Raw genomic sequence first — 41,608 nt, forward strand, 5'->3', positions numbered from 1 at the left:
AATTCTCCAGTTTCTATGGGCAAACCTTGCCTTTATTGAAAAGAGGAATTCCGGTGGAACTGGTACACATGGAGAATACTCCGTTTAAAGATACTTTCAACGGACTTCAGGTACTTGTAATGTCCTACTCGAACATGAAACCGATGAAATCGGAATACCATAACTATCTGGCAGACTGGGTTAAAAAAGGAGGTACGTTGGTGTATTGTGGAGAAGATGTCGATCCTTATCAAACAGTTTTAGAATGGTGGAATACGGAAGGAAACGCATACAAAGCTCCTTCGGAACATCTGTTTGAGGCGATGGGGTTGTCCCGTAATCCCGGTGACGGAACCTATCGGTTTGGGAAAGGCACCGTGATTGTCATGCGCGAAGATCCGAAACATTTTGTATTAAAAGGCGGAAACGACCGGAAATACTTTGAAACGATTGCATCCGCTTATGAGAGCAAAACAGGTAAGAAGATAGAAATCAAAAACAATTTTATGGTGGAACGTGGTCCTTATACGATTGCGGCAGTAATGGATGAGAGTTCTTCTAAAGAGCCTTTGAAACTGTCGGGATTGTATATCGATTTGTTCGACAAAGACTTGCCGGTATTGACAGTCAAGCAGATTAATCCCGGTGAACAGGGGTATTTGTACGACTTGAATAAAGTATCGGGTAAAGTGAAAGCAAAGGTACTTTGTGGAGCCTCCCGCATTTATGATGAAAAAGTAGGGAAGCAAAGCTACTCGTTTGTAGCTAAAAGCCCGTTACATACGACGAATGTATCAAGAGTCCTTTTGCCGCGTAAACCTGGAAAGGTCTTGGTAAACGGAAAGGCGGAACAGCCGGAGTGGGATGAATCTTCCAAAACTCTTTTATTGAGTTTCGAGAATGATCCCGCCGGAGTGAATGTATCGATAGAATGGTAAAATAGATTAAATAAACAGGTGAATTAAATTATGAAACAACAACTGATGATGCTGTTGCTGGGAACAGCTTCTGTACTTTGTAGCTGTGAGACCCAGATAGAACAGCACGAGAAGAATGAATTACGTGCTCCGGCATACCCGCTGGTGACGATCGATCCTTATACCAGTGCATGGTCCACTACGGACAATCTGTATGACAGTCCTGTGAAACATTGGACAGGCAAGGATTTTTCTTTACTTGGCGTTGCGAAAGTAGACGGACAAACCTACCGTTTCATGGGAACGGAAGAACTGGAACTACGTCCTTTGGTAAAGACATCCGAACAAGGTAGCTGGACAGGAAAGTATACCACTCAACAGCCTGCTGACGGATGGCAGAATGCCGGATTCAATGATAAAGCATGGAAAGAAGGCGAAGCTGCCTTCGGAACGATGGAAAATGAACATACAGCCAAAACCCAATGGGGAGAAGAATTTATCTGGGTACGCCGGGTAGCTGATATTCAGGAAGACTTGACAGGAAAAAATGTATATCTTGAATTCTCTCACGACGATGATGCTATTATTTATATCAACGGCATCAAGGTAGTGGATACAGGCAATGCTTGTAAAAAGAACGAGCGGGTGAAACTGTCGGAAGAAGTAGTAGCTTCTTTGAAACCGGGTGAAAATCTGATTGCAGGTTATTGTCATAACCGGGTAGGAAACGGACTGTTGGATTTCGGATTGCTGGTAGAACTGGACGGTTACCGTTCTTTCCATCAAACAGCGCAACAAACTTCTGCAGATGTACAACCCATGCAGACTTATTATACATTTACTTGTGGTCCGGTAGATTTGAAACTGACATTTACCGCTCCTATGTTCATGGATAATCTGGACTTGTTGTCACGTCCTGTCAACTATATTTCTTATGAAGTAGCCTCCAATGACGGAAAGAAACATCAGGTTGAGCTGTATTTCGAAGCATCTCCGCAATGGGCAATCGACCAACCTCATCAGGAATCTGTTGCCGACAGCTTTACTGACGGCGATTTGTTATTCCTTCGTACCGGAAGCCGCAATCAGGAGATTCTGAAGAAAAAGGGTGATGATGTTCGTATCGACTGGGGACATTTCTATCTGGCTGCTGAAAAAGAAAACAGCACATCTGCAATCGGTGACGGCAGAGAACTGCGTAAGAGCTTTGTTGCTAATAAGTTGGAAGCTCCTACCACAAACGGTTATGATAAACTGGCTTTGGTACGTTCATTGGGCGAAACACAAAAAGCTGATGGCCACCTGTTGATCGGATATGATGATATTTATTCTATCCAATACTTTGGTGATAACCTGCGTCCTTACTGGAATCGTGAGGGTAATGAAACGATTGTTTCCCAATTCCAGAAAGCGGAGAAAGAATACAAGACACAAATGAAGAACAGCGCTGCTTTCGACAAGAAACTGATGGAAGAAGCTACTGCTGCCGGTGGACGTAAATATGCCGAACTTTGTGCATTGGCTTATCGTCAGGCCTTGGCTGCACATAAACTGGTACAGGCTCCGAACGGTGACTTGGTATTCCTTTCTAAGGAGAACTTCAGTAATGGTTCCATCGGAACAGTCGACCTGACTTATCCGGGAGCTCCGTTGCTTTTATACTACAATCCGGAATTGGTGAAAGCTACCATGAACCATATCTTCTATTATAGTGAAAGCGGAAAATGGACGAAACCATTTGCTGCACATGATGTCGGTACTTATCCATTGGCTAACGGCCAGACTTATGGCGGTGATATGCCGGTAGAAGAATCGGGTAATATGGTAGTGTTGGCTGCTGCCATTGCCAAGGTAGAAGGTAATGCAGATTACGCACAGAAACATTGGGAAACCCTGACTACGTGGACAGACTATCTGGTAGAGAACGGACTTGATCCGGCCAACCAACTTTGTACCGATGACTTTGCAGGTCACTTTGCACACAATGCCAACCTTTCTATCAAAGCAATCATGGGTGTTGCTTCATACGGTTATCTGGCAGATATGCTGGGCAAAAAAGATGTGGCTGAAAAGTACACACAGAAAGCGAAAGAAATGGCTGCCGAATGGGTGAAAATGGCTGATGATGGTGACCACTATCGTCTTACATTTGACAAACCGGGAACATGGAGCCAGAAGTATAACCTGGTGTGGGATAAACTGTTGAATCTGCAAATCTTCCCTAAAAATGTTGCAGAAACGGAAATAGCTTACTATCTTTCGAAGCAAAATAAATATGGTCTTCCGTTGGATAACCGTGAAACATACACAAAGACCGACTGGATCATGTGGACAGCTACATTGGCAAATGACAAAGCTACCTTTGAGAAATTTATCGAACCCGTATATCTGTTTATGAACGTTACACCTAACCGTGTTCCGATGTCCGACTGGGTATTTACAGACGAACCGAATCAAAGAGGCTTCCAGGCACGTTCCGTTGTAGGTGGATATTATATCAAAATGCTTGAAGGAAAACTGATTAAATAAAACAAAAATACCATGAAGAAACTAGCTCTATTCGCTTTTACGTTACTTAGTGCATGGGCTATGACTGCAAAAACAATTACCGGACCGGTGGACTACGTTAGTCCGCTGGTTGGTACGCAGTCAAAGCACGCATTATCTACCGGAAATACTTACCCTGCCATTGCGCTGCCCTGGGGAATGAACTTTTGGGTTCCGCAGACTGGTAAAATGGGCGATGGATGGGCGTATACGTATGACGCTGACAAGATCAGAGGATTCAAACAAACCCATCAGCCAAGTCCCTGGATCAATGATTACGGTCAATTTGCCATCATGCCGGTAACCGGTAAGGCAGTATTTAATCAGGATGAGCGTGCCAGTTGGTTCTCTCATAAAGCTGAAACGGCTACTCCTTATTATTATAAAGTATATCTTGCCGATCATGATGTAGTGACCGAAATTGCTCCGACAGAGAGAGCAGCTGCTTTCCGTTTCACTTTCCCCGAAAACGACCACTCTTATGTAGTGGTAGACGCCTTTGATAAAGGTTCGTTTGTGAAAGTAATCCCTTCGGAGAACAAGATTATCGGTTATACCACTAAAAACAGCGGTGGTGTTCCTGCCAACTTTAAAAACTACTTTGTACTAGTATTCGACAAACCGTTTACTTATACGGCTGCCGTAGCCAGTGGTGTGATTGACACCAACAAACTGGAAGCGACAGACAATCATGCCGGTGCACTGATCGGTTTCAAAACCCGCAAGGGCGAACAGGTAAATGTGCGTGTGGCTTCCTCTTTTATCAGCCCTGAACAGGCGGAACTGAACCTGAAAGAGCTGGGTACGGACAACATTGAACAGATTGCAGCGAAAGGCCGCAAGATATGGAACGATGTTTTAGGACGTATTGAAGTGAAAGACGATGATATCGATCATTTGCGTACCTTCTACTCTTGTCTGTATCGTTCAGTATTATTTCCCAGAAGTTTCTACGAGATAGATGCTAAAGGAGACGTGATGCACTACAGCCCTTATAATGGTGAAGTACTTCCGGGATATATGTTTACCGATACCGGTTTCTGGGATACGTTCCGTTGTCTTTTCCCATTCCTTAACCTGATGTATCCATCCATGAATACAAAGATGCAGGAAGGATTGGTGAACACTTATAAAGAAAGCGGATTCCTGCCGGAATGGGCAAGTCCGGGACACAGAGGTTGCATGGTTGGAAACAACTCCGCTTCTGTCGTTGCCGATGCTTACCTGAAAGGATTGAAAGGATACGATATCGAGACATTGTGGGAAGCCGTGAAACATGGAGCGAATGCAGTGCATCCGAATGTTCGTTCTACCGGACGATTAGGACATGAGTATTACAATAAATTGGGATATGTACCTTATAATGTAGGTATTAACGAGAATGCAGCCCGTACACTGGAATATGCATACGATGACTGGTGTATCTATCAATTGGGTAAAGCCTTGAAGAAACCGAAAAAAGAGATTGAAATCTTTGCAAAGCGTGCAATGAATTATAAGAATCTCTATGACCCTAAACATAAGTTGATGCGTGGCAAGAATGAAGACGGCACGTTCCAGTCTCCGTTCAATCCGTTGAAGTGGGGGGATGCCTTTACGGAAGGTAATAGTTGGCATTATACCTGGTCGGTATTCCATGATCCTCAAGGTCTGATTGACCTGATGGGAGGTAAAGACGGATTCAACCAGATGATGGATTCTGTATTTATCCTGCCTCCGATTTTTGATGAAAGTTATTATAGAGCCGTTATTCATGAAATCCGTGAAATGCAGATTATGAACATGGGCAACTATGCACATGGTAACCAACCGATTCAGCACATGCTTTATATGTACAACTATTCCGGCCAACCCTGGAAAGCGCAACATTGGATTCGTGAAGTGATGGACAAACTTTATACTCCTGCTCCCGACGGTTATTGCGGTGATGAGGACAACGGTCAGACTTCTGCCTGGTATGTATTCTCGGCAATGGGATTCTATCCGGTATGTCCGGGTACGGATGAATATGTTTTGGGTACTCCTTACTTCAAGGAGATGAAGCTGCATCTGGAAAACGGAAAGACGGTGACTATCTCCGCTCCGAATAACGGAGACGACAAGCGTTACATTTCATCAATGACATTGAACGGTAAAGAATATACCAAAAACTATCTGACCCATCAGGACCTGTTGAATGGCGCTAGCATTTCTTACAAAATGGACGCGAAACCCAATCAGCAACGTGGTACCAAAGAGTCCGATTTCCCTTATTCTTTCTCTAACGAATTTAAAAAGAAGAAGTAATCATGAAGAAACAGATCAAATATATCAGTGCAGGTATGCTGGCAGGTATGCTTCTCTGTGGCGGGCAGTTACAAGCCTCCAACCGTATGACAGAAATGCATGTATGTCTGGCGGATGCTATTCAGAAAGATAACCGCCCGGAAATATCCAATCGTTTGTTCCGTTCCAATGCGGTAGAGAAGGAGATTCTCCGTGTACAGAAACTTTTGAAGAATGCGAAGTTGGCATGGATGTTTACCAACTGTTTCCCGAATACACTGGATACAACCGTACATTTCCGTAAAGGAAGCGATGGCAAACCGGATACGTTCGTATATACGGGTGATATTCATGCTATGTGGCTACGCGACTCCGGTGCACAGGTATGGCCTTATGTGCAATTAGCTAATGCGGACCCTGAACTGAAAGAAATGCTGGCAGGTGTTATTCTCCGCCAGTTCAAATGTATCAATATCGATCCGTACGCGAATGCTTTTAATGACGGCGCTATTCCTGACGGTCATTGGATGAGTGACCTTACAGACATGAAACCGGAGTTGCACGAACGTAAATGGGAAATAGACTCCTTGTGTTATCCGTTGCGTTTGGCTTATCATTACTGGAAGACTACCGGAGATGCGAGCATATTCAACGAAGAATGGATTCAGGCAATCACTAATGTACTGAAAACATTCAAAGAGCAACAACGTAAAGACGGAGTAGGTCCTTATAAATTTCAACGTAAGACGGAACGTGCACTGGATACTGTGAGCAATGACGGTCTGGGAGCACCGGTGAAACCAGTCGGTTTGATTGTTTCCAGTTTCCGTCCTTCGGACGATGCTACTACGCTTCAGTTCCTGATACCTTCCAATTTCTTCGCTGTATCTTCGTTGCGCAAGGCTGCCGAGATTCTGGAGACGGTAAATAAGAAGACAGCTTTGTCTAAAGAATGTAAGGACTTGGCGCAGGAGGTGGAAACAGCTTTAAAGAAATATGCGGTGTATAACCATCCTAAATATGGTAAAATCTATGCATTCGAGGTAGATGGTTTTGGAAATCATCATCTGATGGATGATGCCAATGTGCCGAGTTTGCTTGCGATGCCTTATTTGGGTGATGTGAATGTAAACGATCCGATTTATCAGAATACCCGCCGTTTTGTGTGGAGTGAGGACAATCCTTATTTCTTTAAAGGCAAGGCAGGCGAAGGAATCGGCGGACCGCATATCGGTTACGATATGGTATGGCCGATGAGTATTATGATGAAAGCCTTCACAAGTCAGAATGATGCCGAAATCAAGACTTGCATTAAGATGTTGATGGACACGGATGCTGACACCGGCTTTATGCACGAATCTTTCCATAAGGATAATCCGAAGAAATTTACCCGCGCATGGTTTGCCTGGCAGAATACTCTTTTCGGTGAGTTGATTTTGAAGTTGGTTAATGAAGGAAAGGTAGATTTATTGAATAGTATACAGTAATATGCTGACATAGTAATTTGAACGCGGATAACGCGGGTGATGCGGCTCTTTTTCTGATGCAAAATTAGAAAAAACGCGTTATCCGCGTCGTCTGCATCTAAATATGAATAGCTGAAAACTAATATTTAAAAAACAATTGTATCATGAAAAAGTTATGTGTATGGGCAGTTGCCGCCCTTTTAATGGCAGCTTGTACTCCGAAAGCTGAAAAGGCTACAGATTCCGGTTTATTGCAGAGTAAATTCCAGACAGAAGTAGATGGAAAGAAGACTGATTTGTTCACTCTGCGTAACAAGAACAACATGGAAGTTTGTATCACGAACTTCGGTGGACGTATTGTTTCAGTGATGGTTCCCGACAAAGACGGACAGATGCGTGATGTTGTTCTCGGTTTCGATTCTATTCAGGACTATATCAGCAAGCCTTCGGATTTCGGTGCGACTATCGGACGTTATGCCAATCGTATCAATCAGGGACAGTTTACCTTGGATGGTGTAGAATATCAGCTTCCCCGCAATAACTACGGTCATTGTTTGCACGGCGGACCGCAAGGATTCCAATACCGGGTGTTTGATGCAGAATTGTTGAATCCGCAGGAATTGCAGTTGACTTACCGTGCAGAAGACGGTGAAGAAGGTTTTCCGGGAAACATCACTTGTAAAGTATTGATGAAACTGACGGACGATAATGCTATCGATATTCAATACGAAGCGGAAACGGACAAACCGACGATTGTAAATATGACCAACCACTCTTATTTTAATCTTGAAGGTGATGCCGGCAACAACTCTGGTCATTTGTTGATGGTGGATGCGGACTATTATACTCCGGTGGACAGTACTTTCATGACGACTGGCGAGATTGTTCCGGTAGAAGGAACTCCGATGGATTTCCGCACCCTGACTCCGGTAGGCGAACGTATCAACGACTATGATTTCGTACAGCTGAAAAACGGCAATGGCTACGATCACAACTGGGTATTGAACACGAAAGGCGACGTAACCCGTAAATGCGCTTCTTTGAAATCACCGAAGACTGGTATCGTACTCGACGTTTATACTAATGAACCGGGTATTCAGGTATATGCAGGTAATTTCCTCGATGGTTCGCTGACAGGAAAGAAAGGCATTACTTACAACCAACGTGCTTCCGTATGTCTCGAAACACAGAAATATCCGGATACTCCGAACAAACCGGAATGGCCGTCGGCTGTACTTCGCCCGGGCGAAAAGTATACAAGCCAATGTATCTTCAAATTCTCTGTAGACAAATAATGGATTTATGAATCAGCTCCCTGCTCTCGGTTGCCAATTATTTATTTCGGAATATATTCATAGGCAGCTATTTGTGAGGCTTTATTACGGCCTTCCGTCTCTTATTGGGACTGTTCTCTACAATATATTTCTATGGTTTACGGGAGTAGGGGGATTGATAAGTCTGTTATCGGGCAGCTCTTTTTCAAAAGATGGAAATGGAAATCAATAATTTATGAGATACTGGAAAACATATTATATCATCTGTCTTATATTTATGCTTACTCCGCTTACATTATGCGGACAGGTAGATGCAGAACGGTTACAGGAGCTGGACAAGCTAATGTTTAATGGGAGATATTTTGAATCAAAAGAGCTGTATAAGAATCTGTCTGATACGACAACTATCCCTTCTGATTTAGATTTGTTCTATAAATTTAGGATGGCACAGTTTTTGAACAAGACGGATAGTGCTGTTTACTATTTGGAGAAGTATATACCTTATTATTATGAGGATTGTGGAAATCAAGTGTTAATTCTTTATTCTATGTTGTTTGATGCATACATTGAACTTGGGTATAAAGATAAGGCACTATGTACTTATCAACAAATGAAACAGCTTTGGGATGAAAGTCTTTCAAATATAAATGGTAAAGCGTATGAGGGGTGGCAAACTGATATTAAAAATTTTTTATCCTATGCTGAAAGTGCCGTGAATTCGCCTCCTATAACAATGAAACGGAGCAATACATCTTCTTTTGTGGATATAAAAGGACATGACAAACCTGTTTTTCAAGCAAAGTATAATGGGATATCACAGACTACTATCTTTGATACAGGGATGCAACCTTACTGTTTTTTGAGTAAAAAGTTAGCCGAGGGGATGGGGATTCGATATGACAGCATTGAAAGGAATAAAGTAGTGGTGAATGAGACTTTGGTTTGTGTCCGAAGTATTATCGATTCTATTGAAGTCGGAAATATCACCTTTTATAATATTCCTACCCTTATCTATAAGGAATCTGAAAGTATTCCGTATGTATCCAGTTCATTAAGGAAGAAGAGGCGGATGAAGAAGGCTTTAGATTCGGTGCGTACATGGGTGGCGGAGCGTGTATGTCTTGGGCTACCGATCATGAAGTTGATAGGGAAAATACAGACTGATTATGATCATAATAGAATGTGTTTCCCTGTTTCAGATGTCACTCTTTCCAAGGAAGCAAATATTTATGCATACGAAAAAGGGCTTTATATGCGTATAAAACTTAATGACATTGATTTTACGGCTAATCTGGATACTGGATCTGGTGAATATATTGAAGTTGATTCTGCATTTTATGAAAAACATCAGAAAGAGATGCCAATTGGTTTTGTAATGAAAAAGAATAGGTTTGGAGTAGCTATGGTACATCAGGCGCGGATGTCCTCATATAAATCATTAAAAAATCCTGTAATTATATTTGATAACAAATTAATGCAGCCTCCGACTATAGATGATGAGGTAAGGGTATATTCTGTTAAATCTATAGCACCACTCTTTGATGGATTTGTAGGATATCGTTTTTATCGAAGCATAGGAAAGAAAGTGCTGCTGGACCTTGATAATATGCGTCTTGAAGCAGTGCAATGAGAGTTGGGTGTTTTTATGTATAAGTTGATGCCAAATAAAGCTCACTGGATAATGAGATAGCCTATAAAAGAAAGAAAATGTAAATCAATAGTAGTATGAGATATCGTAGGTCATATTATATCATCTGTCTTATTTTTATGCTTACTCCACTTACATTACATGGACAGGTCGCTGTTGAACGATTACAAGAGTTGGACAAGCTAATGTATAATGGAAGATATTTTGAATCAAAGGAATTGTACGAGAATCTATCAGAGACAACGACAGTCCCTCCTGATTTAGAGTTATACTATAAATTTCGAATGGCGCAATTTTTAAACAAGACAGACAGTGTCGCTTACTATTTAGAGCAGTTTATACCTCACCATTATGCAACTTTTGGGGAGAAAACACTTGTTTTTTATTCTAATTTGTTTGATGCGTACATAGAACTAGGGGATACGGATAAGGCATTGGATACTTATCTGCAGATGAAACGAATTTGGAATGAAAGTCTTACAAAGACAAATATAGGCGGAAAAGAATATGAGGAATGGCGAACTGCTACAGAGAATTTCTTATCCTATGCTGAAAATGCAGTGAATCTGCCTCCTATAAAAATGAAACGGAACGAAACGTCTTCTTTTGTTGATATAGAAGAAGGTGATAAGTCTGTTTTCCAGGCAAAATATAATGGAATATCACAGAACACTATCTTTGATACAGGGGTGGGCCCCTACTGTATCCTAAGTAGAAAGTTGGCGGATGGGATGGGCTTTAGATATGACAGCATTGACGAGAATAAAGTAACGATCAATGAGAACTTGATTTCTGTCCGGAGTATCATTGATTCTATTGAAGTTGGAAATATAACTTTTTACAATATTCCAGCCTTCATTTACTCGGACACCGCGAGTGTTCCATTTGTATCCGGTTTATCAATTAAGAGAAGAAAGAAGAGGAAGAAGGCTCATACTGTTGTAGATTCGGTGCGTACATTGTTTACGGATTGTGTGTTTCTTGGACTGCCGGTAATGAAATTGATAGGGAAGATACAGACTGATTACGAACATAACAGAATGTGTTTCCCCGTCTCTGTGCCCAATGCTCACCTTTCTAAAGCCCCCAATGTTTATGCATACAAATACGATTTGTATATGCGTATAAAACTTAATGGAACTGATTTTACGGCTCATCTGGATACGGGTTCTGATGAATATATTACAGTAGATTCTGCATTTTACGAGAAACATCAGAAAGAACTGCTGATTGGTTCTACCAGTAAAAAGAATACATTCGGGGTAGCTATGCTGCATCAGGCACGGGCGATCACATATAAAACGTTAAAAGATCCTGCAATAATATTTGATGATAAATTAATGCAGCCTCCTGGTCCGGAAGCTGTAAAAACATATCCTCTTGGCCAAATAGTTCCCGGTATATTCTTTGATGGAGTTATAGGCAATGGCTTTTATCGGAGAATAGGAAAGAAAGTGCTGCTGGACCTTGACAATATGCGTCTTGAAGCAGTGCAATGAGAGTTGAAATAATCTAAATGAGAATAGAATAGACGAAATGAAGAAAAATAAAACGAAAGGACTTTTTGCATCGATAGTGCTTGGAGTGGCGGTTACAGCTTGTGCGTCTGCTTCTTCTAGTGGTACGGTGACGGTAGTGGACCGACCGGACATACAGTCCGTCAATACCAATTATATCGGGTATCGCGCTCCGCTTCGACCGTTGAATTTTATAAAGTTGCCGGTAGGTAGTATTCAGCCCGAAGGATGGGTGAAGAAGTATCTGGAGTTGCAACGTGACGGTCTGACCGGACATTTGGGAGAAATCAGCGCTTGGCTGGAAAAGGATAATAATGCCTGGTTGACAACCGGTGGCGATCACGGCTGGGAGGAAGTCCCTTACTGGCTCAAAGGGTACGGTAATTTGGCATACATCCTGAATGACCCGAAGATGATTGAAGAAACCCAATATTGGATTGAAGGTGTATTTGCCAGTCGTCAGCCGGATGGCTATTTCGGTCCGGTCAATGAACGTAACGGCAAACGCGAACTGTGGGCACAGATGATTATGCTCTGGTGTCTGCAATCTTATTATGAGTATTCTCAAGATCAGCGTGTCATTGACCTGATGACGAATTACTTCAAGTGGCAGATGACTGTTCCCGATGACCAACTTCTGGAAGATTATTGGGAGAAAAGCCGTGGCGGTGATAACATCATCAGTATCTACTGGCTTTACAACCATACAGGGGATGCTTTCCTGCTCGAATTAGCCGAGAAGATTCACCGTAACACAGCCGACTGGACGAAATCCACCTCCTTACCTAACTGGCACAATGTAAATATCGCCCAATGTTTCCGTGAACCTGCCACTTATTATATGCAGACCGGAGATTCAGCGATGCTGAAAGCCTCTTATAATGTCCATCATCTGATTCGGCGTACTTTTGGACAGGTTCCCGGAGGTATGTTCGGTGCGGACGAAAATGCTCGTCTGGGATATATCGATCCCCGACAGGGAGTGGAAACCTGCGGTTTGGTAGAACAAATGGCTTCTGATGAAATCATGCTTTGCATGACAGGAGATCCCATGTGGGCTGAACACTGTGAAGAAGTAGCGTTCAACTCTTATCCGGCTGCCGTGATGCCGGATTTTAAAGCATTGCGTTATATCACTTGTCCGAACCATGCTGTCAGTGATTCGAAGAATCATCATCCGGGCATTGACAATCGTGGCCCGTTCCTTTCGATGAATCCTTTCAGCAGTCGTTGCTGCCAACACAACCATGCACAGGGCTGGCCTTACTTCACCGAACATCTGGTACTGGCAACTCCCGACAACGGAGTGGCAACAGCTATTTATGCAGCTTGCAAAGCTATAGTGAAAGTGGGTGACGGTAAGGAAATCACTCTTCACGAAGAGACAAATTATCCTTTTGAAGAAGGCATTGCCTTCACTGTTTCTACCGATGAAAAGGTCGCTTTTCCATTTTATCTTCGTATTCCTTCATGGACTCAAAAGGCGGAAGTTCGGGTGAATGGCAAGAAGGTAAGTGCAGCTCCTGTAGCGGGAAAATATCTTTGCATCAATCGCGAGTGGGCGAATGGTGATCGTGTGGAATTGACTCTTCCGATGTCTTTGTCTATGCGTACCTGGCAGGTTAATAAAAACAGCGTAAGCGTAGATTACGGACCTTTGACTTTGTCTCTCAAGATTGTAGAGAAATATGTAGAGAAAGACAGTCGCGAGACTGCTATCGGTGATTCAAAATGGCAGAAAGGTGCTGATCCCCAGAAATGGCCTACTACTGAAATCTATCCGGATAGCCCCTGGAATTATTCGTTGGTATTGGATAAGAAAGAACCTTTGAAAAATTTCAAGGTAATCCGTAAATCCTGGCCGGCTGACAACTATCCTTTCACAGTAGCCAGTGTACCTTTAGAAGTAAAAGCTATCGGTCGTCCGGTTCCTGAATGGAAGATAGACGAAACAGGACTGTGTGGCGTATTGCCGGAAGAAGATGCGGTGAAAGGTGATAAAGAAGAAATAACATTGATCCCTATGGGTGCGGCACGGTTGAGAATCTCTGCGTTCCCGAACACAAAAGAATAAATTAATAACTAGAAAACTTAGAATAAATGAAACGTATTGTTTTTTTAGATTACATCCGTGTGTTTGCATGCTTTCTCGTCATCCTTGTTCATGCCAGTGAGAATTTCTATGGTGCTCCCGGATCTACTGATATGGCAGGTCCGCAGTCTTTTCTAGCGAATGAAGCAGACCGGCTATGGGTATCAGTATACGATGGCTTTTCACGTATGGCAGTACCCCTGTTCATGATAGTCTCTGCCTTCCTGCTTGCACCGATGAAGGAAGAGCAGTCTATGTGGCAATTCTATCGCCAGCGCTGTCTTCGCATCCTTCCACCGTTTTTCATATTCATGATACTGTACAGCACTCTACCTATGCTGTGGGGACAGATAGATGGAGAAACATCTATGAAGGACTTGTCGCGGATATTCCTGAATTTCCCGACGCTAGCCGGACACTTGTGGTTTATGTATCCTCTGATAAGCCTTTATTTGTTTATCCCAATTATATCCCCATGGTTGAGAAAAGCCACGGCTAAAGAAGAGCGTTTCTTTATAGGGCTGTTCGTGTTGTCAACCTGTATGCCTTATCTCAATCGTTGGTGCGGTGAAGTGTGGGGACAATGTTTCTGGAATGAATACCACATGTTGTGGTACTTCTCCGGTTATCTGGGCTATCTTGTTCTGGCGCATTACATTCGTGTACACCTTACCTGGAACCGTTCCAAGCGTTTCATTATAGGAACCATTTTAATGGTGATCGGTGCTGTATGGACTATTTATTCATTCTATGTGCAGGCTATACCCGGCGAACTCCATTCCACACCTGTAATAGAAATAGGATGGGCTTTCTGTACGATTAACTGTGTGCTTCTCACAACGGGTACATTCCTTATGTTTACATGTATCAAACGTCCGCAAGCTCCCAAGTTGGTGACAGAAACATCGAAACTTAGCTATGGTATGTATCTTATGCACATATTCTGGCTCGGACTGTGGGTGACTGTGTTCAAAGATACATTGGCGCTTCCCACTGTTGCCGCTATACCATGTATCGCAGTGGTTACGTTTATCTGTTGTTTTGTAACAACTAAGATCATTTCGTTTATACCGGGCAGTAAATGGATAGTAGGATAAATATCCGGAAACAAAGTAGCATATACTACTGACTTCAGGCAGATGATCCTAGGCTATAAACAGTAAAATGTTGAATAGATAATCAAGTTTTTCCTGATTTTCTATTCAACATCTTACTGTTTATAGCTTATTTTCCTCTTAATGTCCTCTTTTTCTTTTTACTTCTTTTACTTCTTTCACCTCTTTCACTCCTATTATAAACCATTACTCCCCAGATTCTTACGGGTGAACCCTTCCTCTATTTGAAGCTTTATGCCGCTTTCATCGGTTTCACCAGATACACATTCCCATATTTGGTATGTTTGCGGGTGACACCTGCCGCAAGCAAAACTTGCGCGAACGTAGCCGGATTACTTCCTCGCATGGCAGCGGGGTTATACATCTTCAGTCTCCTGAATATGTCCGAAGCCGAGAGCCGTTCGCTTCCCTCTTCATCATCTTTAGCTATCCGGAAGCAGGCATGAAAGACTTCCTCTGCCGGACACGGATGATAAAAAGCAGCATTGTGGCGTTGCAGTTCCCGTTCCTCTTCTTTGGTGAACCAATAGCGGATGCCGGAGAGCAGTTCAGCTTTCAGTTGGGCATAGATCTGATCGTGCATGATCCCTTCGCAATCGATCAGATGTTCTGCTTCAATGCAGATGAATCGCCGGCTACCGGTGGGATCGGTGAGCAAGTCAAAACGGTTGCTTGTACCGATGAAAGAAGCGATGCGCGGCAAGTTGCGGAAATTCTTTTGATAAGCTTTGCAGATATTCAGGTTTGCCATTTGCATCAGATTTTTCAATAATGGCATTTGCTGCGTTCCGTACTTGTCAAATTCATCCATGTTCAGAAGTCCCATTTCGGCAAGTAATCTTTCCGGTTTTCCTTGTGCAGACAGTTTCAGGTTGTCCATGTAATAACGTGACAGTGCCGGCGGCATCAGTGCCTTGCAAAATGTGGATTTTTGTCGTCCCTGCTCGCTGCTGACAAGTATGGGGGCTACGCTGTTGGCATGTATTCCCGTCATGCCTAACCATTGGGCGGTGAGTCCCAGCATCCAGGTATGGAAGCTTTTTATCCAGAGCTGATTGTCAGAGACACGCTGCGCCAAAGCCTCCAGTCTGTCTGTCCCATCCCAGCCGGGCAGTTCTTCCATGTAAAGCCGGAAAGGATGGTATTCAGGAATACAAGTGGAATAGATGTAACGGCTCAAGTCTTTATCCCAGCAGGATATGCCCTGGTCGTGTGCTTCCATGCAGAAAGTGTTCAGTTCCCGCTTACTTACAGGTTCGAAAGGAACGGCACGCTTGTTGGCAGGACGATATTCCGTTTCTTCCGTCAATAGGTTGTAACGAAAATCATACTGTTTTTGCAGGAATGTACGTACCTCTTGGGTTAATCGGACCGGTTGTTTTCGTTCTGTCTCTTTCTCCCTTTCAGTAGGCGGTGCAGCGTCCGGCAGGGGAACGGTATATTTAGCTTCATGACATTTTAGCGTTTTCTGTGGCTCTTTTTCTGTTTTCTCAACTGCATCTTCTTTGTTCTCCTTCATTTGAAACAATTTTAGTTCCTTCAATACCTGTCTCCATATCAATGTTATTGCATTCATTATTTTTTCTATTTTTAAGTGATTAAAATCGGTTTATTGTTCAGCGCTGATACTGCGAATGTACTATCGGATGATACCGGTTTGCAAGTATTTCTCCGGAAAAAATATAAATTTCTACGTACCTGAAGAAGTCGGCTTCTTATCGTCCTTTTCTCTATTATTTATCGTATCTTTGACGAAGAGTTATTGTTGATTCACTTTTGTGGTTCAATCAAATGACAAGAGTGATTTACTTGGATAACAACTGTGATTTAAATGAACCACAGTAGTGGTTTGATAATAAACTTAAAGTTTTTACATGAAATATATTCACTATCAAAACGTTAACGACTAATGGCTATACTTTACGATTGGTATGAGAATCCCGGTGAGTCCGATGATTCGGAAGAGAAAGGTTTGCATCCCCGCATTTTTTTGAATGGTAAGGTGGGAACGGATAAACTGTGCCGGATGATTCACGGACGCAGTTCGCTTTCCGTAGGTGATGTAAAAAATGCGTTCGAGATGCTTGCCCAAATTTGTGGTGAAGAACTGCGCGAGGGGCGTGAGGTGCATATTGAGGGACTTGGCTATTTTGCTCCAATCTTGCGGAGCACACAAAAAGTGACTCGCAGCACTAAGAACAAATGGTCGAAGATGGAACTGAAAACAATCGGTTTCCGTCCGGATGCTCGCCTGCGGGGTGAATTGGTAGGTGTCAAAGCCAGCCGGAGTAAGTATGCGCGCCATTCGGAGTCTTTGTCGGAGGTGGGGATAGATATGCGGCTGAAGGAATATTTCGCCGATCATGACGTAATGCTTCGTTATGATTTTCAGGAAGTATGCTGCATGACACGGACTACGGCGAATCGTCATCTCCGGCGATTGCTGGAAGAAGGTAAATTGCGAAATATCGGCAAACGTATGCAGCCGATTTATGTGGCTGCAGCGGGTTATTACGGGGTGTCTCGTGATGTGCTCCGGCGGTAAGCGGAACTTTTGAAGTGTGTAGGTGAAACCTTTGAAAGTAGGATGGAAGGTTTTTTCATGGTCGCTTTCACCCGCTTTCCTGCTTTGGGTGGAGGTTTCAGGAAGAAGGTGAAAGCGGTGAAGGATGTAGTCTTATAAATGGTTTACTTTCATTGTTTGATTGAATAGTAAGGCTTTTTTAGTTATCTGTTAAATTGATAATATATCTGCTTAGAGGGGATTATTTAATAGCATCGAACTTCAGTGTCCCGTTTACGTCGATAATTTTCAAAGTACGGTTACCCTTTATTCCCATATCAATGAAATTGACCTTGTATAAACCATTTCCCAATGCAGTTACTGATGTTACTTTAGATATGTCGCTTGGTCCGTCTTGCATACCTGTTCGGAAGTTCCATATCGCATATCCTTCACCGTCATACTCGTAGTTATCTTTCAGCTGCTTTTGCAATTTGGCTGTACAATGCTTTTTTACTGCCGGAACATAATTCTTTGCTCCAAAAACGTAGTTTGCGTAGAAATCTTTGATGAACTGAATGGTTTTGGTATTGTCCACTTTAGGTGATTGTAGAATAATGGCAGTCCCATTGGCGAGAACAGCCTCATTGTCGAGACAGCAAGCTTGAATTTGTATGGGTTGTAGGGCAAATCCTAGATGAATGATATATAAAAATAAAATCTTTTTCATATTCGTATATTATGTATTTTGAAAATCTTATTTAGATTTAGCGACCTATTGCAAAGATAGCGTTAATTACGAAAAATGAACGAAGTATGTGAGAAAAAGATAATAATATCATATCAAAAGATGAAATGAATTGTTCAAAGCCATTTTGATAAGAGAGGGGAATGAATGTTATAATTAGGGATGAATAGGGGATATTTCGTTTATCTATACATTGCAGGGCAGCCGGATAGTAGCCTCATTGATTGTACTATTCTATTAAATGATATAGATTTAATGTGTATCTTTGTAGGAAATGCAAAATAAAAAATGGAATCAAAATAAATAAAATTAGATAATTATGAAAAACATTTTCCTTCCTAAAGTAACGATGTGTATAATTGCACTGTTTACTTTAATTTTACCAGCTTCTGCACAAAATACAAATGCGACAGATGAGTACAAAGAAACGTTGAAGAAGATTATGGACTTTTCTGGTACTTCGACTACTACAGATGACTTTTTCCAGAAATTATCTTCTATAATGAAATTAAATGCGCCGAAAGAAAATGAGGTTTATTGGAATGAGTTTGCTAAAAAATGGAAACAGAAGATGGAAAATAAGATATTTGAAATGTATATGCCTATTTATGAGAAGCATTTAACATTGGAAGAATTGAAGGTTGTTGCTGCATTTTATGAATCTCCTGTAGGTGAAAAATATAAAGAGGCTTCGTTGATTGTTATGCGTGAGGCAATGCCGTTGTTAGTGCAGCAACTCCAGACAGAGATGTTCAAAGAGATAATGCCGGAGAAAAGTGAACGAGTAAAAAGAGGTGAACAGCGGTTGAAAGAATATGAGCAAAAGCAGAAGCGTGATAAAGAATTATATGCACAAGCCTATATGCTTCCAAGCGATAGTATAGTTATAGTTCCTGAAGAAGTGTATGAGAAAGCGTATGAGAATGGGAGGTCTACAACTCCTTCTTTGTATTCGATTGAAAGGAGAAAGAATGATACTAAAGTGACATTCATACAACCTATTTATTGGAATTGGCAATGGTTGTATTATAGTCCGGGGTTTAAGATTGTTGATAAGAAAAGTGGCGATGAATATAATGTGAGAGGATATGATGGTGGAGCTCCGATGGGTAGGCTGTTGGCTGTCAAAGGATTTAATCATAAATATATTTATATCAGTCTTTTATTCCCGAAACTGAAGAAAAGTGTGAAAGAAATAGATATTCTTGAGTTGCCACACAAAAAAGATAAAGAACAGTTGCCTTCTAATGATGATGGAAAGTCTAAATCATATTTTAGTATAAAGGTGAAGGATTATCAGGTCGTTTCCGATAAGAAAAATAAGAAGATCTATTATTAGTTCAAATGATTATTAGAATTTGAAATGATAATAGCAGGTATTGAACATGAGTGTGAACTGTTTTTTTGATATAAACTTATTCCGTATGAGAAAACGAATAATGATTCTATGCACTTTTTGTGCTATTGCTATATTTGCTTCTGCACAAGGAAAGTTTTCGATTAAAGGCAATGCTGGTGAGAAATGGAATAATCAGTTGTTGTATTTGTGTCTGATGGATGATGGAGAGAAAGCCAAAGAAGTCGTTCTCGACAGTGCAAAAGTGAAAAAGGGAAAGTTCTCTTTTTCTGGTGTACGTCAGACACCGAATATTGCACTTATTAAGGATAGGGATGGAGAAACCTATCCGTTGATTCTCGAAAAAGGAAAGATTGTGATCAATCTTACCACGAGGACCGTAGGAGGTACGCCGCTGAATGATACTTTGGATGTGGCTTGGAAAGGAATGCAGTCGGTGATAAATAATAACAAACAAATAGTGAAAAGTAATATTTCACTTGTTATGAGCCAGAAATCCGGAGAGAGTTTTAGAGAAGCACTGAAACGGGATACTGCATTTGCTGCAATATGGCGGAAAAATGTGGAGATAGATTTGGCACAGAGGGATTCGATTCGCGCTTTTGTAGAAGAACACCAAAACAGTTTGGTGGGAGTATTTCTGTTATCTTTAGAAGAAGTGTCTATGTATTACAGTCTATTAGAAGATATGATGAGCGAGGCTTCTCCTGTGTTTTCGCAGCATGTATTGGTGAAAGATAAATTAGAAAAAATGAGGCAAATGGCCCGGCGTTTTGAGGCCGAGCGTGAAAAGAAAATGACTCCGGAGGAGCGTGAAGAACAAAAGAAACGGCAGGCAATGGACGCTAAGATAAAGATTGGCGAACGTTTTCCGAACGCTAAGGTGAAAGACAATGCTGGAGAGATAAAACAGTTGTCCGACTATGTAGGTAAGGGGAAGTATGTGTTAATAGACTTTTGGGCTTCATGGTGCGGTCCGTGCCGGAATGAAATGCCCAATGTGAAAGCTGCTTATGAGAAATATGCTTCTAAGGGACTTGAGGTGATTAGCATCTCTATAGATAAGAAACAGAAACCTTGGAGGACTGCTATTGAAGAACTCGGAATGAACTGGACACAAGTATTGAATGTGGATGCTGCTGATGTATATGGTATTTATGCAATACCCAAAACTTTTCTTGTAGATCCGGAGGGCATTGTTGTTGCAAAAGATTTAAGAAGTAAGAAGTTGGAGAAGGCATTGTTTAATCTGTTGGAATGATTGTTGTATTATAGTATCGTGATTTGCTAATCTGGATGAATTTGTTCGTATTGGTGGACAATTCATACTTGCTGTGACAGTTAAGTTATATCGGATTTCTTACAGCAAGTATGAATAGCTATGGCTTAAATCAGAAGCCCGTCCAATAGCTCTAAATAAAGTCCGATAGCTTCTTCTATCTCTTTCAGCATAATATATTCCTCTGCCGTGTGTGAACGTGACGAGCGTCCCGGACCAATTTTTACCGATGGGAAGGACATTAAGGCCTGGTCGGACAATGTTGGAGAACCAAAAGGAACGCGTCCTAACTTCATTGCTTTCTGTACAAATGGGTGTTTCTCGTCAATCCGTGAAGAATTGAGACGGAATGAACGAGCTTGGGCTTCACAGGAAATATGCTTTTTGATTTCAGCAAACAGTTCTTCATTTGAGTAAAGCTCGTTGCTCCGGACATCGACGATGAAAGTACATTTATCGGGAATCACATTGTGTTGTGTACCGGCATTGATAACAGTGACACTCATCTTCACGGGACCCAACAAGGGCGATTCTTTCTCAAAACGATAATCACGGAACCAGGCAATATCATCCAATACTTTGTAAATTGCATTGTCTCCTTCATTACGCGCTGCGTGTCCTGCTTTACCTGTTGCGGTAACATCTAGTACCATTAATCCCTTCTCGGCAATGGCGGGTTGCATCTCTGTAGGTTCACCTACTATGGCGAACGAAACAGGAGGGAGCCCCTGTAATACACTCTCAATGCCATCCTTGCCTGAAACTTCTTCTTCACAAGAGGCCAGATAAATCAGATTATACTTCTGCGAAGTACGACATAGTTGCAGGAACACCTGTAATAACGAAACAACGCTGGCACCGGCATCGTTACTTCCTAATCCATAGATCTTACCGTTTTCTTCACGTGGAGTGAACGGATCTTTCCGCCAACCGTTAACCGGTTTCACTGTGTCTATGTGGGAGTTAAGTAAAATAGTCGGCTTCTTCAGATCAAACATCGGACTAAAGCACCACACATTATTTCCTTTACGTCCCGTCTGCATACCTGCCATTTCAATATAGTTTTGCAGGAAATCCGCAGCCTGGGTTTCTTCCCGGCTGATTGAAGGAATACTAATCAGTGATTTAAGCAGGCTTACAGCCTCTGTTGTCATATACGGAATATCATATTTCATAGTGCAAATCTTTTATCTATACCTTAATATTTGCACAAAGATAGTCGTTTTGAGCAATAGTTTCAAATAAAACTAATACCTTTGTACCATATTTACTAATACAAAGAGTATGACTTATCATCATTTATCTGTCCTGGTCCATCGTCAGGCCGAAAAATATGGCGACAAGGTAGCCTTAAAATACCGTGACTATGAGACAGCTCAATGGATTCCTATTTCATGGAAGCAGTTCTCCGGATCAGTACGGCAAGCAGCTAATGCTTTCGTGGCATTGGGAGTAGAAGAACAAGAGAATATCGGTATATTTTCACAAAATAAACCCGAATGGTTCTATGTCGACTTTGGCGCGTTTGCCAATCGGGCTGTTACTATTCCGTTTTATGCAACGAGTTCACCTGCGCAGGCGCAATATATCATTAATGATGCGCAGATTCGTTTCCTTTTTGTAGGCGAGCAATACCAGTATGATGCTGCTTTCAGCATCTTTGGTTTCTGTACCTCTCTGCAACAACTGATTATTTTTGACCGCTCGGTAGTGAAAGATCCCCGCGACGTATCGTCTATCTATTTTGATGAGTTTATGGCGATGGGAGAGGGATTACCTCACAATGATACGGTAGAAGAGCGTACCGAACGGGCTTCATACGATGACTTGGCAAACATTCTCTATACATCCGGCACAACGGGTGAACCGAAGGGCGTCATGCTTCATCATTCCTGTTATCTGGAACAGTTTCATACACATGATGACCGTTTGACGACCATGTCGGATAAGGATGTATCTATGAACTTCCTCCCCTTGACACACGTGTTTGAGAAAGCATGGTGTTATCTCTGTATTCATAAAGGAGTGCAGATTTGTATCAATCTCCGTCCGGCGGATATTCAGACAACGATTAAGGAAATTCGTCCGACACTGATGTGTAGTGTTCCCCGTTTCTGGGAGAAAGTATATGCAGGTGTACAGGAGAAAATTAACGAAACAACAGGGTTGAAGAAAGCACTGATGTTGGATGCTATCCGGGTAGGTAGAATCCATAATTTGGATTATCTGCGTTTGGGTAAGACTCCTCCGCTGATGAATCAACTGAAATATAAATTCTACGAAAAGACAATCTACTCTCTACTGAAAAAAACAATAGGTATTGAGAACGGTAACTTTTTCCCGACTGCCGGTGCTGCCGTCCCCGATGAAATCAATGAATTTGTCCATTCGGTAGGAATCAATATGGTGGTAGGATATGGTTTGACGGAATCGACGGCCACTGTATCTTGTACATTGCCGATTGGCTATGATATCGGTTCAGTAGGTGTTGTACTTCCGGGAATTGAAGTGAAAATCGGTGAAGACAATGAAATTCTTCTTCGGGGCAAGACGATTACCAAAGGTTATTATAAGAAAGCAGAAGCTACGGCTGCTGCCATTGAACCGGATGGCTGGTTTCATACAGGTGATGCCGGTTACTTTAAAAATGGCCAGCTTTTCCTGACGGAACGCATTAAAGACCTGTTCAAAACATCGAACGGTAAATATGTTGCTCCGCAAGCTTTGGAAACGAAATTGGTTATTGACCGTTATATTGACCAGATTGCCATTATTGCCGATCAGCGTAAGTTTGTTTCCGCTCTGATTGTTCCTGTATATGGGTTTGTGAAAGAGTATGCGGAAGAAAAAGGCATTAAATACAAAGATATGGAGGAACTGTTGAAACATCCGAAGATTGTAGGATTGTTCCGTGCACGGATTGATACACTCCAACAGCAGTTTGCACACTATGAGCAAATCAAACGTTTCACTCTGCTTCCCGAACCGTTCAGTATGGAACGTGGAGAACTGACTAATACGTTGAAATTGAAACGGTCGGTAGTTGCCAAGAATTATAGTGAGCAGATTGAAAAGATGTACGAAGAAAATGAGAAATAAGAGATGGACGGTGACGGTGAACGTTAAATATGAAACGGTAAACCGTAAACGATAAGTCGCAAACAATAAAACGGTGAACAAAATCTGTGCAATTGGCAGAGTTGTTCACCGTTTATTATTTATAAGTACATCTCCCTAATTAGTTTGTATTGTTTTCATTTTTACAAATTCCTTATAAAGAAAAACTTCTTGATTTTGATAGTATAAACTTATTTAGAGGACATACTTAGTTTATTCGTTCCTTTTTAGTATCCGAAAATCTGCTCCTGCGTCAATTCTTCAATAGGACCTACAGCTTTCAGCTTATCCAGTTCCAAATCCTTCTTATCTCCCAGAATGCAATAAACATACGTGCGTCCTTTTACCCATTGCTTTTGGAAATCGGCAATGTCTTTCAGCGTCATGTCCTGTATATCATTGTAGAGCTTGATACGTGGGTCTACGTTTTGGCCTAGGTCCTGTGCATTGATATAACTCCAGATGATGTCACCTTTGATGATACGTTTGGTACGCAGGCGGTTCGTTAATCCGTCTTTAGCCAGTTTGAATGCAGCCTCCGATTCCGGCATATTCTCATTCAGTCCGGAGAGTACGACATACGTACGTTCGTTGCCCGGAGATACGTAGAAAGTACAAGCCAAGCGATAGAATTCACTTTTCAGTTCCTCCGGTGTCATGTCCGAAGTACCCAGATATTATGTCAGGAAGAGTGACAAGCAAGAAAGTTTCAATAGTTTGTTCATAATATGACAACATTTTAATAACAAAAACAAAGGTAGCAGATTTTTGCTTATCTTTGTCCCCCGATATCTGAAATTTGTAAATAATAAAATTGTAAATCAAATGATTACTATTGAACAACTTAAAGACGTGAAAGAGCGCACTGATGCGCTGAGGAGGTATCTTTGACATCGACGGGAAGAAAATTCAAGTCGAAGAAGAGCAATTAAGAACACAAGCTCCGGGATTTTGGGATGACCAGAAGAAGGCCGAAGCTCAAATGAAATTGGTGAAAGATCTGCAAAAGTGGATTGAAGGCTACAACGAACTCAAAACGCTGGCAGACGAACTCGAACTGGCATTTGATTTCTATAAAGAAGAACTGGTGACTGAGGAAGATGTAGATGCTGCTTATGCAAAAGCCAGTGAGGCGGTAGAGGCACTCGAACTCAAAAATATGCTTCGTGATGAAGCCGACCAGATGGATTGTGTGCTGAAAATCAATTCAGGTGCCGGTGGTACGGAAAGTCAGGACTGGGCTTCCATGTTGATGCGTATGTATCTGCGTTATGCCGAGACAAATGGTTATAAAGCTACCATTGCCAACCTTCAGGAAGGGGATGAAGCCGGAATCAAGACTTGTACTATCAATATCGAAGGTGACTTTGCTTATGGTTATTTGAAAGGAGAGAACGGTGTGCACCGTTTGGTTCGTGTTTCTCCCTACAATGCGCAGGGTAAACGTATGACCTCTTTTGCTTCTGTGTTTGTTACTCCGTTGGTAGATGACAGTATTGAAGTTAATATTTTGCCTGCCAATATCTCTTGGGATACGTTCCGAAGCGGTGGTGCCGGTGGACAGAATGTGAATAAGGTGGAGTCCGGTGTCCGTTTGCGTTATCAGTATAAAGACCCTTATACCGGTGAGGAAGAAGAAATCCTGATCGAGAATACCGAAACCCGTGACCAACCGAAGAATCGTGAGAATGCAATGCGTCAGTTACGTTCTATCTTATATGATAAGGAATTGCAGCACCGTATGGCAGAACAGGCGAAGGTGGAAGCCGGTAAGAAGAAAATCGAATGGGGTTCTCAAATCCGAAGCTACGTATTTGATGACCGTCGTGTGAAAGACCACCGTACCAACTATCAAACCTCGGATGTGAACGGCGTGATGGATGGCAAAATAGATGGTTTTATCAAAGCTTATTTGATGGAGTTTTCTTCACAAGAATCATAAAAAATAAAATTAGCAAGAATTATTTTTGGAAAGTTAATAGATTTGTACTTACTTTGTTAGCGTTGAACTTAAAAGCTAACTATTATGAGTAAGGGGAAGAAAAAAGTAGCGATTACCAAAAAAGAAGAAGAACAAGCTCAAAAGGTTGTCAAAATAGTGTTCGTCTCATTAATTATTTTGGCATTGATTATGCTGATTGCATTTTCCTTTTTCGGCTGATAAGTTCACCACAAATTACATGGTCAACCCAGACTGTTTGGCTATTGATAGAATGAATATCAAATCCAATCTGTGTTAATCTGAGTAATCTGTGGTGAACTCTTTGTTTTGTAATGCATTTGTATTCTATGTAATATGAATGTAACTTTTCTGTCATTTTCCTGTATTCGATTTGTCATCTTCGTGTATCCTCACAGTTGTACTTTTGCCGTGAATTTAGTAGCATACAACTGAAATGAGTAGAATCACAACAACCGTCGTCATGCTTTTGCTGGCGACAATGGCCTTTGGGCAGGCAAAAGAAGATGCCGGGGATGGCAAGAAGCTGGATAAGCAGACAATGGAATTTAAGGATTACCTGCCGGAGATTCACGGAACTATCCGGGGAAAATATGAATACCAGACAGAAACAAGTGAAAGTCGTTTTGAAGTACGTAACGCGCGCTTCAGTGTTTCGGGCAATGTACATCCGTTAGTTGCCTATAAAGCGGAAATCGACCTTTCCGACGAAGGTTCCATTAAAATGCTTGATGCGTATGCACGTGTTTTTCCGGTGAAAGACCTGAATTTTACGATCGGTCAGATGCGCGTTCCTTTCACGATAGATGCTCACCGCTCACCACATCAGCAGTATTTTGCCAACCGTTCATTCATTGCCAAGCAAGTAGGAAATGTGCGTGATGTCGGTTTGACGGCTGGTTATACGAATAAAGACGGTTTCCCATTTATTCTTGAAGGGGGATTGTTCAACGGCTCCGGTCTGACAAATCAGAAAGAATGGCATAAAACGCTGAATTACTCCATAAAAGCGCAGTTACTGCCCAATAAGAACTGGAATCTGACACTTAGCACCCAAATGATAAAACCGGAAAATGTGCGGATTAATATGTACGATGCCGGTGTCTATTATCAGAATGACCGTTTTCATATTGAGGCGGAATATTTATATAAAATGTACGGCCACGAAGCATTTAAAGATGTTCATGCGGTGAATAGTTTTATTAATTACGATTTACCATTAAAGAAAGTGTTCAATAAAATCTCTTTCCTGGCTCGCTATGATATGATGACCGATCATAGTGATGGCAAGATGGATGAAACGACAAAAGCTCTGATTATAAATGATTATGCCCGGCATCGTGTGACGGGTGGAATCACGCTAAGTCTTTCCAAAGCTTTCATTGCCGACCTCCGATTGAACTTCGAGAAATATTTCTATAAGAACTCCGGCGTTCCAAAAGAATCGGAACGGGACAAAATCGTGATTGAGTTTATGACGAGATTCTGAAATAAATTGAGACTTGAAAATTGAGAATTAAGAATTGTAGTTTTCTGATACATGATGTGAGGTATCAAACTATCATTTTTTAATTCTCAATTCTCAATTTTCAATTTTTAATTTATCTTTGTGCCATGGCACAGGAAATAGAACGTAAATTTTTAGTTATCGGTGAATTCAAGTCTTCGGCTTTTGCGCAGAGTCATATTGTGCAGGGGTATATCAGTAGTGCTCGCGGGCGTACTGTCCGGGTTCGTATTCGGGATGAAAAAGGTTATCTGACAATAAAGGGAGCCTCTAATGCTTCCGGTACCAGTCGTTATGAATGGGAAAAGGAGCTGGCTTTATCAGAAGCAGAAGAATTGATGAAGCTTTGCGAACCGGGGATTATTGACAAGACCCGTTATTTGGTACGTAGTGGCAAACATGTATTTGAAATCGACGAGTTTTATGGTGAGAATGAAGGACTTATTGTGGCAGAAGTAGAGTTGGAATCGGAAGATGAGGCTTTTGTAAAACCCGACTTTATTGGTGAGGAGGTAACGGGCGACATACGCTACTATAATTCACAGCTAATGAAAAAACCGTATAAAACGTGGTGAGCGTTAACAAATAAACCGTATATTTGTTCTTATATAAAAAAGAGAGCAGTGTATGGATATGGAACAGTTGTACAGCTATGTGCCGCGTGAATTGGTTACTTTTGTTTTAGTAACCTTGTTTTCTTTATTAATTGGACTTTCGCAACGTCGAATCAGTCTGAAGCGTGAGGGGGAGACTACTCTTTTCGGAACTGACCGCACTTTTACTTTTATTGGTATACTGGGTTACTTGCTTTATATCTTAGACCCTACGGATATGCGTCTGTTTATGGGAGGTGGAGCGGTATTGGGATTGCTGTTGGGATTAAACTATTATGTAAAGCAATCACAATTTCATGTTTTTGGTGTAACTACCATCATTATTGCCCTGATTACTTATTGTATGGCTCCTATCGTAGCTACCCAACCTTCCTGGTTTTATGTCATGGTAGTTGTGACTGTGCTCCTGCTGACTGAACTCAAACATACTTTTACAGAGTTTGCTCAACGGATGAAGAATGATGAAATGATTACGTTAGCCAAGTTCTTGGCTATCAGCGGTATCATATTACCGATGCTTCCGCATAAGAATCTGATTCCGGATATTAATCTTACTCCTTATTCTATCTGGTTGGCAACGGTAGTAGTATCCGGCATTTCCTATCTCTCTTACCTATTAAAGAGATATGTATTCCATGAATCCGGAACGTTAGTTTCTGGTATTATTGGTGGATTATACAGCAGTACGGCTACGATCTCGGTACTTGCCCGTAAAAGCCGGAAAGCCTCTGAACAGGAAGCGACTGATTATGTTGCTGCCATGCTGTTGGCTGTCAGCATGATGTTTCTACGATTTATGATACTGATACTTATTTTCAGTAGAGAAATCTTCCTGTCTATTTATCCGTATCTGTTGACTATGGCGGTGGTGGCGGCTATTGTTGCCTGGTTTATCCATTCCCGACAAAAACGACCGGAAGACCAGCCTGCTGAAACAGAAGAAGATGATAGTAGCAACCCGTTGGAATTTAAAGTTGCTTTGATTTTTGCCGTACTCTTTGTGATATTCACTTTCTTAACTCACTATACGTTAGTGTATGCGGGCACAGGCGGATTAAATCTCTTGTCTTTTGTTTCCGGTTTTAGTGATATAACTCCTTTTATATTAAACTTGTTGCAAAATACAGGCAGTGTGGCTGCACTGATAATTACTGCTTGTAGTATGCAGGCTATTATTAGCAATATAATGGTAAACATGTTCTATGCTCTATTCTTTGCAGGGAAGGGGAGTAAACTTCGTCCTTGGATTTTGGGAGGATTCGGTGTGGTAATTGCTTGTAATCTCGTTTTGTTGCTGTTCTTTTATATTTAAGAAAGGGGAGCAATTGATCGTTTTTCATTAGTCCTAGTTCTAGTAATTTACTATTTTGTCGAATATAATCGATGAAATAGATGTGTTTTTGTCGACTATATTCGATAAAAATAATCTATATTTGTCGAATATAATCGATAATGTAAAATGAATAAGGAACTGATAAAAGGATTGATAGCTGAATATCAGCAGTTTGTAAAGAGCGTGTCATTCGTGAAACGTGCGGTGACTCTATCTGATAACTTCAATTATGTCTTTGTAGGTTTACGTCGGGTTGGGAAGTCTTATTTGATGTATCAGCAGATACATCATTTAATAGAGATAGGTATTTCACCGGAAGAGATTCTTTTCTTTAATTTTGAGGATGAGCGAATAGCTGGTATGGATACAGAACATCTTGATATGATAAAGAGATGTTATGAAGAGATGTATTCTCATCGTCCTATATTTTTTTTAGATGAAATACAGATTGTACCGCATTGGGAACAATTTGTCCGACGGCTTGCCGATCAGAAGTACAGGGTTTATGTAACAGGGAGCAATGCTAAGATGTTGAGTAAGGATATAGCTACTACTCTAGGGGGACGTTTTATGATTCAATACGTCTATCCTTTCTCATTCCGTGAGTATTTGTCATCTAACGGTGTTCAATTAGATAAGCTTTGGATTTATAAGAACCGTTCGGAGGTAGTCCGACATTTCGATACTTACTTTCGTTTTGGTGGTTTGCCTGAACTGTTAGTGGCCGAGGGACAAGAGAAGCGACAATGGCTGAGTAGTCTTTTTAATAAGATATTCTTCGGTGATTTAGTGGCTCGTTATTCTATTCGAAATGATATGGCGTTAAAGGTACTCATTCGAAAACTGGCTGAAAGCGTGAAACAGCCTTCTTCTTTCACTCGCCTGGCTAATTTAGTATCTTCTACAGGCAAGAAAATTACCACTGATACTATTATAGACTATTTGAATTATCTGGAAGATACCTGGATCCTATTTCCTTTAGAAAACTATGTAAGTAAGTTAGCTGATAAAGTATCCAATAAAAAGTTCTATTTTATGGATAATGGAATACTGAGTCTGTTTTTAATGGACCCGGAAACTTCTTTATTGGAAAATCTTGTAGCAGTAACACTAAAGAAACGGTATGGCGATGGTTTATATTTCTATCATCGGAATATAGAAGTAGACTTTTATCTGGATGAAGCACATAAGGCCATACAAGTATCATATAGTTTAAAAGATCCAGAGACTCGAAAACGAGAAGTGAATGCCTTACTGAAACTTGCAGAAAATGTGGCAGTGGATGATCTGTGTATTATTACCAGAGACGAAGAGGAAATGATCGTAGAAGGAGAGAAGACGATTCGGGTTGTGCCGGTATGGAGGTGGTTGTTGGATGATGAAGAATGAAAGTTTGTTTTTTATTTGCTAAGTTCCTCTTATTATAAAAAGAGAATACTACGTGGATATGGAACAGTTGTATAGCTGTGTGCCTCATAAATCAGTTACGATGTTTTTAGTGACTTTGTTTTCTTTATTAATGTTACTTGTCATATTAAAGTATGTTTGATATAAGGTTGAAAACGTGCAAAATATCTGCTATCTGCAACACTATGCTACATTGGCTATTGGTGTCTTTGGCATTTTTTTTTGTTGCAGATGGCAGATAAGGTGAAAAGATTTACAGTGTATCCTAAGCTTCTTTCCAATGATTCATGATTATTATACTATAGATTGCAATAACTTGATATTTCCTATTGGAACCATGCTTTTTCATTGTATTTAGCTTCCACTTCTGACTCAATATCGGGCGGAAGATTATGAAAGAAATCAATGTGGGTTTTCTCTTCCAGCTTATCTATAGACATAGCATAGCTCTTGATAGTGGAACTTGGGTCATAATCAAATTGATTCACGTAATACGCCATTCCCTGTGTGTATTGCCCATTTTGGTATAAAAGAAGAGCTATAAAATAGAAACGTGGAACAGCAACATGATTTCCCGTATATTTTATTTCTTCGTCATCTATATACCCTCCTTTAACAACGTATAACGTATCATTATCTCCTAATTTATGTACAAAATCATTCTTTCCATTTGGAGCTTTTATTGATTGTTCGAATTTGGTCCAGAATCCAGTATTGAAAGCTGTTGATTGGGGGCTCATATTTGAATAATAGAAAGTTTGTTTGTTTGCTTCTAGTGAGTATGTACGATCGTATGATGCACATAAATGTCCTCTACTATATTCTTTATAGTCTTTTTCATAAGTCCTATATTCTTCGGGTATTTTTTTATCGTACATCCAGGCGTCAGTACGAGATACATTGGATATTTTAGTTTTACTATCAAAAGTAAATGCGACCCAGCGTGCATGCTTTTTTGAATAATCATATTCCATACTATATGTTATAATTTCTTTCCCTTCTATGTTTGTAGTATGTGTTATGAATTGATTCATGCTTCCACCTTTCAACTTCGGAATTTCAATCCTCCCTGCATATCCAGAAGGTTTTTCCGGATCCGGGTCTGGATCCGGATTCGAACTATCGCCTGCTAATTGTTTGAGTGTAAATTGGGCTTCTTCTTTTCCGGAAGTGATTGTAATAATGACACTTCGTTCAGCTCCGGTATTTGCTTTCATATATCCACTGATAGAGCCATTTCCATTGCCGGATGCTCTACTCAATGTGCACCAAGTCTCACTGCTTGAAGCCTGCCATATGCCGTCAACTTTTACACGAATGATAAATCCGCCTCCGTTTCCATTGATTTGCGTTTGGTCTATAGAGGCGATTCCTTGATTCGTATTGCCCGGATTATCAGGGAGCTCGGGAGAATCCTGTTCACTACATGAGATTGCAGTGCTACAGGTTATGAACAGGATGAATAGTCTAAATAATGCTTTTGTCATTTCACTTCTTTAATTAGATAAATAATAGTAGGCAAGTGATCGCTATATCCGTTTAACCATACACCACCTGCTTGCGTCCGTTTAGGATATCCTTTATATTTCCCTTCTTTTTGGAACATGAAATCACGGCGGAAGATTTCATGTTTATAGAATTTCAGTGTACTGCGGTCAGTGCCCAACAAATTCCCGGTGAATACAATTTGATCGAACAAATTCCATTTACCTTTGTACATCAGAGTTCCGTATCCTTTCTTCAAAGTATCCCACCACGGATTGTACAAGTCTGTAGGACCTACATCAGCAGGTTTCCGCTTAGCTCCAAGTGCTACAGCCATACTTTTATCCATCGGGTCATCGTTCATATCCCCCATGATAACAATTTTGGCTGCGGAGTCTTCCCTTAACAGTGAGTCTTTGATCGCTCTAACTTGCTCCCCTGCGCGTTCACGCACCGGAGAAGCGGCAGCTCTCGAAGGCCAGTGATTGACGATAAAGTGCATTTTCTCACCTGCGATATTACCGCTGGCAATCAAGAAACCACGTGTTTTATGCACTGTATCATTGATATATACATAAGGTACGAGTTTACTATTTGTCAGTTCAAACAATTTGGGATTATAGAAAAAAGCACAGTCTACACCACGTCTGTCTTCTCCTTCGTAGTGAACATACTGGTACCCTTTGTCCGCTAAGGCAGGTTGTTTCAGTATGTCTTCCAATACTCTGTAATTTTCGATTTCAGAAACGCCGATAATGGCGGGACCCATTGGTAACTTGTCGGTACTTAACATACTTAATATTTCCGACATGTTTTTCAGCTTAGCCTTATACTTCATCGTATTCCACTGATTAGTACCGTTAGGAAGATACTCGTAGTCATTCTTACCTTCATCATGAATGGTGTCAAACAAATTCTCCATATTGTAGAACGCTACACTGTAGAGGGCAAATTTCTTTTCTTGTCCGTAGGCCATGAGGACAAAAAGAGCGAGTACACCTAAAGTCATTAAGCTTTTTTTCATCTTTAAAATTGATTTTAAAAGTGGGTAATTTGTCTTTTGTATGACAAATATCTAAAAAGAAAACGGAAAAACCACCCTTGCTAGTTACTTTTTTTGCAAAAAACATTGTTATATATAAAATTCTTTGTTATTTTGCGTAACAACATATTTCTTTTATGTTGCAAAATGAAAGACCAATTAACATTAATATAAATTAAATTATGAAACAACGACTAGGGTTAGCGATCGTGCTATTTTGCTTAATGCCAGCACTTTTTGCGCAGCAAAAGGCAAAGCAAAACGCCCGTGAGGACAATGCTTCTTTCATGTTTACAGAATCACAATTGAATGAGGATGATGATGCAGCACAGAGCACATCTGCATTGGTCACTTCTAACAATGATGTTTATCTGTCAAATGTAGGTTATCTGTTTAGCCCAATGAGATTTCGTGTAAGGGGATATGATTCCCAGTACAGTGACATGTATATCAATGGGGTACAGTTTAATGATGCAGAAACAGGACGTTTCAGCTACGGATTAATAGGAGGATTGAACGATGCTACCCGTAATAAGGAAGGGATCGGTCCTTTTGAATTTAACAACTTTACTTTTGGTGCGATAGGAGGTGCCACCAATATCAATTTACGTGCCAGCCAATATGCGGCTGGCTCAAAACTAACACTGTCAGGTAGTAACCGCAACTACATTTTGCGTGGAATGTATACTTATTCTACAGGTCTGATGAACAATGGTTGGGCATTTACCGGATCATTAGGTTATCGCTGGGGTAATGAGGGAAATATTGAAGGAATCAAATATAATTCTTTTTCTTACTTCCTCGGTGCGGAGAAAGTATTCAACGAACGCCATAGTCTCTCTTTGGCAACTTGGGGAACACCGACAGAGAGAGGACAGCAAATGGCGGCAACCGAAGAAGCTTATTATTTAGCGAACAGTCATTATTATAATCCGAACTGGGGATATCAGAATGGAGAAAAACGAAATGCACGTATTGTACGTCAGTTCGAACCATCGGCTATTGCTTCATGGAATTTCACTATTGATGATAATAAGAAATTAGTGACAAGTGCCGGATTCAAATATTCTAACTATGGGAAAAGTGCTCTAGGCTGGAATGGTAATGCGGCCGATCCACGCCCGGATTATTATAAAAAGTTGCCTAGCTCAATCTTTGACGTGTGGGAATCTGTTCCTACTGCCGATGAATTGCAGCAGTTTAATGAAGTCACAGATAATTGGAAAAATAATAAAGCTTATCGTCAGTTAGATTGGGATGCTCTTTATTTTGCCAATAAACAGGCGAATGCATTAGGTAAAGAGACACTTTATTATGTAGAAGAACGTCATGATGATCAGTTGGCTTTCAACCTTAGTTCGGTATTCAATCATCAATGGAATGAACACAACAGCTACATTGCGGGAGTTGCCGTGAATACAACCAAAGGTATGCATTATAAAAAAATGAAGGATTTGCTGGGCGGACAGCTTTATACTGACGTCGACAAATTTGCAGTGCGCGATCATGGAGCTAGTTCCAGTATGGTGCAAAATGATCTTGATAATCCTAACCGCCGTATTGGTGAAGGTGATAAATTTGGTTATGATTATAACATCTATGTGAATAAGCAGAGTGCATGGGTGCGTTATCAGGGTAACAATGGCGGGTCATTAAACTATTTTGCTTCCGGTAAGATAGGATCTACACAGATGTTCCGCGATGGATTGATGAGAAACGGACGTGCTCCGTTGAAATCACTTGGTAGCAGCGGTACGGCTAAATTCCTTGAAGGAGGTATAAAAGCCGGTTTGAATTGGGCTATCAATGGTAACCATTCTTTCACGTTGAATGCCGGATATGAAGAACGTGCACCGTTGGCCTATAACTCTTTTATTGCTCCACGTATTAAGAATGACTTTGTGAGAGACTTGAAAACAGAGCGCATCATTGGTGGTGATTTGACTTATAACTTCAACACTCCATGGGTGATGGGACGTTTGACTGGTTATTACACTCGCTTCCAGAATCAGGTAGAAATGGATGCTTTTTATAATGATAGCGAAGCACGTTTCACTTATCTTTCTATGAATGGCATTGAAAAGGAACATTGGGGAATAGAAGCAGCGGCTACCTTTAAGTTGACAAGTGAACTTTCATTGACGGCTATCGGTACTTGGAGTGAAGCTAAATACACCAATAATCCGGATGCTGTATTGACATATGAAAGTGAGAATGAGTCAAACCTCGATCGTGTTTATGCTAAAGGTATGCGTGCTAATGGTACTCCGCTTTCTGCTTATAGCCTTGCTTTGGATTATAACGTAAAAGGTTGGTTCTTCAATTTGACCGGAAACTATTATGATCGTGTATATATCGATTTCTCAAGCTATCGTCGTCTTGGCAGCGTATTGGATAAAAATGGTGCCGGCGTAGATGCTAATGGAAATCCGGTTCTCCATGTACCGGGTCAGGAGAAACTGGATGGTGGATTTATGTTGGATGCTTCCATCGGAAAATACATTCGTTTACGCAATGGAAAGAGCATTAGCCTTAATTTGAGTTTGACTAATATCTTGAACAATACAGATTTGCGTACAGGTGGTTTCGAACAGAACCGTGATGATAATTACAAAGACGGTGACGCACGTGTTTACAAGTTTTCTAAGAACTCTAAGTATTTCTACGCATTCCCGTTCAACGCTTTCTTGAACATTGGTTATAGATTTTAAGAATGTGTAGTTATCAATCCAAAACAATAAGAAAGGAAGAAACAATTATGAAGAAATTACTATCTATATTATGTACCGGATTGCTGCTATGTGGCGCAGGTCTCACTTCCTGTGAGAACTATGATGATCCGGTGACGGGAAATGCTTATGGCAATAATTCAATCCCGGAAGGACGCACCATTTCAATAGCTGCGCTGAAAGAGAAATACAATGATTTCATTGATACAAGTAAAGATACCTATACCACTATCGAAGGTGAAACGCGCATTGAAGGAGTGATTACCTGCGATGACGAAAGTGGGAACTTATATAAGAAGCTGGTGGTAGCAGATGAGACAGGTGCTATCGTTATTGGTGTTAATGCAACCGGATTGTATGCATTCTGCCCGGTAGGACAGAAAGTGGTAATCGACTGTAAGGGTTTGCAGATAGGTAGCTATCGTAAACAGGCACAGATCGGAACAGTATATAATAATTCTGTAGGCCGTATGCCGGAATATGTATGGAAACAACATGTACGTCTGATTAATGAACCTAAATTATACTATCCAGAACTGACACCGATTGAAATTACTACTCCAGCTGATCTTGCTGCTATAGACTTGAAAGAAGCTCCGGTACTGGTTACTTTCAAAGATATAAAACTTTCCGAAGCAGATGGAACAGCGACTTATGCTCCAGGAGATGAAGGTTCAGTAAAACGTTATTTCACTTATGCTGACGGTACGCAGAGTGGAAGTAATCTATTCCTTTATACCAGTGCTTATGCAAACTTCTCAATGGAAGTAATGCCGCAAGGTAGTGTAAATATTACAGGTATTTTGTTGCGTTACAATAACCAGTGGGAGGTTGTTGTTCGTACTTTAAGCGATATCAAACGAAATAATTAATTCAATTAACACATATAATTATGAAAAAGATTCTAAATGCTTTATTCTTGACACTGCTTGCGGTGTTCACATTTAGTTCATGTAGTGATGTACCGGCTCCTTATGATATATTGGGAGAAGGTGATGTTCCGGGATTGACGGGTGATGGTACGAAAGAAAATCCATATAGCATAGAAGCAGCACAACAGAAACAAGACGGTACAATTGCTTGGGTGCAAGGATATATTGTGGGTACTGTAGAAAATTACGAAGATCCTTCTGGAAGTGCAAAATTTGCAGCACCATTTACAGCTAAAAATAATCTGTTGATAGCTGCTAGTGCAACAGAGACAAATGTAAAGAATTGTGTTTGCGTGCAATTAAGTTCTGGAACAGAGCTGTATTCGAAATTAAACCTTGCAGAAAATGCCACTAATTTGGGACATATTCTTGCTATCCAGGGTTCATTGGAAAAATTCTATGGATTTCCAGGAGTGAAGAGTACAACTGCAGCGACATTAGATGGTAAAGATGTTGGTGGAAGTGGTGAAACAGATCCGGATAATCCTCTCGGACTGGATGATTCTAATCCTGTGAACTCATTCTCTGCTACTTTTGATGATGCAGTAAATAATAACGATTATCTTTTGGCAAATTGGTATAATGTAGCTGTTGCTGGTGGTAGACGTTGGCAAGGAAAAATCTTTAATAATACAGATAAATATATTCAGGCTACTTCTTACAATGCTTCAGGTAGTAATTTTGAATGTTGGTTCGTAACTCCGGCTTTTAAGGTTGATGAAATCGCAGATAAGACTGTCTCTTTCAAGTGTGCGGTTTATAATTATGCAACAGCAGCTGCTAATTCTAATTTGGAAGTTTACTTCTTGAAATTAGTGAATGGTAAGATGGAATCTAGTAAGCTGACAATTGATGGGATGCCTACAACTGATAACACATGGGTGCCATTGGAAGCTAAGTTGGATAGTTATGCAGGACAAACGGGTTTTGTTGGATTCAAATATACTAGTACAAGTAGCACAGAAGCTTTAAGCTATCGTTTAGATGATATTCAAGCAGGAAAAGGCCAAGGTGGTGGAGAAACCCCAGGAGAAGGTACAGAGTTATTAACTAATGGAGGATTTGAAAACTGGGCAGATGGATATCCGACAGGTTGGAAGTCTGCATCTACAGCAAGTAGTGCGACTCTTGAACAGTCTACTGATAAACGGAGTGGTGCTTCGTCCGTTTTGGTAAAGGGTGACCCACAAAGTAATAAGCGCCTAGGCAGTACAGAAATGACATTGAAGGCTGGTACTTATACTTTTAGTGCATATTTAAAAGCTGCAACAGCAGGAAGTACAGCAAGTGCAGCTTTAGGTTATGTACCAATTGGTGATGATGGTGTAATTGGTGGAAATGATTACAAGTATGGTGATTATGCCAATGATTTGACTAATGCTGATTGGGTGGTTAAAAGTTATACATTTACTTTATTAGAGCAGAAAAAGATATGTTTGCTTGTAATGAACTCGAAGAAACCTGGAGGAAACTTATTGGTTGATGATGCTAGTTTAAAAACGACAGATGGTGGAATCGTAGACGGTGGAGGAGTAGATCCGGAACCAGATCCAGAGCTGGATCCATACGAAAGTAATATAGCAATGCCTACTACTTCTGATTCTAAAGTCGATTTCTATTATAATTGTACTGTGAATGAATTTGCTAGTTTAAAGTTGGGAAAAAATGGCGTTGCTGGAACATGGACATCTGACGCTCTAGGGACTGTAAAAACAAAATTATCTTTTTATTCTGTTGCTTGGAGTGGTAAGAATGGTACAAGTCTAACTGTAGAAATTGTAGGTGGAGGTACTTTTGAAGGTGGTGAGGCTTCAAAGACGGTGAGTTTGATTGCGAATACAGGCTTTTCAGGTTCGGGAACTGCTTTTACAATTGTGCCCGTTACTGATACAGACTATCACGAATATACTTTAATTGGCATCACTGCTAATTCTAAGATTAAATTTTCGACAGACAAAGAACGTGGTGCAGTCTTTGGTGTCAAGCTGAAATGATAGTATTAGACTAGTATAACAAAAATATCTCAAAGGAGAAATTGAGTTTTCTCTTTGAGATATTTTTTCTTTTCCTCTTATACAGGAAATAGGGATATGTATCGTAGGTTATCATAAGAATTGAAATATGAAATATTTAGAAAAGTATCTTTTATTGAGTCTGTTGTGCATAAGCTTCTGTGCTTGTGATAAAGATGAAAACAACAACTCCAATAATTTTGCCACCGGTATCGTAGAACTTCCTGCCCTTCGCAATGGTGCAAACGATGTGTTTGTAACTCACTATACGACATTCAATGGACAGAAAGTAACCTCTTTCAGTATGGAATACGATAAGAGTAAGAAACATTCCCGTTGGATTGCATTTCGGTTTGACAATCAAACAAAACAGCAAAATGTGTCACGTAGTGATGAACCTTTTGATGCAGATCCAGCTATTGGTTCACAGTATCAACGTGTACAAGCAGATTTTGGAAAACAAGGTTATGACAGAGGACATCTTTGTGCTTCCGCCGACAGACTTTATTCACGTGAGGTAAATGAACAGACTTTTTATTACACTAATATGAGTCCTCAACGGAATAAATTTAATACAGGTATATGGTTGACTTTGGAGGGACAGGTGCAATCATGGGGACGTAGCTGTACATCTTCAGATACTTTATATGTGGTAAAAGGAGGAACGATTGATAAGGAAGATCAGATCAGAGGATATATTAGTAACGACCGTAGCAAGCCCATTCCTAGATATTATTATATGGCTTTGTTGTTTAAAAAAGGAGATTCATTCAAAGCGATCGCTTTTTGGATGGAGCATACCGACTCTCCGAAATCAACAAAGTTAGTTGACTATGCATTATCAATAGACGAACTGGAAGAAAAGACAGGAATCGATTTCTTCCCGAGTCTGAATGATAATTTAGAAAATGCGCTTGAGGCTACGTATTCAACAGAAGCGTGGCCGGGATTGGAATAAGATCACCACGTTAATAATAACAGACTCTTTGTCAAGGCGGGGTATACTTCAGGATTCTACTACCCATTTTTCGATATTACGGGTTTTCTCACTGAAGTTAATCCCTATCTTGAATAGTTTCCGTCCATCCGCTTCGAAAGGCAGCGCATAGCGTTTGTCATTAATTTGCTGCAAAGCCTCTTCTGCTGTTCCGTTTAGCTTGAATTCCATTATATAAATGAACTTCTCTGTCTGTAGCACGAGATCTATACGCCCGTCATTAGTGTGGTATTCCACCTTGGTATAGAAGCCAACCAGCTTGAAAACGATGAAAAGTACGTTCTCATAATGTAGTTCCTGCTCCCGGATTACTTCGTAAGTCGTATCGGCAAAGAAACTCTGCAGGCGGTGGAAGAAAGAATCATAATCTCCCGTTTCTACTTCACGGACGAATTTTTGAACTTCAAATGGGGATTCCACCTTATTCACATTCGCGTAAAAAGGAAGCAGAAAGCGAATGAATCCTTCTTCTACTTCACGGTTGGGGAAACCTAAACGGTATATGCCAAAACGTTCGTCATATCCTTTAATGGTGAGGTATCCGCTTTGGTAAATCACTGGAATCGGGTTGGTTGATTCGGAGTCGATGCTATTCAGTACTTGTGCATCAGTTTCTTCGTGTGCCATCCGTTCCAGATCATAATGATGCTTTTTTAGTAACTTAACCAGATAGGTAGGTGTCCCCGTCTCAAACCAATAACTGCCGAATTCTTTATATTTGAAAGCGTTGAGCAGACTAAACGGATTATATATACCGATAGAATTATGTGTAAAATGATAGCCATCATAATATTCTTTTAGTTTTGTACAGAGTTTGTCATACGACAAACTTTGCGTCTCTGCAAACTCATGAAGTTCGATATCTAAGTTTTCATGAAGCTCCTGATCGCTGACACCGCAGATTTCAATATAATCTTTTCGCATTGAGATGTCATCCAAATTATTCAAGTCGCTAAACACACTGACTTTGCCGAACTTTGTAACGCCGGTCAAGAACGCGAACTTTATATAGCCATCCATTGTTTTGAGTGCCCCATAGAATGGTTTTAAGGTATTCCGGAATTGTTTTTGCAACTCTTCATTGCCGATAGCTTGTAACATGGGTTTGTCGTATTCATCTACCAAAATAACTACGCGTTGTCCTGCCTGCTTGCAGGCGCGTTCTATGATACCGGCAAAACGCAAAGAAAATGAGCGTTCGGATGGCTCGGCACCATAGAGCTTTTCCCATGCAGTCAACGATTTTTCGAGTATATTATCCAGACTTTCCGGCGTATCATATTTTTCGATATTAAGGTCCAGATGTAGTATCGGATATTTAATCCAATCCTTTTCCAACCTTTCTACAGCCAGTCCTGTAAACAGTTCTTTTTTTCCTTGAAAATAGGCTTCAAGAGTAGAGATGAGCAGACTCTTTCCGAAGCGGCGCGGGCGGCTTAAGAAATAGTAACTACCGGTTTTTACCATTTGATACATCAATGCCGTTTTATCAATATATAAATAGCCGTCATTACGAATCTTTTCGAAATTCTGTATGCCGATGGGATAAATTTTAGTGCTCATATACTCCGGTTTTATAAATCAATTACACAAAGGTAATAAATTTCCGGGTACTTCATTGCTTTTAAAAAGAGGAAAGTATAAGTATAGTTGCTTTTAACTGAATGGAGTGTAGAAAACAGTACGTACTGTTTGAAGTCTATATTTTAATGCCTATATTTCCTCTATGAAAAGCAAGACCGCGACTATCTTTGTGAGTGGAAACG

Annotated in this window: 28 protein-coding genes and 2 pseudogenes (1 of these 30 only partly in view); 23 read left to right on the top strand and 7 right to left on the bottom strand. The window is 40.8% G+C overall.

From position 1 onward, the window contains the following. From DW173_RS15440 to DW173_RS15480, 9 genes and pseudogenes are all read left to right on the top strand, one after another. Positions 1–917, top strand: partial view of a hypothetical protein gene (locus DW173_RS15440; RefSeq protein WP_118218259.1) — the end only. Its footprint begins 1,255 nt before the window's first position; the window shows 917 of its 2,172 coding nt (coding positions 1,256–2,172); its start codon lies off the left edge, out of view; the stop codon is at positions 915–917. Between the two features lie 30 nt (positions 918–947). Then, positions 948–3,425: a glutaminase domain-containing protein gene (locus DW173_RS15445; protein WP_120144717.1), complete on the top strand. Its 2,478-nt coding sequence runs from the start codon at positions 948–950 to the stop codon at positions 3,423–3,425. 12 nt (positions 3,426–3,437) lie between these two features. Continuing rightward, entirely contained in the window at positions 3,438–5,729 is a 2,292-nt protein-coding gene (locus DW173_RS15450; protein WP_118218263.1) for a GH92 family glycosyl hydrolase, read from the top strand. Positions 5,730–5,833: 104 nt separating this feature from the next. Beyond that, positions 5,834–7,195, top strand: a pseudogene (locus DW173_RS15455) (glycoside hydrolase family 125 protein); the annotation flags it as partial. Between the two features lie 143 nt (positions 7,196–7,338). Further along, on the top strand, positions 7,339–8,469 hold the full coding sequence (locus tag DW173_RS15460) for an aldose epimerase family protein (protein WP_117811198.1): 1,131 nt from the start codon (positions 7,339–7,341) through the stop codon (positions 8,467–8,469). A gap of 421 nt (positions 8,470–8,890) precedes the next feature. Then, positions 8,891–10,078: a retropepsin-like aspartic protease gene (locus tag DW173_RS15465; RefSeq protein ID WP_225450222.1), complete on the top strand. Its 1,188-nt coding sequence runs from the start codon at positions 8,891–8,893 to the stop codon at positions 10,076–10,078. A gap of 302 nt (positions 10,079–10,380) precedes the next feature. Beyond that, positions 10,381–11,595 carry a retropepsin-like aspartic protease gene (locus tag DW173_RS15470; RefSeq protein WP_225450999.1) on the top strand — a complete coding sequence of 405 codons (1,215 nt, stop codon included), beginning with the start codon at positions 10,381–10,383 and terminating at the stop codon, positions 11,593–11,595. Between the two features lie 37 nt (positions 11,596–11,632). After that, entirely contained in the window at positions 11,633–13,687 is a 2,055-nt protein-coding gene (locus DW173_RS15475; RefSeq protein ID WP_118196195.1) for a beta-L-arabinofuranosidase domain-containing protein, read from the top strand. Between the two features lie 26 nt (positions 13,688–13,713). Next, complete coding sequence (locus tag DW173_RS15480; RefSeq protein WP_118196193.1) at positions 13,714–14,802, top strand: acyltransferase; 1,089 nt, start codon at positions 13,714–13,716, stop codon at positions 14,800–14,802. Positions 14,803–15,052: 250 nt separating this feature from the next. Here DW173_RS15480 and DW173_RS15485 read toward each other — a convergent pair whose 3' ends face one another. After that, a complete protein-coding gene (locus DW173_RS15485; RefSeq protein ID WP_118196191.1) occupies positions 15,053–16,396 on the bottom strand; it encodes a VapE domain-containing protein in 1,344 nt (447 codons plus the stop codon). A 333-nt stretch (positions 16,397–16,729) separates the two neighbouring features. Here DW173_RS15485 and DW173_RS15490 point away from each other — a divergent pair, with 333 nt between their 5' ends. Then, complete coding sequence (locus DW173_RS15490; RefSeq protein WP_120144718.1) at positions 16,730–17,365, top strand: HU family DNA-binding protein; 636 nt, start codon at positions 16,730–16,732, stop codon at positions 17,363–17,365. A 220-nt stretch (positions 17,366–17,585) separates the two neighbouring features. Here the strand turns inward: DW173_RS15490 and DW173_RS15495 are convergent, their stop codons facing one another. After that, complete coding sequence (locus DW173_RS15495; RefSeq protein WP_004299546.1) at positions 17,586–18,053, bottom strand: hypothetical protein; 468 nt, start codon at positions 18,051–18,053, stop codon at positions 17,586–17,588. A gap of 337 nt (positions 18,054–18,390) precedes the next feature. On the opposite strand from DW173_RS15495, the gene DW173_RS15500 reads away from it, so the two are divergent. Together DW173_RS15500 and DW173_RS15505 are read left to right on the top strand one after the other, a co-directional pair. Next, positions 18,391–19,410: a DUF2059 domain-containing protein gene (locus DW173_RS15500; protein ID WP_120144719.1), complete on the top strand. Its 1,020-nt coding sequence runs from the start codon at positions 18,391–18,393 to the stop codon at positions 19,408–19,410. Positions 19,411–19,495: 85 nt separating this feature from the next. Next, a complete protein-coding gene (locus DW173_RS15505; RefSeq protein WP_120144727.1) occupies positions 19,496–20,689 on the top strand; it encodes a TlpA disulfide reductase family protein in 1,194 nt (397 codons plus the stop codon). Positions 20,690–20,814: 125 nt separating this feature from the next. Here the strand turns inward: DW173_RS15505 and DW173_RS15510 are convergent, their stop codons facing one another. Next, on the bottom strand, positions 20,815–21,882 hold the full coding sequence (locus DW173_RS15510; RefSeq protein WP_087323922.1) for a M20 family metallo-hydrolase: 1,068 nt from the start codon (positions 21,880–21,882) through the stop codon (positions 20,815–20,817). A gap of 109 nt (positions 21,883–21,991) precedes the next feature. On the opposite strand from DW173_RS15510, the gene DW173_RS15515 reads away from it, so the two are divergent. After that, complete coding sequence (locus DW173_RS15515) at positions 21,992–23,806, top strand: AMP-dependent synthetase/ligase (RefSeq protein WP_120144720.1); 1,815 nt, start codon at positions 21,992–21,994, stop codon at positions 23,804–23,806. Positions 23,807–24,051: 245 nt separating this feature from the next. Here DW173_RS15515 and DW173_RS15520 read toward each other — a convergent pair. Beyond that, positions 24,052–24,378, bottom strand: a pseudogene (locus DW173_RS15520) (insulinase family protein); the annotation flags it as partial. Positions 24,379–24,649: 271 nt separating this feature from the next. Between DW173_RS15520 and prfB the strand changes: the two are divergent. The 6 genes from prfB to DW173_RS15545 all read left to right on the top strand — a co-directional run bounded on the left by prfB (position 24,650) and on the right by DW173_RS15545 (position 30,627). Beyond that, positions 24,650–25,766, top strand: a protein-coding gene (gene prfB, locus DW173_RS15525) for a peptide chain release factor 2 (protein ID WP_117683141.1) whose coding sequence is annotated in 2 segments (ribosomal slippage) — positions 24,650–24,712 and positions 24,714–25,766 — 1,116 coding nt in all. Because the reading frame shifts where the segments join, the coding sequence is not laid out codon by codon here. 84 nt (positions 25,767–25,850) lie between these two features. Next, positions 25,851–25,985, top strand: coding sequence for a hypothetical protein (locus DW173_RS24340; RefSeq protein ID WP_049701693.1), 135 nt, complete (start codon positions 25,851–25,853; stop codon positions 25,983–25,985). Between the two features lie 235 nt (positions 25,986–26,220). After that, positions 26,221–27,273 carry a porin gene (locus DW173_RS15530; RefSeq protein WP_120144722.1) on the top strand — a complete coding sequence of 351 codons (1,053 nt, stop codon included), beginning with the start codon at positions 26,221–26,223 and terminating at the stop codon, positions 27,271–27,273. A gap of 125 nt (positions 27,274–27,398) precedes the next feature. After that, positions 27,399–27,866: a CYTH domain-containing protein gene (locus tag DW173_RS15535; protein WP_120144723.1), complete on the top strand. Its 468-nt coding sequence runs from the start codon at positions 27,399–27,401 to the stop codon at positions 27,864–27,866. A 58-nt stretch (positions 27,867–27,924) separates the two neighbouring features. Beyond that, the gene (locus DW173_RS15540; RefSeq protein ID WP_008776007.1) at positions 27,925–29,217 is read left to right on the top strand and encodes an MgtC/SapB family protein; all 1,293 of its coding nucleotides are present in this window, start codon (positions 27,925–27,927) and stop codon (positions 29,215–29,217) included. 147 nt (positions 29,218–29,364) lie between these two features. Continuing rightward, entirely contained in the window at positions 29,365–30,627 is a 1,263-nt protein-coding gene (locus tag DW173_RS15545) for an ATP-binding protein (RefSeq protein WP_087323926.1), read from the top strand. 344 nt (positions 30,628–30,971) lie between these two features. Here the strand turns inward: DW173_RS15545 and DW173_RS15550 are convergent, their stop codons facing one another. Continuing rightward, the gene (locus DW173_RS15550; RefSeq protein WP_087323928.1) at positions 30,972–32,132 is read right to left on the bottom strand and encodes a DNA/RNA non-specific endonuclease; all 1,161 of its coding nucleotides are present in this window, start codon (positions 32,130–32,132) and stop codon (positions 30,972–30,974) included. Next, on the bottom strand, positions 32,129–33,154 hold the full coding sequence (locus tag DW173_RS15555; protein WP_087323930.1) for an endonuclease: 1,026 nt from the start codon (positions 33,152–33,154) through the stop codon (positions 32,129–32,131). The genes DW173_RS15550 and DW173_RS15555 overlap by 4 nt, the downstream gene beginning before the upstream one ends. A gap of 200 nt (positions 33,155–33,354) precedes the next feature. On the opposite strand from DW173_RS15555, the gene DW173_RS15560 reads away from it, so the two are divergent. The 4 genes from DW173_RS15560 (at position 33,355) to DW173_RS15575 (ending at position 39,803) form a co-directional block, all read left to right on the top strand. Next, positions 33,355–35,883 (top strand): TonB-dependent receptor, encoded by a 2,529-nt coding sequence (locus tag DW173_RS15560; protein WP_008024272.1) that lies wholly within the window; start codon positions 33,355–33,357, stop codon positions 35,881–35,883. A 47-nt stretch (positions 35,884–35,930) separates the two neighbouring features. Further along, entirely contained in the window at positions 35,931–36,773 is an 843-nt protein-coding gene (locus DW173_RS15565; protein WP_004313872.1) for a DUF5689 domain-containing protein, read from the top strand. 20 nt (positions 36,774–36,793) lie between these two features. Continuing rightward, complete coding sequence (locus DW173_RS15570; protein WP_229037498.1) at positions 36,794–38,827, top strand: DUF6359 domain-containing protein; 2,034 nt, start codon at positions 36,794–36,796, stop codon at positions 38,825–38,827. 127 nt (positions 38,828–38,954) lie between these two features. Continuing rightward, the gene (locus tag DW173_RS15575; protein ID WP_022199040.1) at positions 38,955–39,803 is read left to right on the top strand and encodes a DNA/RNA non-specific endonuclease; all 849 of its coding nucleotides are present in this window, start codon (positions 38,955–38,957) and stop codon (positions 39,801–39,803) included. A gap of 48 nt (positions 39,804–39,851) precedes the next feature. On the opposite strand, the gene DW173_RS15580 is transcribed toward DW173_RS15575, so the two are convergent. Next, a complete protein-coding gene (locus DW173_RS15580; RefSeq protein WP_087318173.1) occupies positions 39,852–41,405 on the bottom strand; it encodes an ATP-binding protein in 1,554 nt (517 codons plus the stop codon). Positions 41,406–41,608: the final 203 nt, after the last annotated feature.

The organism is Bacteroides sp. AM16-13 (assembly GCF_003602705.1).
GTDB lineage: Bacteria > Bacteroidota > Bacteroidia > Bacteroidales > Bacteroidaceae > Bacteroides > Bacteroides xylanisolvens.

What these genes read in the sequence shown, in the direction of transcription:
- DW173_RS24340 (WP_049701693.1), top strand. Translation starts at nt 25,851, where the DNA reads ATGAGTAAGGGGAAGAAAAAAGTAGCGATTACCAAAAAAGAAGAAGAA.
- DW173_RS15515 (WP_120144720.1), top strand. Translation starts at nt 21,992, where the DNA reads ATGACTTATCATCATTTATCTGTCCTGGTCCATCGTCAGGCCGAAAAA.
- DW173_RS15460 (WP_117811198.1), top strand. Translation starts at nt 7,339, where the DNA reads ATGAAAAAGTTATGTGTATGGGCAGTTGCCGCCCTTTTAATGGCAGCT.
- DW173_RS15580 (WP_087318173.1), bottom strand. Translation starts at nt 41,405, where the DNA reads ATGAGCACTAAAATTTATCCCATCGGCATACAGAATTTCGAAAAGATT.
- DW173_RS15535 (WP_120144723.1), top strand. Translation starts at nt 27,399, where the DNA reads ATGGCACAGGAAATAGAACGTAAATTTTTAGTTATCGGTGAATTCAAG.
- DW173_RS15475 (WP_118196195.1), top strand. Translation starts at nt 11,633, where the DNA reads ATGAAGAAAAATAAAACGAAAGGACTTTTTGCATCGATAGTGCTTGGA.
- DW173_RS15465 (WP_225450222.1), top strand. Translation starts at nt 8,891, where the DNA reads ATGGCACAGTTTTTGAACAAGACGGATAGTGCTGTTTACTATTTGGAG.
- DW173_RS15555 (WP_087323930.1), bottom strand. Translation starts at nt 33,154, where the DNA reads ATGAAAAAAAGCTTAATGACTTTAGGTGTACTCGCTCTTTTTGTCCTC.
- DW173_RS15550 (WP_087323928.1), bottom strand. Translation starts at nt 32,132, where the DNA reads ATGACAAAAGCATTATTTAGACTATTCATCCTGTTCATAACCTGTAGC.
- DW173_RS15450 (WP_118218263.1), top strand. Translation starts at nt 3,438, where the DNA reads ATGAAGAAACTAGCTCTATTCGCTTTTACGTTACTTAGTGCATGGGCT.
- DW173_RS15570 (WP_229037498.1), top strand. Translation starts at nt 36,794, where the DNA reads ATGAAAAAGATTCTAAATGCTTTATTCTTGACACTGCTTGCGGTGTTC.
- DW173_RS15500 (WP_120144719.1), top strand. Translation starts at nt 18,391, where the DNA reads ATGAAAAACATTTTCCTTCCTAAAGTAACGATGTGTATAATTGCACTG.
- DW173_RS15480 (WP_118196193.1), top strand. Translation starts at nt 13,714, where the DNA reads ATGAAACGTATTGTTTTTTTAGATTACATCCGTGTGTTTGCATGCTTT.
- DW173_RS15545 (WP_087323926.1), top strand. Translation starts at nt 29,365, where the DNA reads ATGAATAAGGAACTGATAAAAGGATTGATAGCTGAATATCAGCAGTTT.
- DW173_RS15540 (WP_008776007.1), top strand. Translation starts at nt 27,925, where the DNA reads ATGGAACAGTTGTACAGCTATGTGCCGCGTGAATTGGTTACTTTTGTT.
- DW173_RS15470 (WP_225450999.1), top strand. Translation starts at nt 10,381, where the DNA reads ATGGCGCAATTTTTAAACAAGACAGACAGTGTCGCTTACTATTTAGAG.
- DW173_RS15565 (WP_004313872.1), top strand. Translation starts at nt 35,931, where the DNA reads ATGAAGAAATTACTATCTATATTATGTACCGGATTGCTGCTATGTGGC.
- DW173_RS15530 (WP_120144722.1), top strand. Translation starts at nt 26,221, where the DNA reads ATGAGTAGAATCACAACAACCGTCGTCATGCTTTTGCTGGCGACAATG.
- DW173_RS15485 (WP_118196191.1), bottom strand. Translation starts at nt 16,396, where the DNA reads ATGAATGCAATAACATTGATATGGAGACAGGTATTGAAGGAACTAAAA.
- DW173_RS15445 (WP_120144717.1), top strand. Translation starts at nt 948, where the DNA reads ATGAAACAACAACTGATGATGCTGTTGCTGGGAACAGCTTCTGTACTT.
- DW173_RS15495 (WP_004299546.1), bottom strand. Translation starts at nt 18,053, where the DNA reads ATGAAAAAGATTTTATTTTTATATATCATTCATCTAGGATTTGCCCTA.
- DW173_RS15510 (WP_087323922.1), bottom strand. Translation starts at nt 21,882, where the DNA reads ATGAAATATGATATTCCGTATATGACAACAGAGGCTGTAAGCCTGCTT.
- DW173_RS15490 (WP_120144718.1), top strand. Translation starts at nt 16,730, where the DNA reads ATGGCTATACTTTACGATTGGTATGAGAATCCCGGTGAGTCCGATGAT.
- DW173_RS15560 (WP_008024272.1), top strand. Translation starts at nt 33,355, where the DNA reads ATGAAACAACGACTAGGGTTAGCGATCGTGCTATTTTGCTTAATGCCA.
- DW173_RS15505 (WP_120144727.1), top strand. Translation starts at nt 19,496, where the DNA reads ATGAGAAAACGAATAATGATTCTATGCACTTTTTGTGCTATTGCTATA.
- DW173_RS15575 (WP_022199040.1), top strand. Translation starts at nt 38,955, where the DNA reads ATGAAATATTTAGAAAAGTATCTTTTATTGAGTCTGTTGTGCATAAGC.